Below are 57,671 nucleotides of genomic sequence, written 5' to 3'. Positions count from 1 at the left end.
GCGGACTCCCACTTTCGTCGCCTGGCGGAACAACTTCCGTCCACCCTCATTGCGTCCAGAACACTCCCACGAGCGTGCGCGAGCGCGGCCTTGTCTTCCATTGGAGACGGGGGCACAGGAGTTCCCCATGGTCCGTCTGGAAGACGCTCGTCGCATCATCGCCGCAGCCGAGAAGAAGGCCCAGGAGCTGGGTCAACCCATGAACATCGCCGTCGCCGACGAAGGCGGCAATCTGGTCGCGCATGTGCGCATGGATGGGGCGTGGCTGGGCAGCGTGGACATCTCCATCAAGAAGGCCTTCACCTCGCGGGCCTTCGACATCACCACGCAGGAGCTGGCGAAGCACTCCCAGCCGGGGGGGCCGTTCTATGGCATCCACGCGTCCAACGACGGCAAGGTGATGATTTTCGCGGGCGGTGTCCCGCTGAAGAAGAACGGCAAGGTCGTGGGCGCCGTCGGCGTCAGCGGTGGCTCCGGCGACCAGGACCATGCCGTCGCCACCGCGGGCGCGTCCGCCTTCTAGAAATAGTCGCCCAGGGTGAGCTTGCGCTTGCCGCCGTCCTTCATCGTGAGCACCACCGTCTGGCCCGCGGCGCGATACCGCCAGCGCGACAGCTGCGTGCTGGAGTAGTCGGGCCCGATGGCCTGTCCATCGATGGCGACAATCTCCTCGCCGGGCTTCCAGCCCGCGGCCGCGGCGGGGCTCCCGGGGGCGACCAGCTTCACCACGAGCCGACCCTCCGAGGGGAGGGCAATCAGTCCGGACCGGTCCTTGCGGAACGGCTGCCGCAGCGCGCGGGCATCGGGGACCAGCATCAGCGTGTCCGTCGAATAGTCCGTAATCATCCGGAAGCGTCCGAGGACGTCGAGCCCCACGTTGCCCATGACCCGGTCCGAGGCGGACATGCTCTTGCCCGCGTCGTCGAACACCGTGGGCACGTTCTTCAGGGTGACGCCCGCGAACTGGATGTGCTTCAGCGTCGCCACGTCTCGCTCCCGCATGCCGCCCACCGCGCCGGACAGCGTCTTGGAGCTGCGCCGTCCCGCGAGCAGCCCCGCCTGCTGCCAGTATGAGGGGAAGAGCGAGAGCGCCCCTCCATTGCCCACGTCGAACAGCACCTCGATGGCGGGCCGGTCCTCGATGGAGAGCTGGACCGCGCGCTGCCCGCCCGCGGACTCGACCAGGGGGATGCGCACCGCTCGCGGCGGGGCCTTGAAGCTTCGCGGCTCGTGGAAGGCGACGCGCCGGTTGGGGAAGTCCACGTCCACGACGAGCTGGTTGAAGGCCTCCTTGCCCAGGATGACGGGAAGCGAGTGACCGAGATGCCGCGCGACCTCCGCCAGGTCGATGACGGCGACCGTCAACCCCGTCAGTCGCAGGTTGCCCACGGTGATGTCCACGCCGCCGGCGAACTGGGCCTGCGCCTGTCCGCCGCTGCCGACCGCCGCGAGCTGCCCCTGCGTCTTCAGCCCCAGCTCGCGGGCATACGCCGTGTCGACGACCGTCATCTCGGCGCCGCTGTCCAGCAGCACCTGCGTCGCGCGGCCGTTCACCTGGGCCGGAATGTAGACGCGGTTCTCGTTGAAGAACTCGAAGGGGATGAAGCCCGTGCTGTGTCGGCCGTTCGCGAAGGTCGCCTTGCGCACGTCCTCGGGCCGTTCGAGGACGGCGGGCGGAATGGGCACGTTCAGCTCCAGCGTCTCCACCACCGTCCGCGAGTCGGAGTCCGGGTTGTCGGTGAGCTCCTCCTCCAGGAAGGGCATGCGCACGCCCTGCACCTGACGCCAGTCTCCCAGCCGCACGAAGCGGGTGACGTTGTCCTCGCGGATGAGCACGCCGTGGAGGGCCCCGTCGGCGTCATGGAGGAACAGGTCATAGAGGTCTTCGTCGCCGAACGTGACGCGCACCACCTTCCAGGTGCGGCCGTCGCGCTGCGCGTCGGGTTGCAGGGCGAGCTTTGCTCCGGCACCGCCCCGCAGCGCCGTTCCGAAGTCGAGCGCCACCCGGTGCAGCGCATCGCGCGCGTCGGTGGGTGACGCGTCTTCGACCTGGCCGCTGGTGTTCACCTTCCAGCCGCCCTTGGGGGTGACGGCCATCGCTTCGCGCACCACGCCATAATCCGCGTTCATGCGGACGCGTCCGTCCCGATGTCTCCAGGACTCCATCGGGCCCTGGAGCCCGCCCGTCGCCGTCTTCCCCTGGGCGTGGATGCTCTCCAGTCGCGTGAAGGCGTCCCCGCCACGCCATGCGAGGTGCTTGTCGACGAGCGACCGCAGCGCGTCCGCCCTGGATGCGACGGGAGTGAGCACGAGGGTCAGGGCCATCAGGCCCGGGAGGAGGAATCTCATGGAGTGTCTCCGCGCTTGGAAGTGGAAGAGGTCTGGCCCACGAGCTGGCGCAGGCCGGGTGGGCTCGAGGCAATGAGGGAGAAGGACCGCGCCAGCCGTGCGCGCGCGGACTGGGGCGCGTTCAGCCGGACCTCCGCGGACAGCCCGCTGTGCTGCAGGCAGGAGAGATAGCCGCTGTCGCTCCAGATGGCCTGCTTGACGCCGGTGCCATCCGGGGTGAGCAGCGCCACCAGGAACTCGCGGGCATCGACCACGAGCGTGAGCTGCGCGCCCGGCCAGCGCTCCCGCACGAAGTCCGCCTCGGACGAGCGCACGCAGTCGAAGGGCACCTTGGGAGTCTCGTCGTAGACGAGCCCCGCGATGGCCACGCGCCGGGAGCTCGCTTCGGTGAGCGCCTGGGTGAGGGACGCGAAGGGGGGAGGGAAGAGGTCGAAGAGCAGCCGCTCGGTGGCGCCGGCGATCATCGTCCGTGCGCGCTCCATCACCTGCGCGGTGCTCTTGAGGTGGTAGATGCGGTCGTCCTGCACCGGGGCGTGGAGCTTGCGCAGCGCGTTCGCGGCTTCGCGGCTGCGCGTCTCGAAGCCCCGCTGGAGCGCCGCGAGCACCTCGTCTGGAGGCACGGGCCGGAAGGAGCGGGGCTCACCCTCTTCGACGAGCACGGCCCCCTTGTGTTCGAGCGAGGCGAGCGCCTGGTAGATGCTCGGAGGCGCCTTCCCCAGCGCCTGCGCGAGCCGGTACCCGGTGGCGGGCGCTCCCTTGAGCAGCTCGCAATACACCCGCGCCTCGACCTCGGTGAACCCAAGGGCCACGAGTCCTTCATCCGCGTTCATGGACGCTGTTATTACTCGCGAATAATAATAGTCAAGCCGAAGTGCCGTGAACCGGTGCCCCGACCTCCGGAGGGCTCCATGGGGCAGGCGACCGTCCGAGGCCGTGCCCCGAGCGCCGCCCTGTGCTAATCCGCGCTGACCGCACAGCGACTTTTCACCCTCCAGCCCGAAAGAACTCCATGGCAGGCAGCAGTCTGATTGCGCTCATCGACGATATCGCGACCATCCTGGATGACGTCTCCATCCTGACGAAGGTGGCGGCGAAGAAGACGGCGGGTGTGCTCGGAGACGACCTGGCGCTCAACGCTCAGCAGGTGACGGGCGTGAACGCGGACCGCGAGCTGCCGGTGGTGTGGGCGGTGGCGAAGGGCTCGCTGGTTAACAAGGCCATCCTGGTCCCCGCGGCGCTGGCCATCAGCGCGCTGGCGCCCTGGCTGGTGACCCCCCTGCTGATGGTGGGCGGCGCCTTCCTCTGCTTCGAGGGCTTCGAGAAGCTCGCGCACAAGTTCCTCCACAGCGAGGAGGAGGACACCGCGCACCGCGCCGAGCTGCGCGAGGCACTGGTGAACCCGAGCGTGGACCTGGTGGCGCTGGAGAAGGACAAAATCAAGGGCGCGGTGCGCACCGACTTCATCCTCTCCGCGGAAATCATCGCCATCACGCTGGGCACCGTGGCGACGGTGAGCTTCGCCACCCGCGTCTCGGTCCTGGTGGGCATCGCCCTCATCATGACCGTGGGCGTGTACGGGCTCGTGGCGGGAATCGTGAAGCTGGACGACGCGGGGCTGTATCTCAGCCGCCAGTCCGGGGCCTTCCAGCGCGGCCTGGGCGCGGGCATCCTCCGCGCCGCGCCGTGGTTGATGAAGTTCCTCTCCGTGGCGGGGACGGCGGCCATGTTCCTGGTGGGCGGCGGCATCCTCGTGCACGGCGTCTCCCTCCTGCACCACGCGGAGACGTCCTTCACCGATTGGGTCACCACCGTGCCGGGTGTGGGCCGCATCCTGGGGGGGCTTGCCCCCATGCTGCTCAATGCCGCGGTGGGTCTGGGCGCCGGAGCCGTGCTGGTCCTGCTCGTCGTCCTGGGCAAGAAGGTGATGAAGGGGAAGGCCGCGAAGAAGTAGCGCGGAGCGAGCGCGGGACCCCCGCCTCGATTCCTCCCTCCTGGCCAGCGCCTCTTGAAGGGGCCCAGGAGGGAGCTGTCGAGGCGACTGGATGGACCGTCATTCCGGCGCTCAGCGCTTCAGCGGGTCGCCGTGCTTCTGGTTGAGCGCCACGGCCTCGTGCACCAGCGCCGCGAGCGAAGCCGGGAGCCGCTGGCCCGACTGGATTCTCACGTACCGCATCCCGTCGCTGTCACCCTCCAGGATGCCGTCCGCATCGCGCATCTGCCCGCCACGCCAGAACCCGAGGGTGACATGCGCCTTGGCCGCCTTCACCAGCGCGAAGGGGCCCGCATGGTCCCACACGGGGTGCCCCCACTTGATGTAGGCCGATGCGCCGGGCGACTCCTTCGCGATGAGCGCCGCGAGCGGGCGCACGATGTCCTGCTGCCAGCCCTCCATCCTGGCGACAAAGGCGTCCACCGCCGACCCCTGCGCCGATGACGTCTGGGGGGTGACCTGCGCCGGCGCGAGCTTCGGTACGGGGCGCTCGGACCTGTCCTTCGACGAGGACTTGCGCGCCGTGGGGGCCTTCTTCGGGGGCGCGACCTTCTTGGGCGCTTCGTTCTTCTTCGACGTGGCGGTCTTCGAGGTGGAGTTCTTCATCGCCGCCTTTCGGGGCGCGGACTTCTTCGCGGTAGCCATCGGGTGGTGCCCTCCCTATTGGGTTCGGTTCGCTGCTTCACCCTGGCGACGAATGACCCACTGGGAGATCGACACACCCCTGCTTTTCTTGTCGTGCCCCTCCAAGCGGCTGGAGTTCCCGAGCCACCCTGACGCCCGTCGCCGTGGCGGGTTCGAGGGCACTGCGAAGTGGCGGTGGCACCCGCGTAAGGGTCGCGCCACGACGGCCTTGTCCGGAAAGGACAGGCCCGGGCTCGCGTCCTCAGAGGGAGCCGGGCCGTGCACCAGTCTTGCACTGGCAGCGCGGCTCACAAGTGAAGGAGGTTCTCATGCGATGGACGCGCACGTTGTCCCTGGGTGTGCTGGTGATGCTGGGGGGCTGTACCGAGAGCAAGGTGGATGCGGACCAGGAGATCGCCCTGAGTGGGCGATTCATCGACGAGGCCGGCGCACCGCTCCCGGAAGCGCTGTTGAAGCTCTACCGCAGCGAGAACTCCTCGTGCGCGTTCGCGGGCTTCACGTCGAGCTGGAAGTCGGTGAAGACCCGGGCTGATGGCACCTTCGAACTCGACCTGCTGGGCGCGGACACCCGCAACGGGAGCATCGCGCGCTGCTTCGTCGCCCGCTCGCCCGAGCAGTCCCAGGGAAGGAGCCTCTCGGCCTTCTTCCTCATCCAGCAGTCAGGGGTGGCGCTGCCCACCCTCCAGGAGTGGACCGGCACGCTGACGGCCACCGGGGAAGCGCAGGGCGTGGGTGTGGGCTTCCGGCCCCTGTCCGCCACCCACGGCGCGGGGGACGACGACCACGTGCTCTCCGTTCACACCACCTCCCTCAGGGCGGCCTGGCAGGTCCCCAAGGTCACCTCGCCGGTCCACCTGAGCGACTCCGTCCTCGAGGACGTCCAAGGACTCAAGGCCTCCATCAGCGTCGAGCGCGAGGCGAATGCGGGGGGCGTGACGGTCGGCCTCTCCTACTCCAGCAACTTCGTGGCGCTGCCTCGCCGCGCGCTCGTCCCGGTGAGCCGTGGCGCGGCGTGTACCTACCTGAACGCGGAGACGCCCTGCCGCATCACCAACGGCGACCTCAGCGGGCTCGTGCTCTTCCAGCAAGGAGTCCGGGAGGTCGCCGTGCAGCTCTCGCGGCCCGTGGTTCCGCGCAAGGCCGTGCTGCGCAACTTCGAGGTGTCCGGCACCATGACCGAGCTGTTGCTGGAGGGCAGCGCCGACGGCACCCAGTGGCTGCCCCTGGCCAACCTGCTCGGCGGCGCTGGCGTGCGGCTCTTCATGGAAGTGGACCTCACGGGCACGACGTCCGTGTCGCACGTCCGCGTGCGAGCCACCCCGAGGGATACGACGGGAGAGCTTCGCTCGCTGGGACAGCTCTCCGTCTTCGAGTAGCGACGCGCTCTCGGACGGCTACCCTTCATGGCGCCACAGGTCCGGCCGGCTCGCGAACAGCTCCATCGTCCATTCGATGAAGACCCGCGGCCCGGCGCCCCGCGCGCGTGCGGGTGGGTAGACCAGGAACAGGGGCCGGGCTTCAGGCCGCCAATCCTCCAGCACCTGCACCAGCTCCCCGGTGGCGACGTACGGCTCCACCACGAAGCGGGGCGCGAACATGACACCGAGGCCGGCCAGTCCGGCGGCCAGGTACGCGTTGGTTTCGTTGAGTGTGAGCAGGCTGCGGCCCTGGACCTCCAGCCGCTCCCCGTCGCGGAGGAAGACGAAGGGGAGCTCCTTGCCACTCAGCGACGAGAAGTAGCTGACCACCGCGTGCGTCGGGCCCGCCAGCTCTCGCGGGTGGCCTGGCGCACCGTGACGCTCCACATACTTGGGCGACGCGCACAGCCAATAGCAGAGGTCTCCCAGGTGTCGCGCCACCAGGGACTCATCCTTCACGCCCCCTCCGCGAATGGCGCAGTCGACATTGTCCGCGAGCAGGTCCACGACGCGGTCGCTCACCCCCAGCTCGATGTGCATCTGCGGGTAGCGCGCGTAGAACGACGGCAGCGCGGGGACGAGCAGCAGCCGGGAAATGGTTCCGCTCGACTCCACGCGCAGGCGTCCCCGGGGGCCGCGCCGTGACTGGGACAGCGTGGCTTCGAGTTCCCGCACCTCCCCGAGCAGGCGCAAGGCCTGGTGGTAATAGGTCATGCCCTCCGGCGTGACAGTCACGCGGCGCGTGGTGCGGTGCAGCAGCTTCACACGCAGCTGCGCCTCCAGTTGCTGGATGAGCCGGGTCACCGCTGTCTTCGGGCGGCCCAGCGCGTCTGCCGCCTTGGTGAAGGTGCCGCTCTCCACCACGCGGACGAAGGCCTCCATCGCCGTGAACCTGTCCATCTTCCACCTCCGCTGACGGCATATCGCGTTCAGCCCGGGGGCCGCGGGCTCCTGATTGTTTCCGGGGTGAAACAGTGTGTGTGACGCGCGCCCGTTTATCCGAGGCGAGGTCGGGCGCTACTTCGTCACCCATGACAAGACCTCTTCCTCGTGGTGTCTTTCTCGCTGTCTCACGCGCCCTGACCTTGCTGGTGATGGCCACGGCTTCACTGCTTCCGGCCGCTGCCCACGCGGCCGCGCCCCAGGTGCGAACGCAGGCACCTGGCTTCTACCGGATGATGCTCGGAGACTTCGAGGTCACCGCGCTGTCCGACGGAACCGTCCCCCAGACGGTGCGCGACGTGGCGACGCACACGACGCCGGAGCGGGTGAAGGACCTGCTCGCGCGCGACCACCTCGAGGACCCCGTCGAGCTGTCCATCAACGCGTTCCTCATCAACACCGGCACGGCGTTGGTGCTCGTGGATACGGGCGTGGGTGGCTTCTTCGGCCCCGGCGTGGGAGGCCAACTCCAGCAGAGCCTCCAGGCCGCGGGCTACCAACCCGAGCAGATTGACGTGGTGCTGCTCACGCACATCCATTCCGACCACTCCGGCGGGCTCATGTCTGGCACGCGCCGGGCGTTCCCCAACGCCATCCTCCAGGTCCACGCACGCGAAGCGGACTTCTGGCTGGGGCGTGAGAAGGCGCGGGGACAGGTGGACCCGAAGTACTTCGAGGAGGCGCGGGCGATGGTGGAGCCCTACCGGGTCGCGGGGAAGCTGAAGACGTTCGGAGGCGGGGACTCCGTCGTCCCGGGCATCCGGGTCATGCCGACCGCGGGACACACGCCGGGGCACAGCAGCTACATCATCGAGAGCCGGAGGCAGCGGCTGGTCCTGTTTGGCGACCTGATGCACTTCGGCTCGGTGCAGCTGCGCGAGCCGTCGGTGACGGTCGCCTACGACGTGGACGACCGTGCGGCCGCGGCCCAGCGAGCACGCACGTTCGCTGAGGCGGCGCAGCGCGGCGACCTGCTCGGCCTTTCGCACATGCCCTTCCCTGGACTGGGCCGCCTGGGCGCGGAGGGGAGGAGCTACCGGTGGATTCCGGCCAATTACAGCTCAGGCCAGCGGTGGCCGGACGCGAAGGTCCTCGCGGAGTGATTCGCTCCCGGCACTGTTCACTGGTGTGCAGGTTGTCTGGGTAAGGGACGCCTCGGCGGGCCGTGGCGACCGGGTTCTGGGCAAGTCCGGGGTGGTTCTATTGACGTTGTGCCAATAGCGGCCCATCATCCCTCTCACGAATCGCTCTCATGGCCTGTCAACGCAGCCGGTCGTCGGTTGCCGCGCAGGCCGCCACTGTCGAACTCCACCGTCCCGAGGTGCGCAACGGCTGCACGTTGACCATGGCCTGGCGGACGAACTCCGAGCTGCGCTCGCCGATTCTCCTCCCCGCGGACGTCCGCCCCCGCCGACCGGGAAGTGGGAACACGCAGCGAAGGAGGAGGGACCCATGAGCGCAGTCAGGAAGGCGTTCGCAGCGCGCGGCACCGCTGTTCCATTCATTCGAGTGTTGCTGGCCATGGGGACACTGGCGATGCCCGGTGTCTCCGTCGCCAGTGATTTGCTGGGCAGCAGCCGAGGCGGCTCGGCGCAGTGGGACTTCTGTTACGGCAAGCCGGACGGAGCCGTCCTACCGGCGGACCCACGAACCCTGGTGCAGCCCGGCATCAGCAATGGCCGGGCGGTGCACTTCAATGCCTTCTGGAAGAACTGTCATGTCAATCCAGAGGCGGTGCAGGAGGAGGGCGCGGCCAGGACTTGCGGCGAGCTGCGTGGACGCTTCAGTCGCGGAGAGGGGCTGCTGACGAACGGCCATCCAGGCGTGGGCGCGCTGTTCACCGGCACCGACGCCACGCGCCCCGAGGCGGGCTTCGGCATCGCCACCTTCTCCGCGGCGCAGTACAACGAGCTGTGGCGTGTCTGGGGCTTTCCATTTCGTCCCGACAACTTCGATGCCTTGGTGGCCCAGCGCTACGGGTCGGGCCTGAGCACCGAGCGCAATCCCTATCCGCTGCCCTTGCAGCTGCCCAATCGCACCAACGGAGGAAGCGGCCAGCTGCCGCAGATGCTCACGCAGCTGCGCAACCCGGACGGGAGCTGGAGCGGACGCATGGGCGTCACCTGTCACGCCTGCCACAGCGGCGTGGTGGGCACTCCTTCGGACGGCCCGGGCCTTGGGGTGTTGATGGGCGGCGGCAGCAGCCTGGCGGACCTGGACCTGTTCTTGAGCGACCTCTTGCCCCTGGGGTATCCGGCGTCGCTGGCCACGTTCCTGAACCTCAACCGCACTCGGGGCACCAACAACGCCAGCGACATCAACCTCGCCTTCCTGTTCCCGGACGAGGAGCCGCTGACGCCCTCGGAGGTGATTGGCCTCATCAACTCCGGCTCGACCGCCGGAATGGATACGCCCGCCTGGTGGAACATGGGGCACCGGCCGGTGAAGTTCATCGACGGCGTGTTCCCGATGGATGCACCCCGCGTGGACATGGTGTTCTACACGCCGTTCCTCGGACTGTTCGGCGGCCTCGGCGGGCCGGTGAGCGAAGCAGGGCAGGACTGGATGCGCGCCAACGGCCCGGCGCTCAACACCTGGGTGGAGTCGCTCAAGTCACCGCCCTATCCGCTGCCCGTCGACACGTCGCTGGCCGAGCAGGGCGCGGTGCTGTTCCACACCCTCGACATGTGGGCTCCGGGGCGCAACAACGCCGTGCCACGGCCTCAAGGCAATGGGTCCTGTGCGAGCTGCCATGGGGCCTACTCACCCCGCTACGTCAATGACCCGGCGTTCCTCGCGACACCCGCGTTGGCGGGCATGGCGAGCTACATCGCGCCGCTGCGCATCATCGGCACCGACCCGGTCCGGGTGAACACCAACAACGCCGCGGTGCAGTCCGCTGGCGCCAAGAACTTCTTCGGCTATCCGCAGACGGCCGGCACCGCGCAGGACTGCGGCCCGCAGAATCAGCCCCACCTTCGTGGAGACCGCGAGCACGGCTATCTCGCGCCGCCGCTCTACGGGGTCTGGGCCACCGCGCCGTACTTCCACAACGGCTCGGTTCCCAATGTATGGGAGGTGCTCAAGCCCGCTGACCGCAAGCCCATCTGGCGCCGCGTCTCCGCTCCACCGCGCTGGGACCAGCCGCTCGTCATCATGGGCTTCGACACCAGTTTGCAGCGCGCCTACGACTCCACAAAGGTCGGTTGGAAGTACGACACCATCGCCTGCCAGTGGCGCACGCCCTGGAATCCGGCGGTGTCGCCGTACATCAACTGCGACCCAGGCGACGAGTTCCGCACGCCCCTCGCGCAGGAAATCATGGCCGTGCTCTTCAGCAACCTGAGCGCTTCATGGAACATCCTCTTCCCACCGACGCGCACGCGGCAGCAGCTCGAGGACCGGAAAATCTACAACACCCACGCGTTCGGCCAGGACAACGGCGGACATGAGTTCAACGCCGTCCTCACGGACCCGGAGCGTCTGGCGCTCATCGAGTACCTCAAGACGCTGTAGCCCCGGAGTCGTCATCGGGCCGCCTGCTTCGACGACCTCTACTTCCGCCGAGGCCCGTCCCGGTGGGACGCGCAGGTCGCTCTCCAACTGCCCGTGCTCGTCGTGTTGGCGAGCACGGGCGGGGCAGGGCGATTACGCCCGTGCCCGCGCCGTGTCGAGCTGCTCGGGCCTGGGAATGAGATAGGCGCGGTCGATGGTCAGCAGCCCCAGCCGCTCGAGCGCGAGGCAGGCCACGAAGCCCAGGTCCACCTCGTGGCGGTGGTGCGAGAAGGACGCCGAGCCCGGGTAGGCGTGGTGGTTGTTCTGGAAGCCCTCGCCCAGGATGAGCCAGGCGGCCAGGTGGTTGTTGCGCGAGTTGTCCCGGGTGTCGAAGTTGCGCCCGCCCACCGCGTGCCCCAGCGCGTTGACGATGCCGCCCTGCACCGGGTGGCTCATCATCCCGAGGAAGTACGCCGCGCCCAGCACCCAGCCCACGCTCAGCGCCAGCGCCAGTCCCACGCCTGCGTGCAGCGCATAGGGCAGCCACCAGAGGTTCTTGCGGTTGAGGGCGTTGAGCGGGAAGTCGAGGTCCTTTGCGTACTTCGTGTACTCGGGCTTCTCTCGCATGAGCCCCACGATGATGCGCTTGTAGTTGCGCAGTTGCTCGTTCGCGATGCCCAGCAGCCCCACATTCACGGGGGAGTGCGGGTCGAGCGGCGTGTCCGAGTGCTCGTGGTGCAGCCGGTGCATCACCACCCACGCCTTGGGGTCCAGCCCGGTGAACCAGTTGCCGCCCACCACGAGCAGGCGCCGCAGCGCCGGGTGCAGCCGCACCGCCTTGTGCGCGAGCGCGCGGTGATAGCCCACGGAGATGGTGAGGATGTTGAGCAGGTAGGCGCCAGTGAAGACGAGGCCGCAGAGGATGAGGTACACGGAGGTCTCCTGAAAACCGGCAGGTAGCCTACTCACCGGTAAGTTACGTTGAAGTAACCTACGCTCGGGTAGCCCAGAGGTCAAGGTGGCCAAGAAACAGCGTTTGACGGGCCCGCAGCGGCGCGCCCAGTTGCTGGAGGTGGGCCGCGAGCTCTTCGCCTCGCGCGGCTACGAGGCGACGTCCATCGAGGAGGTGGCGGCGAAGGCCGGCGTCTCAAAGCCCATCGTCTACGAGCACTTCGGGGCGAAGGAGGGCCTCTACGCGGCCATCGTGGAGCGGGAGATGGACGGGCTGGTGCAGGGCATGTCGGATGCCATCGCCCAGGGCAGCGCCCGCGAGCGCTTCGAGGCCGCGGTGCTGGTCTTCCTCACCTACGCGAAGGAGGAGCCTGCGGGCTTCGCCGTCCTCACGCGCGACTCGCCCACGTCCAGCGCCCGGCGCGGCCTCACGCGCGTCATCGACGACCTGGCGCAGCGGGTGGGAGACATCTTCCAGGCGGAGTTCAGCCGAGCGGGCTTCAACCCCAAGGTCGCCCCGGTGTACGCCAACGCGCTCGTCGGCATGGTGACGCAGGTGGGGGTGTGGTGGGCGGCGGAGGGCCGTCCCATCTCCCTGGAGCACGTGGTGCGGCACGTGTCGGCGCTGGGCTGGATGGGCCTGCGGCACCTGCCGCGCGACCCCTCGGCCAGTGGCCTCCGGACCAAGGGCAAGGCCAAGGGCTGAGTGCGCCGCGTCGCGCGGGTTTCCGTCTGGCGATTCCGTTGGGAGTCGCCCGCCCGCTCAGGACGCCGAAGGTCTCACCGCAGAGGGCCGGTTCGCAGGCTCGAAAGAATGCTCACCTGCGCGGGGCCACCGAAGACCGAGGCGGGCACTCCGAGGACCCCTTGCTCCAGGAGTTCATCGAAGGAGCACTGGGACGTGGCGAAGTAGCCCACGCACGGTGAGGCCCGGAGTTCGGGCCGGGTGGCGGTGAACGCGTCCAGGGCGCGGGCTCGCTCGGCCAGCAGCGCTCCGACCTGGCGAGGACGGGACGCGTGCTCCGTGAGGGCCGCGTAGCCGATGCGCAGCTTCTGTTCGTCTTTCGGCAGCGGCGCGAAGACGGCGCGCGCGTCCTGCCGCCATCGCGAAGGCGTGATGCACAACCCCACGTGGTCGGGGATGAGCCAGCTCTTCGAGAGCGAGACGAGGACGAACGCGAGTTCCTCTCGCAGCAGCCGGAGTGTCCACGGGGTGGGAGGGGTCGCGTACGCGGAGTCGATGATGAGCACCCGCTTTCCCGGCTCGGCGCGGACCCAGCGCTCCACGCGCTCGGCCTCTTCGCTCCGTGGGGAGCGTCCCCAGGGCTTGAGCGGCTCGCAGAGGAGCAGCGCGTCGCAGGCCTCGAGCTCGGGCAGCCCCTCCCGCGCGGAGAATGGAACGACCTCGACGCCTGCTTCCCCGGCGAGCTGGAGGTAGACCGGATACACGTCGGCGGGAACTCCGACGCGGGCGTTGCGTGACGCGAGCCAGCCGAACAGCGCTCGCAGGGAGCGGCGCACACCGTGACTGACCTGGGTCCGGGACTTGAGCTCCGCGTCGAGTTCGAGGTGCGCGAGAAAGCGTTCGGCGAGGTGACACCGATACGGAGCCTCGGGATGCGTCGACGGAGCGATGGCGGCGAAGGTCGGCGCGAGGCTGCGATAGACGTTGAGCTCCGCCAGGTCGACGAGCTCGGGGCGCTTGCCACGCCACGCGTCAGCCAGGGAGAGAAAGGCGTCGTGTTTCATCGGCGCAGCTCCGAGGCCGGGTCTTCCAGCGAGGCCAGGCAGGTTCCATCGCTCATGAGGTTCCACGAGCGCACCAACCGATGTGTTCGCTCCCAACCGACCGAGGGCTCCGTGTAGGCCGCGACGCGCAGCACGCGCCCTGCGACCTCTCCCTCGAACACCGGGCTGCCCCACGGCAGTTCGGTGACCTTCGTGAAGCCCCACGCGTCCATCGCGCGGAGCACCACTTCGAGCGGCACCTGGTTCACCTCGCAGTAGCGATTCACGGCGCTCGGCGCCCAGGCGTTCTCGGAGAGGCTGGAGACGTAGAGTTCCTTGAAGCAGACCTCGTGGAACCCTTCGCGCGCGCTGCGCTCCAGGTACGCGTGGACCTGGGCCGCGTCATCGACTCCGCCGCGCTGAAGCACGCAGATGGCCCGGCTGCGGAGGCCAAAGGCCCGCGCGAGCGCACCCGAGTCGACGGACAGGCCCATGATGCGCGCGTCGTCCTCGCGGGTGACGCCGTGACGGCTGACGGCCAGCGTGGTGAGTCCCTCGTCACGCAGGGCGTGCAGTTGCTCGGCGTCGAGCCGCGCGCCATTGGTGATCAACAGCGTCTTCGGGAATCGCTCGGCGAGGCCACGGACCAGCGAACGCAACTGGCCAGGCGCCAGCAGGGTCGGCTCGCCGCCGCCGGTGATGACGGCGCGCTCCGCCCCGCGTGAGCACGCGAGGTCCGCCCAGTGCAGTTGCTCTTCGAGCGAGACACTCCGCTGCCGCGCGAGGTCCGAGACACTGGCCTTCGAGAAGCAGAACGCGCATTTCGCCTGGCAGGCCTTCGCCACCGGCAGCACCGAGAAGGAGCGAGGCCGACAGTCGGCCCAGGGCGCGAGCCCCGTGTCTTCGAGCAGGAAGGCCTGCGCGGTGACCTCCTCATGCAGCGTGGGCCGCAGCGCACCGGCGTCGTCGATCCAGGCCACTCCGCTCAGGGGCACTTCGGGGGCGGGCCAGCGCCAGCCGATTCCCGTGCCCGTGGTGTCATTGGGGCGCATCGCTGGCGCCCCCGACGTCGGCAGCCGCGCGCGCAACGCGACGACGCGGTCCTTCGCGCGACCGAGTTTCGCCACCAGCCGCCGAGCCTTCTCGAGCCCGGGGGCCCAGGGCTCGTCTTCCTTCAACATGTAGAACGCGTCGGGGAAGGTCGACTCGGCGATGGACGCCTTCGAGTACCGCATTCGGTAGCGATCAAATCCGCGCAGCCAGTTCGACAGCGGAATGAAGGCGACGAAGGCGGTGTCCATGGTGGCTGCACTCTCGCAGCACCACAGACTTCGTGTCAATAGTACACTTATGTGTGAAGGACCCGTGGGGCGCGGTTCAGGCCTCCGAGCGCAGCGCCGTCATCGGGTCCACCCGCGAGGCTCGCCGGGCCGGCAACCAGCTTGCGAGCAGCGCCACGCCGAGCAGGAGGAGCGCCACCGCGGCGAAGACGAGCGGGTCGGTGGTGCTCACTCCGTAGACGAGCCCCGCGAGCACCTGACTGAGCCCGATGGCGCCCAGCACGCCGAGCGCCACGCCCAGCCCCGAGAGCAGCGCCGCCTGCCGGAGCACCAGCTTCAGGACGTCCCCCGCCGTCGCTCCCAGGGCGAAGCGGATGCCGAACTCCTGGGTGCGCTGCGCCACCGCATAGGACACGACGGCCGCGAGCCCCGCGACAGAGAGCAGCAGCGCCACGACACCGAAGGCCCCCAGCAGCAGGAGGCTGAAGCGCCTGGGCGCGAGTGAGTCCGTGAGCAGGCTCTCCACGGTGTGCAGGCGCGAGGGCAGCTCGGGGGCGAGCTCACGCAGCACCGGCCGGACCGCGGTGACGAGGGCCGCGGAGCCCACCGGGCCGTACACGGCGAGGTGGAAGCGGGAGGAGGCGCGCGCCCGTTGGCGGGAGCAGCCATAGAACATGGGCTTCGGCGCCTCATCCAACCCCCGCTCGCGCACGTCCGCCACCACGCCGACGATGGTGAAGGGACGCAGGTCGCCGTCCATGTTGCCGAACTGGATGGTCTTGCCCAGCGGGTCTTCTTGGGGCCAGCGGGCCTTCGCGAGCGACTCGCTGATGACGGCGACATGAGGCGTCTCGGCGGTGTCGCGTGCATCGAAGTGGCGCCCGCGCACGAGCGGAATGTCGAGCGCATGGAAGTAGCCCTCGCTCGCCACGCGGTACTCGGCGGAGCCCGTGCGCTCGCGCTCATGCGCCAGCCGCCCGAAGTCCTCGATGCTCTTCACCTCGTCGGGACGGTTGAGCACGAGGAAGGTGCCGTAGCCCGAGGGGCTCCCCTCGAGCGGGAAGTTGCTCACGGCGCCCACCGCGCGCACTCCGGGCAGTGCGCCCAGCCGCGCGAGGAGTTGCTCCTGCAGTTGAAGGTTGCGCCGCCACCCCGCCTCGTCCGCGACGGGAGGGAGCACGAGGCTGAGCACCGCGACGTCCTCGGTGCGATATCCCGGGTCCAGCGAGAGCAGGCGCATCAGGCTGCGCCCGAGCAGCGCCGCGCCCAGCAGCAGCACCAGTGCGAGCGCGAGCTGTCCGACCACGAGGGCACGGCGCGTGCGCTCCGCTCCGACTCCTCCGGCCTGGGTGCGCCCCGCCTGCACCAGCGTGGCCCAGGGGTTCTGGCGCGCCGCGCGCAACGCCGTCACCAGCCCGAGCCCCAGTGCGAGGAGCAGCGAGAGCCCGAGCGCGAAGAGGAGCGCGGTGGCGTTCACCTCCACCTCGTCCACGCGTGGCAGGCGGCCCGGCTCGAACGCGAGCAGTGCGCGCACGCTCCATGCTGCGAGCAGGGTGCCCAGCGCACCGCCGGCCAGCGACAGCAGCAGCGACTCGGTGAGGAACCGCCGCGCCAACGCGCCGGGCCCGGCGCCCAGCGCCACTCGGACGGCGAGCTCGCGCCTGTGGGTCGCCGCGCGGGCCAGCAGCAGGTTGGTGACGTTGGCTCCCGCCACCAGCAACAGGAAGGCCGCGGCGCCCAGCAGCACGTAGAGCGTGGACTGGGCACTCCCCACCAGGCTCTCGTGCAGGGGCACCATGGCGATGTCTTGCATCGAGATTTCCCGGCCGTACCGCGCCTCGAGCTCCCGTGCGATGCCCGTGAGCTCCGCTTGCGCGGCTTGGGGGTTGACGCCCTCCGCCAGCCGTCCCACCACCCACCAGTTGTGCGCGGTCCGGCTGGGCAAGGGCGCCTTCAACTCGCGCGGAATCCACAGCTGTGTGCCCACCGGGTAGTCGAAGGACTTGGGCATCACACCCACCACGGTATAGGCGCGCCCCTCGAAGGTGAGGGTGTCCGACAGCGGCAGCGGCCGTGCGCCCAGGTGCCGCTTCCAGAAGGTCTGGCTCACGACCACCACCGGGGCGCCTCCCTGCTGCTGCTCATCCTCGGCGAACAGACGGCCCTGTACGGGCTGCACCGCGAAGGCGCGGAAGAAGTCGCGCGAGGCGAGCGCCATCATGGCGAAGGTCGGCTCGTCCGTGCCGGTGACGGCGACGCTCGCCGCTCCCGATACCTGGGCCAGCGCCGAGACGGTGCGGCTCTGTGTCCGCACATCCTCGAAGTTGGGGTCCGAGAACGGAATCGAGCGGCCGACGGCCGTCCGCTGCGACAGGTGCACGAGGCGCTCGGGGCTTGGATAGGGCAGGGGGCGCAGCAGCACCCCCTCCACCACGCTGAAGAGCGCGGTGCTCGCTCCGATGCCTACCGCCAGCATCAGGACGCAACTGAGAGTGAAACCGGGGCTGCGGCGCAGCGAGCGCAGTGCCTGACGCAATCCAACAAAGAAGGTGTCCACGCGGGAGGCTACGTCCTGGCCGTCGAACGATTGCCGCACGGGGTGGGGGAGACTGAAACCCGGCCGCTGCGTCAATCAGGCCTCGGGTCGAGGGCGTCGCCAATTCCTGCCAGGCTTGTCCTTGAGCTGATTCCAGATGGGAACGAGCGGCTCGGAACCGCATGGGGGCGCGGTTGGAGCGGGCTTGCTCCGTTGCGCCGCGCTGTGTCCGAGGCCAGCAGCACCGACCGTCCTGGCGAATCTCCCGAGTCGCGAACCCTCCAAGGGGCGCTCCCCTTGTGACCCCGGCGCCACCCGCGCTACTTGAAAATTGTGGTACGAGAGGAACTTTGCTGGGACCCGGAGGCTTGCTTTGACGTTGTTTCGAGGGTGTCTGACCGCGTTGCTGGTCTTGGTTGTTTCCTGTGGTGATTCAGAGCCTGGGGTGATTCCCGATGCGGGGGAGACCCGGACTGACGCGGGAAATGGGACGCCGGACGCGGGTGGTGGGACGCCGGACGCGGGTGATGGGACTCCGGATGCGGGCGAGGTGACGCCGGACGCGGGCGGAGACATTCCGGACGCAGGCGGAGAGCTTCCGGACGCGGGTGAGGTGACGCCGGACGCGGGCGGAGAGCTTCCGGACGCGGGTGAGGTGACGCCGGACGCGGGCGGAGAGCTTCCGGACGCGGGCGAGGTGACGCCGGACGCGGGCGGAGAGCTTCCCGACGCGGGCGAGGTGATGCCGGACGCGGGCGGAGAGCTTCCGGATGCAGGCGGTGAGCTCCCCGATGCTGGAGGTGAGACGCCGGACGCGGGTGGTGAGCTCCCCGATGCGGGTGGTGGGACGCCGGACGCCGGTGAGCCTCCCGTCGTGAGCGTCATCGACAACTGGGGCTTCGAGGTGTGGCCCGATGCGCTTCCGGCGCAGTGGTTCGGCAGCAAGTCGAATATCGATTCCGGCGCCGTGCAGAAGGTGACGACGAATGCCTTCGAAGGCGTGAACGCGGTCCGGCTGACCAACGCCTCTTCCACGCATCGGCGGTTCACGACGCTGGCGAAGTCGATGCCCGCCGGTCGCTACTCCTGCACCTTCCAGGCGCGGGGCACCGGCGACGTCCGGAATGCCTTCTTCGACGACGACTACTCCTCGTACTCGTCCTACACCTCCGTCGACACCACGGCGTGGACCCAGGTGACGTACAACTTCAACCTGGCGAGCGACGTCTTCGACACGTTCGAACTCATCTTCAGCGTTCGGAATACGAGCGGAGAGAACCTGCTCCTCGACGACGTGCGCTGCATGCGGGCGGCCGAACCGTGTGACGTGGTCAGCTGCGAGTCCTGGGAGCGGTGCGTGAATGCCTCCGCGACCTGCGAGCCGCTCTCGGGTCGCTGCAACATCGGCGGGGACTGCGCCGCGTGGGAGGCCTGTGATGACACCAACACGTGCGTGGTCGCCGAGGACCGCTGCGTCCGCCACGCCGATTGCGCGGAGACTCCGCAGACGCCGGTCTGCGAAACGAGCACGCACCTCTGCGTCGCCGGAGACCCTTGCGCTGGAGTCGTGTGCAGCAGCCCGGCGACCACCTGCAATCCCACGACGGGCGTGTGTGAGCTGGCCGAAGGCGCCTGCTTCACGACCCTCGACTGCGTCGGCGCCCTGCCGGCTTGTGACCCGACGACCCGCAGCTGCGTCCCCGCGGAGCACCCCGCGAACATCGTCCGCAACGGTGGCTTCGAGTCCTGGAACATCTATTCCATCCCCTACCAGGGGAACCATCTCATCCCTGACTACTGGTACGGCATCGACAACGGCATCGCGGACCCGGGCACGGAGATCAAGCCCACGCGTCTCGTGCGCTACCTCAACGCGGTGCACGGCGGTTCGACGGCGCTGCAGTTCGTCGTCCCCATCCAGGTCGCCGAGCGCTTCTCCACGGACAAGTTCAACGTCCCGAGCGGCAACTACTCCTGCTCGTACCGGGTGCGTGGCCACGGCAGCATCCGTCATCGCAGCTACTCGAGCGGAGGCTGGAGCCCGCAGACGGACTTCCTCGTCGTCGACAGTGACGAGTGGCAGCCGGTGTTCTTCCGCTTCACCGGCAACGTGCGCGACTGGCGCCTGTTCCTCTATCCGAGCCGGAGTGAAGCCGACCGCGACCACCTCCAGGTCGACGACGTCGTCTGCACGAAGGACTAGCGCCGCTGTCGCATGAGGGGGTCGAGCGCCGGTCGGGGTGGATGAACCCGACAGCGCTCGACCCTCTTTTCGTCGTGAGTCACCCGTCCTCGGTCTCCGCTGTCTCCAGGCTCAGCGTCAGCTTCCGCAGGAGCGAGGTCAGCGTCGCTCGCTCGTTGCGTGACAGGCCCGCGAGCAACCGGGCCTCGACGGCCATGTCGGCGCGGAACGCCGCCTCGGTGCGCTCACGGCCCTCCCGGGTCAACTCCACCGGAAGGCTGCGCGCGTCTCCCTCCGTCGCGGGGCGGCGAATCAAGCCCGCGCGGGTCAGCCGGGCCAGTCGGTCGGTCAGCCCCCCGGAGGAAATCATCAGCGACTTGTAGAGCTCCGTCGGGCGCATCCGGTAGGGCGGGCCCGAGCGCAGCAGCGCTGAAACGACGTCGAACTCGCCCGTGTCCAGGCCGTGCTCCTCGAACACCGCTTCGATGGGGGGCCGCACCCGCAGGGTGATGCGACGGGCCCGCCCCAGGATTTCCATCCCTTGGGTGTCGACGTCCGGAAGCTCCCGCTCCCACTGGCCCCGCAAGCGGTCGACATGGTCCTGGGTGCTCCTGCTCATTCGCGAACTCCAGATATCTTGACGTCGAGATAATTCGGCTGCATTGTCTCGACATCAAGATAATGGAGTTCCAGCGATGAGTCAGCGACCCTTCCAACCAGCCACGGTCGACCACCTGGTCCTGCGTGTCGCCGACGCGGCGCGCATGGCCTCCTTCTATCGGGACGTGATTGGCTGCACCGTCGACCGGGAGGTGCCGCACCTCGGCTTGACGCACCTGCGGGTGGGGACGGCGATGATTGACCTGGTGTCCCTGGATGGAAAGCTGGGGCGCGCGGGAGGCGCGGCACCGGGGCGTGAGGGTCGCAACGTCGACCACTTCTGCATCACCGTGCAGCCGTTCGACGAGGCGGCGATTCGCGCCCACCTGGCCGAGCAGGGGGTCGCCGTGTTCGCTCCTGGGGAGCGGTACGGTGCGACGGGTGAAGGCTTCTCGTTCTACATCCAGGACCCGGAGGGCAACACCATCGAGTTGAAGGGCGCATAGGCGTCGCGGATGCTCGCTCGACGCCGCGCCCGGCCCTCTGGAGCGCTGCCGCGTCAGAACCCGAAGAGGTTCGAGACTCCGTCCTTCTTGTCGGGGGACGCCGCGCTGGAGGACGAAGCCGGTGTCGTGGCGGGAGTGGACGCGGGGCGGTTGGAGACGCGCATGGGAGTGCTCCGGGGATGCGGTGGGGGATGGGGCCAGACGTCGTCCAGCCCGTGACGTGACCTCCCCTAAGGCACGGCGTGTGCCAGCCTCTCGCGGTCCCCCCAGTGTGCCGTTTCCCCTCTGAAGCGCTTCAGCCGGGACGGGCGCTGGAGCCCTGTGGCCGGTGACTGGAGCCATCGAGGGTGATGACCGCTGTCATCAGGCTCGATGAGGACTGTCCGGGCGTCAGCGAGGGGCCGCTGCGAGGGGCGCGGCCAGCCTCACGCGGAAGCCGAAGCCGACCCACAGGTGGAGGGTCCGCTCGCGGAGGCTCTCGCTTCCAGAGCCGGTGCTCAGGTCCACATCCAGCGTGCTGTATCGGCCGCCCGTGACATTGACGAAGAGCCCCGCCCAGAAGGCTCCGCCGAAGTTCCTGTCGAACCCTGCCTGGAGCGTGATTTCCGGCCCGGAGTACGTGATGTCGACGTCTCCAATCGAAAACGACGTTGTTTCGTGGCCGAGCGCCACCCCTGCCCAGGGTGAGTAGGGGCCGGCTGGATTCCAGTGGTAGTTGCCTTGAAGTCCGAAGCGCAGGTTGCTGCCTGGACACGCCTGGTCGGCGGAGCAGCGGATCCGCATCTGCGCGTGGGCGAGCTGAAGCCAGGGCCCCAACTCGACGTTCGGGCCGATTCGGACGGTGGGTTCCAGGATGGCGGCGAAGAGCCCCTTGTAGACCTCGTACAGGTAGAACGGCTCGGCGGAGCCATCCATGCGCCCGCCCGGCATGAGGTAGCCCCCGCGCGCGGAGATGGCGAGCCAGCGCGGAAAGCCCCCTTCGGGCTCCGCGTGTTCCTCCGCCAAGGTTGGAGAAGACACCAGGAGTGACAGCAGGACCAGCGCCTGCGCGGCGGGACGAGAGAGCGTTTGCATGCGCGGGTGTTTGGTTATTACGGTCACTCGACGGTCGTCAACCCAAGGTCTCCGGTGTCCCTCATTCGCTCTTTTTTCATCCCGCGCCTGTTCGCGCTGGTGGCCTGCGGCCTCTGGGTCGCCTGTGGTTTCCCCTCCGCCGAAGAAGACGCGCGCGTTTGCGCCGACGTGGAATGCAGCGCGGGACGCTGCGTCTCCGACGATGGCGCCCCCATGTGTCACTGCAGCGCATGGGAGGAGGCCTCCGGCCTCTCCTGCTTCATCTCCGCCTACAGGCAGCCTGACGACCACGGTGACGCCGTGGCGGCCGCCACGACGCTGGCTCCCTCGGTGGATTTCCACGACGCTGCCATCCAGCCTCCCTTCCGGGTGTGGAAGGACCAGGATGTCTTCGCCATGCCCACCCTGCCGGGCCATGGCCTTCGCTTCATCGTCCGGCCCGGCACCCTGGCCAAGGTGGCCGTGCGCCTGCTGGGTGCCTCGGGGCAGGTAATGAGTTCGCTGGTTGTCGTGGCTCGAGGCGGCGCCCACCTGGAGTTCACTTCCACGGAGGCGTCCCCCCGGTTCATCACGGTGGCCGCGGATGCGGACGGCGCTTCGGGGACGTATCTCTACCGTTTGGAAGACATGGGCAAGGATGCGAACGGTGACACACCCGCGACGGCGACACCGGTGGAGCTGACGAGTGCACCATTCCCTGTCACGCTCGAGTTCGACGACGACGAGGATGTCTTTACCTTCCGCACCGAGGCGGGCCAGGGCTTCCGATTCTCATGTGAGTCCGAGCGCACCTTCCTGACTCTGATGAATGGCGCGGGCGCCGTGTTGGAGAGCGGAGCGTCAGGAGGGGGAGTGGGTGGCAGCGTGGGCCACAAGAGTCCAGAGTCGAGCACGTGGTTCGTCCGCGTCTCCACCTCGAACGGCAGCCTGCCGGCCACCCTCTGCCAGTTGGACGACCTGGGGGTGGATGAACACGCGGATGCGCTTCCCGCCGCGACCCGACTGACGGACGGTGTCCCCGTGACGGCACGGCTTCAGGGCACCAACGACGTGGATGTCTTCTCCTTCTTCGCCACCGCGGGGGAAATCCATGACGTCAGGCTGACGCCCTCGCGTGTGGCGAACGTCAAGCTCACGGACGCGGACGGCACGACGCTGGCGGCGACCACCTCCAGCCGAATCGTCCAGGGCGCACCCACGACGGGGACGTATTACGTGCATGTCCAGAAGGATTCAGCCTGGGGGACGGACTTCCAGGTGGGAGTGGAGAACCTGGGGCCGGATGACCATGGTGGCACTCCCGAAACGGCCACTCGCGTCGCGGTGGAGGAGACTGTCACCGGGCTCATCCACAACGTGGCGGACCTGGATGCCTTCACGATTCCTCTCGAGGCGGATGGCGTGTACCGGCTCACCTGCACGCCCGGCTGCACGCTGTCGACGAGCGCTCCTGTCGCGTCCTTCCGCGTGCATCGTGCGTCCGGGGGTGGCACCTGGAACATCCACCTGCTGTCCTCGGGGGACGTCACCTTCACGATCAGCTCGCAGACTGCTCCTCTCTTCTTCACGTTCAAGATGGCGCGGGTGGGCACGGACGACCACGGCGATGACGCGGCCCATGCCACGCCGTTGACGCTCCCTGCGACAGTGGACGGCTCCTTCGAACTGGGGACGGACATCGACGTATTCGCCTTCGAGTCGGAGGCGAGCCGGACCTATGTCGTGGAGTCCAGGGCGGTGGGTCTCCGGATTCTGGACCCGAATGGCGCGGAGGTTCCCCTGCTGTTCGATGCGCCAACGGCGACCCGGCGCTTCACCGCCCAATCGTCGGGGACTTATGGCGTCGTGGCCACCTCTCCCGATCCTTTCGTGGGTGTTGCCAGGTCCTGGAGTTTCACCCTGCGCCTGCCGTGAGCTGTCGGGCGGCGGGGCGCTCCAGAAGCGCTGAACCGTCGTGGGTGTCGGTGGTAGCCTCCTGGGTGTGGGCCCCGGTTCCGTCGAATCGTGGGCTTGATGTCAGGAGTGCCTGGGATGCATGGGGCTGACGCCGAGTCCTTCGAGCTGGTGGTGCAGTCCGCCGGCGAGCAGTCCTCCCTCCGTCTTCGAGAGGCTCCGGGAGCCCGAGCCGCAGTGGCGCGAGCCGTCTCCCAGGCCGCCGCCCTCCGCTCCGCCGCGCCCCAGCCGAGCACCTTCGCGCGTCACCTCGGGGCCCAGCTTTCACGGGCGCCGGACCCGATGCGCGCGCTGGAGCGACTGCATGCCCGGGACCTCGCGCTCGCGCTCTCCTGCGCGCAGGGGCTGCCAGCGGCTTGCGAGCTCCTGGAGCAGGAGGTCCTCCTCAAGCTGCGCGTCCCCCTATCGCGCATCCATCCCTCACCGGCGTTCGCCGACGAGGTACTGCAGGTGCTCCGGGCCAACCTCCTGATGCCTCGCGAGGAGGCACCCTCACGGTTGCTTGGCTACTCGGGTATGGGCCCGCTGCTGCACTGGGTGAGCATCTCCGCGGTGCGGCTCGCGCTGCGGATGCGCAAGGCGCAGGGTGAAGAGTCACACGTCGAAGCGGAGGTGCTCGCCGCACATCCCGCCCCGGGTGGGTTGGAGCTGGGCTTCGTCCGGGAGGAGGCTCGGGGGCATGTGCGCGCGGCCTTCATCCGGGCGGTGGCCTCGCTGGACGACGAGGACCGGGAGCTGCTGCGACTGCACTTCGTCGAGCGCCTCTCCCTGGAGCGAATGGGCGCGCTGTTCGACCTGCACAAGTCCACGCTCTCACGCAGGCTCTCCGCGGTGCAGACGCTGCTGGAGAAGCGCACGCGGCGCGCGCTCGCCGAGCGTCTGTCTCTGCCCGAGCCGGAAGTCGACAGCCTGATGCGCGCCATCCATGGCCGGTTGGACCTGAGCCTCTCGGGTCTGCTGGCGGTGCGCGAATGAGCTGCCCGGACGAGAACACGCTCTCGGGTTATGCGAATGGCGCGTTGGACTCGGAGGGCACGGCGGTCGTGCGCCAGCATGTCGCGGGCTGCTCGGAGTGCCGGAGCGTGCTCGCCGCGCTGGGCGGACTCGAGGCGCCTCCACCGCTGGTCGACACGGGGCTGCTCGTCTCCGGCGCGCGCGTGGGGCGGTACATGGTGCTCGGTCTGCTTGGCGAAGGAGGCATGGGGCGCGTCCATGCCGCCTATGACCCGGAGCTGGACCGCAAGGTGGCGCTCAAGCTGCTGAACCTCGCGAGGCTGGGGGTGGACTCCCTGGCCCAGGCGCGTCAGCGACTGGAGCGCGAGGCCCGCACGATGGCCCGGCTGTCGCATCCCCATGTTGCCCACTTGCACGACGTGGGCGAGTTCCAGGGGCAGCTCTTCCTGGTCATGGAGTTGGTCGAGGGCGGCACGCTCCGGCGGTGGTTGGCGGAGAAGCCGCGCACGCGCCGGGAAATCCTCGCGCGCTTCATCCAGGCGGCGGATGGGATCGCGGCGACGCACGCGCTGGGCATCATCCACCGCGACTTCAAGCCCGACAACGTCCTGCTGACGCGCGATGGTCAGGTGCGCATCACCGACTTCGGCCTGGCCAACGCGGCGGGTGCCCTGGAGCCTCTTCGAGAAGACGAGGCTCCAGTCCCTGGTGGAGAGTCGCTCACTGTCACCGGGGCGTTCCTGGGGACGCTCGCGTATGGCGCGCCGGAGCAGCTCCGCGGAGAGCGGGGGGATGCTCGCTCGGACCAGTTTGCCTTCTGCGTCGCGCTCTACGAGGCGCTCAACGGGCAGCGGCCCTTCGAGGGCGCCACGCGCGAGGAACTCCTGTCGTCCATGCAGCGCCAGGAGGTTCGTCCCGAGACGCGGGGCGTGCCCTCGTGGCTCAAGGCCGTGGTCCGGCGTGGACTCTCCGTGGACCCGTCGCGGCGTTTCGAGTCCATGCAGGTGCTGCGGGCCCAGCTCTCACGGGAGGTGGTGGCCTGGAAGCGCATCGCCGCCACGGCTGTGCTCGCGGGAGGCGTGGTGGGGCTGGGGTTCGTCGTGCTGGGGCCTTCAGCGGCGCCACCGAGCGAACTCTGTCAGGGCAGTGAGCGGCACCTCGCGGGCATCTGGGATGTGTCCGTGCGTGAGTCCACACATCTGGCCTTCCTGAGGACGGAGGACCCTTCTGCCGAAGCCTCGTTCCAGGCCGTAGCCTCATCACTGGAGCGGTGGACCCGGGACTGGACACACGCGCATCAGTCCGCGTGCGAGGCGACTCGCGTCTTCGGTGAGCAGTCGGAGGCAGTGCTCGGGCTTCGGATGACGTGTCTGGACCAGCGGCTGGGAGAGCTGTCTCGGCTGACGGTGGTGCTGCAGGGAGCGGACGCGCGGACGGTGGAGCGGGGCTTCGGGCTGGGCGCCTCGATTGGCGGCGTGGGCCGATGCGCGGACGTGCGCACGTTGCAGGAGGCCGTGTCTCCACCGGAAGACCCGAGGGTGCGCGCGGAGGTGGACGCGGTGCGCACGGAGCTGGCGCGGGCGAACGCGGAGTTGCTCGCGGGCCATACACCGGAGGCGCTGCGAATCGCGCTGCCTGCCCGGGAGCGCGCGCTCGCCACCCGGCATCGCCCCCTGGAAGCGGAGGCGCATCAGCTCTGCGCGCTGTTGCAGGAGGATGCGGGAGCGTTCGAGGACGCGCGAGCGTCGCTGGCCCAGGGCTCGCTGGCGGCCGAGGCGGGGCGACACCTGGGTGTGCTCGCGCGGGTGCTGAAGTCGCAGGCATGGCTGCATGGATATGGCCTGGGGCGCACCCCGGAGGCGTGGCCCTTCCTCCAGCGCGCCCGTGCCGTGGCGGAGACGCTGCGTGACGCCGAGTTGGACACGATGTTGGACAACGTGCAGGCGGAGCTGCTGGAGCAGGAGGGCCGCTTCTCGGAGGCGGAGCCGCTCTTGCGTGCGTCGCTGGAGACCGTCACCGCGCGCGGACAGACGCACGCGCGCGCGGAGCTGAGTGGTCGGCTGGGCCTGCTGGCCCGGCAACAGGGGCGCCTGCTGGAGGCGAAGCGTTGGCAGGAGGAGGCGCTGCGGCTCCATGAGGAGCACTTTGGTCCGGTGCACCGGGACACGGGACGGGCCCTGGCGAACCTGGGTGGCACCCTGGCCCTGCTGGGTGAGTTGACGAGGGCCGAGGCGGTCCTCCAGCGGGCGCTCGGAATCCTTCGCCGGACGCTGGGCGAGGAGAACCTGTCGGTGGCCCGGACGTTGTCCAACCTGGCCCTCGTCTACTTCGAGTGGGGACATGGGGCCCAGGCGCGCAAGGCCGCGGAGGAGAGCTGGGCAGTGGCGCGCGCGAGCGTGGCCGCGGACAGCCCGGTGTTGATGGGGATGGAGTCGAACCGACTCGGCGTCCTGGGAGAGCAGGGCGAGCGCCCGCTGGAGCTGGCGCACGTGCGACGCGTCCTGGCGCATCGAGAGCGCGTCTACGGCGCCTCACACCCGGAGGTGGCCCTGGATGTCCACGAGGTGGGCAGGCTGCTGCGTCTGCTGGGGCGTCCGGACGAGGCGCGAGGTTTTCATGCGCGCGGCGTCTTGCTCCAAGCGCCCCTGGTCGCCAAGGGCGAGGTGGATGGTGCAGGGCTGCGTGCCCTGGCGGATGCCCTCCTCTTCCTGGGGCGGGTTGACGAGGCCCGGGGGCATGTGGAGCGGGCGCTCGCGAGCATGGAGCGGGACTTGGGGTCTTCGTCGTCCGAGCGCATCGAGGCGTTGCTCCTCCAGGGGGACGTCCACCTCGCGCGGGGCCAGCCCGCCGAGGCACTGGTGCCGCTGCGAACCGCGCTGGAGGTACTCACGGCGCGGCAGGTGGTCTCCGCGCGTGTCCCGAGAGTGCGTCGTCGGCTCGCGCGGGCGCTCCGGCTGACGGGTGCGGTGGATGAAGCCTGCGTAGAGGCTCGGCGCGCCTGGGAGGAGCTGTCCGTCTGGAGTAAGGCCTACGCTCAGGAGACGGCGGAGGCGCGAGCCGAGCTGGGGCGCTGTCGCGGGTAGCCGCTTCAAGGGGAGCGACATCAACGGCGAGGGGGCGCGGTCATCACCCGCGCCCCCGTGGTCCACGACTCCTCGTCAGCGGATGTACGTCGCGAGGTGCTCAGCGGTCAGCGTCGAGCGCGCCGCGACCAGGTCGGCCGGGGTGCCCTCGAAGACAATCTTCCCGCCCTCGTGGCCCGCGCCCGGTCCCAGGTCGATGATCCAATCGGCGTGCGCCATGACCGCCTGGTGGTGCTCGATGACGATGACCGACTTGCCGGAGTCGACCAGCCGGTCCAGCAGCCCGAGCATCTGCTCGACGTCGGCCAGGTGCAGTCCGGTGGTCGGTTCATCCAGCACGTAGATGCCTCCGTCGGTGCCCATGTGTGTCGCGAGCTTCAGCCGCTGCCGCTCGCCACCCGACAGCGTCGTGAGCGGCTGGCCGAGCCGCAGGTAGCCGAGCCCGACGTCGGCCATGTGCGTGAGAATCTCATGCGCGGCCGGCGTCTTCGCCGCGCCGGAACCGAAGAATGCGACCGCGTCCTTGACGGGCAGGTCGAGCACCTCGGCGATGTTGAGCCCGCCGAGCTTGTATTTCAGCACCGCCGCCTGGAACCGTCGGCCCTCGCAGTCCTCGCAGGGCGTGCTGATGCCGGCCATCATCGCCAGGTCGGTGTAGATGACTCCGGCGCCGTTGCACGTGGGGCAGGCGCCCTCGGAGTTGGCGCTGAACAAGGCGGGCTTCACGCCGTTGGCCTTCGCGAACGCCTTGCGAATGGGCTCCAGCATGTCCGTGTACGTCGCGGGGTTGCTCCGCCGCGAGCCCCGAATCGGGGCCTGGTCGACCGACACCACTCCGTCCCTGCCCGACACCGAGCCGTGAATCAGGGAACTCTTTCCCGACCCGGCCACGCCCGTCACCACCACCAGCACACCGAGCGGGATGTCGACGTCGACCTTCTTCAGGTTGTGGGAGCTGGCGCCGCGGATTTTCAGCGCCCCCGACGACTTGCGCACCGACGGCTTCAACGCAGCCCGGTCGTCCAGGTGCCGTCCGGTCAGCGTCTTGCTGGCCCGCAGCGCGGCGACGGTGCCCTCGAACACCACCTCACCACCGGCGGTTCCAGCCCCAGGGCCCAGGTCGACGACGTGGTCGGCGATCTCGATGACCTCCGGCTTGTGCTCCACGACGAGCACGGTGTTGCCCTTGTCGCGCAGCCGCAGCAGCAGGTTGTTCATCCGCTGGATGTCGTGCGGGTGCAGGCCGACCGTCGGCTCGTCGAACACGTACGTCACGTCCGTGAGCGCGGACCCGAGGTGACGAATCATCTGCGTGCGCTGGGCTTCACCGCCCGACAGCGTCCCCGACGGCCGGTCCAGGCTCAGGTAGCCCAGGCCAATCTCCACGAACGAGTCGAGCGTCTGCCGCAGCGTCGCCAGCAACGGCGCGACGGACGGCTCGTTCAGCCCGCGAATCCACTCGGCCAGGTCGCTGATCTGCATCGCGCAGGCGTCCGCGATGTTGATCTTCTTGATTTTGGAGGACCGGGCGGCTGCGTTGAGCCGGGTGCCGCCACACTCGGGACAGGGGGTGAACGTCACCGCCCGCTCCACGAACGCACGGATGTGCGGCTGCATCGCCTCCTTGTCCTTGGTCAGGAACGACTTCTGGATTCGCGGAATCAGGCCCTCGTAGGTCAGGTTGATGCTCTCGAACTTCACCTTGATGGGCTCGTGATGGAGGAAGTCGTGGAGCTCCTTCTTCGTGTACTTCCGAATGGGCTTGTTCGGGTCGACGAAGCCCGAGGCCGCGAAGATGCGCACCTGCCAGCCGTCGGGGGTGTACCCAGGAATCGTGAGCGCGCCCTCGGCGAGCGACTTCGTGTCGTCGTACAACTGCGCCAGGTCGATATCCGTTATCGAGCCCATGCCCTCGCAGCGCGGGCACATGCCGCCGGCGGCCGTGAACTCGCGCTTCTCGGTCTTCCCGTCGCCCTTCTCGACTGAAACCTCTCCGACCCCTCGGACCGACGGGATGTTGAAGGAGAAGGCGTTGGACGAGCCGATGTACGGCTTGCCGAGGCGGCTGAACAGCACCCGCAGCATCGCGTTGGCGTCGGTCGCCGTGCCGACCGTCGAGCGGGAGTTGGCGCCCATCCGCTCCTGGTCGACGATGATGGCCGGCGTCAGCCCCTCCAGGACGTCGACCTCCGGCCGGCCCAGGCTCGGCATGAACCCCTGCACGAACGCGCTGTAGGTCTCGTTGATGAGCCGCTGCGACTCCGCGGCGATGGTGCCGAACACCAGCGACGACTTGCCCGAGCCCGACACGCCGGTGAACACCGTCAGCCGTCGCTTGGGGAGCTCGACGCTCACGTCCTTCAAGTTGTTCTCACGTGCGCCCCGGACGCGAATCAGGTCGTGGCGGTCCGCGGGAGGCTGGCTGGGGGAGGGCTTGCGCTCAGTCATGGCTTGGGAACCAACGGCAGTGGGGTGGGGTGTGGGACATCCGAACGGTCTGGCCGTCCGGCCGCTCAGCTTCTACGTCGACCGGCGGCTGACGGCGAGTAATATGCCTTGACGGGTATATACCTCAATGGGTATATATTGGGCGTGGAATCATCGTTCGCCATCATCGCGGAGCCTCACAGACGGGCCATCCTGAGCCTGCTGCTCTCGTCGGAGCGCTCCGTGGGCGACATCGAGCGCGAGCTTCGATTGTCGCAGCCGTCCGTCTCCAAGCACCTGCGGGTGCTGCGGGACGCCGGGTTCGTGGAATCACGTATCGAAGCGCAGCGTCGCCTCTATCGATTGAGACCGGAGCCGCTCATGGAACTCGACGAATGGCTGATTCCCTTCAGGCGCTTCTGGTCGAAGCACCTGGATGCGCTGGAGCAGCACCTGGACAAGATGGACAAGGTTCCTCCTGTGAAAGGAAAGAAGAAACATGAGCAGCCGTGAGCACTACATGCCGGGTGCCGCTACTGGTGCCAGGGTTCAGAAAGAGGGAGAGAAGTGGACGCTCGTGGTCGTGCGCGACCTCTCCCATCCTCCCGAGAAGGTCTGGCGGGCCATCACCCAGCCCGAGCATCTGCGCGAATGGGCGCCGTTCGACTCTGACCGGAACCTGGGGAGCGTGGGCACCGCGAAGCTGTCGACCGTGGGAGCTCCGAAGCAGATGGTCGCCGAGACGCAGATCAAGCGGGCCGACGAGCCTCGGCTGCTCGAATACAGCTGGGGAGGGCAGGACCTCCGCTGGGAATTGGAGCCGCAGGGGGCCGGCACCCGGCTCACGCTCTGGCACAACATCAACCGTGGCTTCATCTCGATGGGCGCCGCGGGATGGCACATCTGCTTCGATGTGATGGATCGGCTGCTCGCGGGTCAGCCCATCGGACGCCTCGTGGGTCCTGACGCCATGCGGTTCGATGGCTGGCAGCGCTTGAACGTCGAGTACGCCAAGCAGTTCGGCGTTGAAGCTCCCTCCTTCTAACCCCCGTTGGACATGAACATGCACCGCTCAAAAGGTATCGTCATTGGCTTCTGGGTCGTCACCGCGCTGCTCTGCCTGCAGATGGGCTTCACCGCCTACGCGCAGCTGAGCATGCCGGAGGTGGCGGAGGCGATTGCCCAGCTCGGCTTCCCTCACTACTTCCGCAAGGAACTCGCGTGGGCCAAGTTGCTCGGCGTGGTGCTGTTGCTCGCGCCGGTGCCGGCGCGGCTCAAGGAGTGGGCCTATGCGGGCTTCGCCTACACCCTCGTCTCGGCGCTCATCGCCCACCTCGCGATGGGACACGGCCCGGAGTCGTGGATCTACGCGGTGGTCACCGGCGTACTCTGGGGGCTCTCGTACTTCTTCTGGCGCCGCCTGCAGGCCCCGTCCGTTGGGCTCCGCCCGGCGACCGCCTGAGCGCTGGAATTTCTAGGAGGAGACCATGAAAAAGCCCGTCGCGAGTGAAGGCCCGTCGGCATCGGAGCTCATCTCGCAGAGAATCGTCGACCTTGGGGGCTGGCGTGGGGAGACCCTCGCCAGGATGCGCAAGCTCATCAAGGATGCGGACCCGGACGTCGTCGAGGAGTGGAAGTGGATGGGCACTCCGGTCTGGTCGCACGACGGCATCATCTGCACGGGCGAGTCCTACAAGGAGGTCGTGAAGCTGACCTTCATCAAGGGCGCCTCCCTGATGGACCCGGGCGGGCTCTTCAATTCGAGCCTCGAAGGGAATACGCGCCGCGCCATCGACATCCGCGAAGGAGAGAAGGTGGATGCGGCCGCGTTCAAGATGCTCATTCGCCAGGCGATCGACCTCAACAGCGAGGGCAAGGCGAAGCCTTCGAAGGCGAAGCCAGTGGTGAAGGCCAGTCCCGCGAAGGCGAAGCCGGTAGTGAAGGCGAAGCCCGCGAAGGCGAAGGCGGTGGTGAAGGCGAAGCCCTCGAAGGCGAAGGCGAAGCCGGCGGTGAAGGCCAGGCCCTCGAAGAAGGCGAAGTCCTGAGGGATTCCGCCCCTGCGTGGTTCCGCACGGGGCGCCTCATTTCGGGTCTGGAGAAGAGGCTGAGCGGATGAGGTCGGACACGCCGCCGCTGATGAAAGAGGCGGCGGCGTTCGCGCTGATTTCAGGAGCGGCGCGGGTGGCCGCTCACATCCGTTCGCCAGGCAATTTGCTGGCTTGCTTCACCCACCTGGCGAACTGAGCTTCGTCGAGCGGAGTGTCCTCGCGGATGTCGAGGTAGCGCGTGTCCTGGCTCTTGGATTCGCCCGGGGGGAGAGGACGCAGCGAGGTGCCGCGGAAGAACGCCACCTTGACGTACTTCGCGAAGCAATGGACGCCAAGGAACCAGCCCTGGTCTTCGACTCCGTACATCGGCGAGTTCCATTTGACCGCCTTGCTGACGCCGGGGACGGTGCGCGAGATGAGCGCGTCGAGGCGGTGCCCGACGTTGCGTTTCCAGCCCGGCATGGCCGCGATGTAGGCCTGCACGGGGGCGTCGCCGTAGCCCTTCGCGATTTGAGGATTGCCGCCGGAGAGGAGGCGAGGCTCCTTGGCGCTCTTGCGCGGGGCCGGGGTGGCTTTGGGCGCCGCACGGCGTGCCGGTGATTTCTTCGCCGGGGCCTTCGTGGGCTTGGGCTTGCTGGCTTTGGCGGCGGTCTTCTTGGCGACCTTCGCCGACTTCCGGGGTGTCTTGCCGGCCATTGTGCTCCCTCCTGGACCTCGGTGGCTTTGACGCACGTCATTCCAACGACTGGAGGATAAGCCTCGCGGCCCAGGCTGCCGAGGGCAACCTTCACTTCAGCTCAGCTCAGCGCAGACCGTCCAGGAGCGCGGCGAGCGCCTCGGGCTGCGACGCGAATGGCGAGTGCGAGGCCTCCAATGACTCGACGGTGAAGGCATTGCCGGGCGTGAAGGCGTTGGCCTCGCGAATCATCAACTCCTGGAGCGCCGGTGCCAGTGCGCGGTCCTGGGTGCAGCGAAGATAGCTGCGAGGAATCCGGCCCCAGCGCGCCGGGGTGGCTCCCACCTTGGCGGTCCAGAGCGACAAGGGGAGGTCCGGCGTCAGGGAGAGCGCGAAGGGCAGGAAGTCCACCAGGGGCACGTCCTGGTAATACGCCTCGCGAAGGGCCTCCAGATAGTCCGTGCCTCCGCGAGGGTTGATGCGCACCGCGCCCAGCTTCCCCGGGTCCCCGAGGAACAGCGTCTCCCCGTAGCCGGTGCGCGCCTCGGGCAGTTCGTTGTAGCCACTGGGGCTTCCCAGTCGCAGGGGGCAGTACGCGCTCAGGTAGACGAGCCGGCCGATGTGCTGTGGCGCCAGCTCTCCCGCCCGGGTGATGACGGCGCCGCCCACGCTGTGGCCCACGAGGACGGGCTTCGTCCCGCCCGCCCCCTGTCGCAGCTTCTCCATCGCGGTGACCACGGCGACGGCGCAGTCCTCCAAGGTGAGGTCCGCCTGTGGTGAGCGCTCCTCGAGGAGCTTCGCCGCGTCGCCCGTCACGTAGGCCGAGGGAAACCGCGCATTGAGTCCGTGTCCGGGCAGGTTGATGGCCACCACCTGGTGGCCTCGCGCGGAGAGTGCCTCCGTGAGGCGTGCCCAGTGGAGGGCGTTGTGCCAGGCGCCATGCACCAGGAGGAACGAGCGACGGGGTTGCTTGCCCCGCTCGGACGCGGCGGCGAGGGCGCCTTGCATCGGGAGCATGCCCGCGCCCAGGAGGGCGGTCTTCATCAGGTCGCGACGATGCATGAGGTCCTCATTTCGTGGAGCGGGCATTCGCGCCCAGCGCGCGAGCGAGCCGGTCTCGACGGCCCGCGAGCTCCAGGAGTTGCTGGTCGAACTCCGCCAGCCGCTTGCGGTGGAGCGCGAGCGCCTGCGGACAGATGGCATGCGTGACGTCGCGGAGCATGCAGGGGGGAAAGGTGGCGATGTCCCCCAGGGAGAAGCCCAGCCGGATGAGGTGGGCCACCTGCATCACCCGGGGCACCGACTCCCCATCGAAATCCCGGTAGCCATTCGCGCGTCGATTCGACCTGAGGAGCCCTGTCTTCTCATAGTGGCGGATGGAGCGCGCACTGCAGCCCGTGCGCCTGGCGAGTTCTCCGATGTTCATCCGGCTCTCTTGGAAACGAACGCTAGCCCCTGACACCAGTGTCAAGGTCAAGACCCGCGACGGTGCGTCGCGGGTCGGCTTCCTCTTCGAGAGCTTAGCGAACCTCGAACTCGTAGATTCGCGTCGCCGGGTCTCCATTCTGGGTGGGCGTCGTCACGTTGAGCTTGATGTAGCGCGCCGACGTCGAGGTGATGGCGTGCGTGGAGCTGCTGGCGGTGTTGGTGCTCACCGTGACGGGCGTGCTCCAGGTGGTCCCGTTGCTCGACGTCTGGATGGTGAACGCCTGGGTGTTCCAGCTCGTGTTCTCACCCCCGGCCCCCGCGTGCTTGAGGGTGAAGCTGCTGACCGTCTGGGCCGAGCCCAGGTCCACCTGCATCCACGCCGGCGAGACCAGTGAGCAGAACTTGTCGGTGGTGCCGCCCGAGACGCTGCCGTTGACCGCCTTGGCCGCGGACTCGTTGCTGTTGCAGGCGGCCGAGCTGGTGGTGGGCTTGTTCAACGCCAGATTGGCGACGCCCGCGCCGACCGAGACCGTCTGGCTCTTGGTATTACTCGCGCCGCCGTTGTCGGTGACGGTGAGGGTGACGTTGTAGTTGCCGGCACTCGCATAGGTGCGCGAGGGGTTCGTCGCGGTGGAGGTGCCGCCGTCGCCGAAGTTCCAACTGCGCGAGGTGATGGTGCCGTCGGCATCGGTGGACGAGTCGCTGAAGGTCGCGGTGAGGCTGCTGACGGTGACGCCGAAGTTCGCCACCGGCGGGGTGTTGCCGCTGACCGCGGTGTTGATGGCCGCCGCGTACTGCGCGCTCGTGCCCTGCGCGGAGCACCGCTGGATGTCGTCGTACAACCACATGAAGCCGCCGCGAATGCCAGCGCTGGTCTTCCAGCCGCTCATCCGGCTCTGCACCGAGGCCGGGCTGTCGCCCGAAGTGCAGCCAGTGCCATGCCTGGACCACAGGCCCGGGTCGACCGTCATGCCCATCGCGGTGTTCCAGCTCGCCGGGTTGTTGCCGGCGCCGCCGTCGTACACCTGAAGGTAGATTCTATCGACGGCACTGCCCAGGTTGTCCTTGAGGCTCCGCCAGAACGTCTGCTGGGTGTAAGGCGCGAAGGTGATTTTGTAACCCTGGCCGATGAGCATCTGCCCGAAGGTCGTCGTCGGAGCCAGGGCGTAGGCGCTCTCGTCGTCGAAGTTCACCGCGTCGGCGCCGGTGGCGGCCTTCAGCGCCTGGAAGTTCCTGTACAGGATGCTGTTGCTGCCGGTGCCGCAGACGAGGGTGGTGCCGCAGCCGGCGGCGGTGCCATTGACCAGTCTGGCCATGCGCTCGAAGTCCGGAACGCTCCATGCGCCGATGGACACCTCGATGCGATTCACCGAGGTCGGCGCGGTCTTGAGCGTTGCCAGGCGTGTCGGCCACGCGGCATCACCCATGTATGCGCCGTTCCTGACCACGGGGATGTCGTTGTAGACGAGGTCGCCGTTGTCCTCGATGTGGAAGCTCCACAGGATGATGGTGGTGAAGCCCGAGGCGCGCAGGTCGTCCATCACCGCGGTGCCGCCGGAGTAGAACGGGCCACCGCCGTAGACCGCGGAGGCCGCGCTGGCGTCCGGTGCGGCGACGGCCAGGGCGAGGGCGGCGAGTGCTGGCAACAGGCGGCGGGAGAGGGGTGGCGCTGACTGGCTTGGTTTCGACATGGATGGCTCCTCGGCATTGAGCGTCGCGAACGACGCAATGGACGGCGATGCGCGTCTGCCTGTGAGAGCCATTGCGCTCGCTCACACCAGCAGGCGCTCCGGGTCGCCAGCGTCGGCGACATGCCAACCTTGGGAGCGGCGATTTCGCCATGTCAATCTTTGGAGCGATTCAAGTCAGGCAAGAACGTTGAAGCATGGGCGTTGGTAGGGTTTTCCCCGAACAATCGAGTCACGACGATGGAGTTCCGGACCGCGGGTCACCAAACGTTTCAGGCGATGAGAGCGGCTCGCCATCTGCGTGAGTCGATCCCACTCTGTTGAGTTCCTCGATGCGCGATACCGCGACCATCGCGTTGATTCGCTTGCGCACCGCAAGGGGCATTCTGAATGGACTGACAAGGGCGAGGTGGCGCTGGGAGGAGCTCAGTCGCGCAAGCAGCTCGGCTCCGGAGATGACTTGACTACGGCTGTAGTCACGCGTACGTTCTGACTACAGATGTAGTCATGGCGACTGTGGGAGAGCGGGTGATGGAGTGGCCGCGGACGAAGGGGCACCTCACCCGGTTCTCGGAAGCTCCAGGACGTCGTGGCCCGGCTGAACTCTCGGAAGCAGGGGAAGGAGTGCGCCCATGGGTGCTGAATGGCTGACGGACTTCAGCTGGGGGTTTTCCACACTGGAGTGTCTGTGGCGGGCTTCCTGGCAGGGTGCGCCGTGGGCCGCGCTGGTCTGGGGGCTGTCCCACGCAGTGCCGCGCATGCCCTCCGCCCTGCGCGCGGGACTGTGGTGGCTGGTTTCCCTCAAGTTCGTGCTGTCCCTGGGGGCGTTGAGCCCGGTGCAGCTTCCTCTCCTGCCCACGCTGATTCCGGGACGAGTGGAGTCGATGGGGCCGGAGGAGAACGTGGCCACTCCGGACACCATGGCTCTCATGGGCGATGGAGTGCCCTGGCGACATGGGGGCGCGGCGGTGCTGCTCGTTGCGTGGGGATTGGGAATCGCCTGGCAGCTCAAGGGGCATGTGCGAGCCTGGAGTCGCATGCGTCGCCTGCGCCTTCGCGCGATGCCCCTTCGCCAACCGGACATCGAGAAGGCCATCAGCGAGCTCGCCTCCGCCGCGGGACTGCGCCGAGTGCCCTGTCTCCTGATGTCCGATGAGATGGCGAGCCCTCTGGCCACGGGGCTGATCTCCCCGGTGATTGTTCTGCCCGCGCAGGCGGTCCGGTGCCTGGACCTGGAATCAGTGCGGATGGCAGTGGCTCATGAGTTGGCCCATTTCCAGCGCCGCGACCTGTGGTTTGGCTGGGTTCCGGCACTCGCGGAGAGCGTCCTCTTCTTCCACCCGCTCGTACGCAAGACAGCCCAGGAGTATGCGCTGGCACGAGAGGAGGCCTGTGACGCCGAAGCCCTCCGCCTCACGGGGGCCGCGCCCGGTGATTATGGCCAGCTCCTCCTCACCTTTGGCGTCACCCGCACCCACGGCACCGCCGCTGTGCTCGGTGCCTCAACTCACATCCACACGCTGCACAGGAGGTTGTCCATGCTGGAACACGTCGATGTCTCCACTCCGCGACGCCGTACTTCGTTGCGAGTGGCGCTGCTACTCCTTGGCCTCGCGGTCCTCTTGCCGGTCCAACTGGTCGCACGCGAGCAGACAGCGTCGCCGCGGGCTCGCTCGGACTCGGCCGCGCCAGAGGTCGCGACTCCGGCTGTCGTCGCCACGAAGGTGTCGGCGGCTCCCATCCCTTCCGCCCCGCCTGCCGCACCGAGCCTCAATCCCGCCCCGGTTCCCTCTGCGCCCAGCCTTCCCTGGTCACCCGACGACGCGCTGTGGTCACCCGATGGACCCGATAGATGCTGAAGGACCTCCCTTGAGGGGAATGGGCCCGGGCTCGAGGCCCGGGCCTGGTGTGAATCACATCACGAGGCTGCGTCCTCCAGGTCTCGCGCGAGCTGCTCCACCAACTCGGAGACTCGCGGCGCGCTCAACATCGTGAAGTGGTCGCCCGCGACGTCGTGCACCGAGAGCACCCCGGTGAGCCACTCGCGCCAGCCGCGGTCCTCGCGCAACGGGGCCTCGTCGGGAGACCGGGTGGCGCGGAAGAGCACGGTCCGACCCGTGTAGACACCGTCTGGCACATGGCGACGCTGGGCCTCGGTGAGTCGCTGGTAGACGTTGAAGAGCCGCTCAGCCGTGTCGAGTTCCAGCGTGTGCAAGGCCGGAGCGGCGAGTCGCAGCCGTGGCAGCACCTGGGCCAGCACCTCTCGCGCTCCCAGGCGCTCCAGCCGCCCCACCTCCAGTGAGGCGTCTTCCCAGGACACGCCGAGCATCTGACCGAAGCCGGCGAGCAGCGTGAGCGTGTCGGGCTTGGGCATCGGCTGCCGCGTAGGCGCGCGGCTGTCGAGCAGCACCAGCAGGTCCACCTTCTCTCCCGTGGCCTCGAGCAACCGCGCCATCTCGTGTGCCACGACGCCGCCGAAGGACCAGCCGCCGAGGAGGTACGGCCCCCGAGGCTGCACCGTGCGGAGCTGTGCGAGGTAGTCGCGCGCCAGCGCCTTCACGGAGGACTCGGGAAGCTCGCCGCCCTCCATGCCGGACGCGGACAGGCCGTAGATGGGCCGCTGGGTACCGAGCTCACGAACGAGCTCGGTGTAGCCCAGCGCCGCGCCTCCGCCGCCGTGGACGAGGAAGAGGGGCCGCTCTGTCGACGTGCCGGTGTCCAGGCGCACGAGGTTGGGAGTGGGCCGTGGAGCCTGCTCGCGCTGCTCCACCCGTCGAGCCAGGCGCTCCACGGTGGAGGCCTGGAAGAGGGCTGACACCGGCAGCGAGACACCCAGCCGCTCGCGAAGCAGCGACATGAGGCGGACGGCCAGCAGGGAGTGGCCGCCGAGGGCGAAGAAGTCGTCGGTGGCACTCACCTTCTGCCTGCCGAGGAGCTCGCGCCAGAGGGCCGCGATGGTCTCCTCGCCAGGGTTACGCGGAGCGACGTACTCGCTGCTCGTGGAGGACATGTCCGGAGCGGGCTGGGCCTTCGGGTCCACCGTGTCGTCGAAGCGGCCGAGGTAGACCAGTTCGCCGTTGTCCCGTCTGCGCACCTTGTCGCCCGTGCGGTAGAGGCGGGCGCCAGGCGTGGACGAGAACGGGTCTGGGAGGAACCGCTCGGCGGTGAGGCCAGGCCCGTTGAGAGAGCCCCGGCTGACGCCCGCGCCTGCGAGGAAGAGCTCGCCGGGAACCCCCAGGGGAACGGGCTGCATGCGTGCATCGAGGACGTGGGCCTGCACGTTGGCCAGCGGGGTACCGACGGGCCGGGGGGCGGAGAGCTTCTCCCAGTAGGACTCGTCAATGGCCTCTCCGTGGATGGCGCCCTCCCAGGGCCGCTCGCGATGGGTGTCGTTCCAGCGAGTCAGCATCTGCTCGCGCTCGGCGACGGGCATCAGCGGAAGCTCGCCCACGTGTGTCTCGGGAGCGTGGATGGCGGCTTCCAGCAGCGTGGCGAAATGTCCCGCCATGCGAGTGATGGTGGACTCCTCGAACAGGTCGGTCCGATAGGTCAGTGCGCCGGAGAAGCCCTCCGGCGTTTCGGCGAGCGACAGCGTCAGGTCGAAGTGGGTGGAACGCACGTCGGGCGCGACGGACTGGACGCTCAGCATCGCGGTGCCTTCGCCGGCCTCCAGCGTGTCCGTGGGGGTGTTCTGGAGGGTGAACATCACCTGGAAGAGCGGCGAGTAGCTGAGGCTGCGCTGGGGCTTGAACTCCTCGACGAGCTTCTCGAAGGGGACGTCCTGATGTTCATAGGCGGCGAGCGTGGAGGCTCGCACCTGGGAGAGGAGCTGACGGAAGGATGCGCGCGGCTCGACGCGGGAACGCAGGACGAGGGTGTTGACGAAGAAGCCGATGAGGCCCTCCAACTCGGAAGCCCTGCGGCCGGCGATGGGGGAGCCGATGGAGATGTCGTCCTGCCCGGAGTAGCGCGAGAGCAGGAGCTGGAAGGTGGCCAGCACGCCCATGAAGAGGGTGGCGCCCTCCTGCTTGCAGAAGGCTTCCACGGCGCGAGCGAGGACCCCGGGAATCTGGAAGTCGACGGTGCGACCGTGGAAGGACTGGAGCGGTGGGCGAGGGAAGTCGGTGGGCAGTTCGAGGAGCGCGGGGGCTCCGGCGAGCTGGTGCTTCCACCAGGCCACCTGCCGGGAGAGGACATCGTCCTTGAGCCACTGGCGCTGCCAGAGGGCGTAGTCGGCGTACTGGAGCGGCAGCTCGGGAAGGGGGGAGTGGAGTCCCTGGCGGAAGGCCTCGTAGAGGGTGACCACTTCTCGGACGAGCAGGCCCATGGACCAGCCGTCGGTGACGGCGTGGTGGAGGTTGAGGAGAAGCACGTGCTGCTGGGGCGCGAGGCGCAACAGGGAGGCGCGAAGCAGGGGGCCGCGACTCAAGTCGAACGGGCGGACGGCGTCCTGATGCGCCCGCTCGCGAGCGAGGGCCTCACGCTCCTCGACGGAGGAGAGGTCCTCCACGAGGAGCGCGAAGGGAGCCGGGGGGGAGATGTGCTGGAAGGGCGAGCCGTTGTCCTCGGCGAAGGACGTGCGGAGGGCTTCGTGGCGGCGGAGCAGCTCCGAGAAGGCGCGCTGGAGGGACGGGACGTCGAGCGCGCCCTCGAGGCGGAGGGCCGTGGGCATGTTGTACGTGGGAGTGCCGGGCTGGAGCTGCTCGAGGAACCAGAGGCGCTGCTGCGCGAAGGAGAGAGGCAACGGTGCGTCGTCTCGCGGTGCGGGGAGCAGCGGCGGGAGCGCGGACGCCTCGGTGGCGCGCTCGACGCGGAGGGCGAGCAACTCCAGGGTGGGCGCCTCGAAGAGGGCGCGCAGGGGGAGCTCCAGGGCGAAGACGGAGCGGATGCGCGACATCAACCGGGTGGCCAACAGCGAATGGCCGCCGCGCTCGAAGAAGTGGTCATGCCGGCCGACAACCGGGAGGCGGAGGACGTCGGCCCAGAGGGCGGCGAGGCGCACCTCGGTGGACGTGAGCGGAGCGACGAAGGCGTCGGCGCCGGGTGCCGCTTCGGGAGAAGGCAGGGCCTTGCGGTCCACCTTTCCGTTGGGCGTCAGCGGGAAGGACTCCAGGGCCATGAGCGCGCCGGGGACCTCGTAGGCCGGGAGTCTCTTGGTGAGGTAGGCGCGGAGGGCCGCGGGTTCGGGCGGGCGTGAGTGAGCGGTGTAGTAGGCGACGAGGCGCTGGTCTCCTGGGACATCCTCGCGGAGGAGGACCAGGGCTTCACGGACGTCGGGGTGGCGGGCGAGGGTGGCTTCGATTTCGCCCAGCTCGATGCGGAAGCCGCGCAGCTTCACCTGGAAGTCGAGGCGGCCGAGGAACGCGAGCTCTCCATCAGGGAGCCAGCGCACCTTGTCTCCCGTGCGGTACATGCGCGCGCCGGGGACGGAGCTGAACGGATTGGGGACGAAGCGCTCCGCGGTGAGGGACGGGCGCGCGAGATAGCCACGCGCGAGGCCATCTCCGGCCAGGAACAGCTCTCCGGAGACACCCACGGGGACAGGCTGGAGGTGGGAATCCAGGACGTAGGCCCGCACATTCGTCAGCGGTGAGCCGAGCGAAGGACGCGGCGCTCCGCGTACCGCACGCGCCGTCGAGTCCACCGTGCACTCGGTGGGCCCGTAGACGTTGAAGGCGGTGATGCGTGGATGGGTGGCGAGCCGCTCCCAGAGGGCGTCGTCCACCGCCTCGCCTCCGACGAGGACTCGCAGGGCTCGATTGGAGGCCAGCCCCTCATCGAGCAGCAGACGCAGGTGGGACGGCGCGCAGTCGAGCACGTCGACGTGGTGTTGCTCCACCCAGTTCACCAGTCGGGGCGCGTCCTGGCGAACGGCCTGGGGCACCACGCACAGGGTGTGGCCATCGGAGAGCTGGATGAGCTGCTGGACAGACGCATCGAAGGCCAGCGGCGCGTTGAGGCTGACTCGCAGCGGGCCTTGCAGGCCGGCGAGCGCCGTGGACGCGAGGGCCGCATGCAGATTCATCACGGAGGCGTGCTGAATCATGACGCCCTTCGGATGCCCGGTGCTGCCCGACGTGTAGATGACGTAGGCAAGGTGCTGGGGCGCGGAGACACGGGGTAGCGCGGTGTCCGCTTCACTGGCGAGCATCTGGGCCACGTCCGGGTCATCCATGCGGAGGACCTTGACGGACGGCGTCTCCAGTCGCTCGGCCAGGAGCTGCTGCATGAGGACGAGCGTGACGCCGGAGTCGCGGCGCACGAAGGCGAGCCGCTCGCGAGGATGGGAGGGGTCCAGGGGGACGTACGCGCCGCCCGCCTTGAGGACGCCGAGGACGGCGACAATCATGTCGACGCCGCGCTCCATGCAGATGGCGACGCGGGACTCGGGCCTGACGCCGTGAGCACGCAGCCAGTGGGCGAGCCTGTTGGCCCGACGGTCGAGCTGGTCGAAGGTGAGCGACGTCGTGTCGTCGAGGACCGCCAGCGCATCGGGTGTGCGAGCGACTTGAGCTTCGATTCGCTCGTGCAGCGCCCCTCCCCACGGCAGCTCGCGGTGCGTGTCGTTCCACGTCACGAGGAGCTGCTCCCGCTCCGCATCGGAGAGGAGGGACAGCGAACCCAGGTCCGCATCGGGCGTGGTGACCGCGGCCTTCAGCAGGGTGATGAGGTGCCCCGCCATGCGCGCGACGGTCCGCTCGTCGAACAGCTCCACGCGGAAGTCGAGCGCTCCTCCGAGTCCCTGGGATGTCCGGGCGAGCGAGAGCGAGAGGTCGAACTTCGCCTCCAGCCCCTCCACGCCCATCGGCGTGAGCTTCAGTGCTTCCAGCCCGCTCTGTTCGGAGCGGAGCGACGGCGCCTGTCGAGGCGTGCTCTGGAGCGCGAGCATCACCTGGAAGAGCGGCGAGTGGCTCAGGCTGCGCCGGGGATGGAGTTCCTCGACGAGCTTCTCGAAGGGGACGTCCTGGTGCTCGTAGGCGGCGAGCGTGGATGCACGGACCTGGGAGAGCAGCTCGCGGAAGGTGGAGCGTGGGGCGATGCGAGAGCGCAGGACGAGGGTGTTGACGAAGAAGCCGATGAGGCCCTCGGTCTCCGCTCGGTTGCGTCCCGCGATGGGCGAGCCCACGGAGATGTCGTCCTGCCCGGAGTAACGCGAGAGCAGGAGCTGGAAGGCGGCCAGCACGCCCATGAAGAGCGTCGCCCCTTCGGCTTGGGTGAAGGACTCCAGGGACTGGGTCAGCTCCTCGGGCAGGTGGAATGGCACCGCTCCACCCTGGGAGGACTGGACCGCCGGGCGGGGCCTGTCGGTGGGCAGCTCCAGCACGGCGGGCGCATCCGCGAGCTGGTGCTTCCAGTAGTCGAGCTGTCGCTGGAGCACCTCACCGCGCAGCCACGCGCGCTGCCATGCGGAGAAGTCGGCGTACTGCACAGGCAATGGCGCGAGGTCTGGCGACGTGTTCGTGGCGATGGCGGCGTAGAGAGTGACCAGCTCGCGCACCAGCACTTCCATGGACCAGCCGTCGGAGACGATGTGATGCATCGTCACCAGCAGCACGTGCTCCTTCGCGTCCATCCGGAGCAGCGAAGCGCGCAGCAGCGGGCCGGTGGCCAGGTGGAAGGGCTTGAGCGCCTCCTCGTTGATGAGCCGCTGAGCCCGAGCAGCGCGCTCGTCCCCGTGCACGCGGCTCAGGTCCACGAGCGGAAGTGAGAAGGCCGCGGCCGGGTGGATGACCTGCACGGGCTCACCGTCATGAGACGGGAAGGTGGTGCGGAGGGCTTCATGGCGTCGCACCAGGGCGTCGAAGCTGGCCTCGAGCGCGTCCGCGTCCAGCGCCCCTTCCAGGCGCAGCGCCGCGGGCATGTTGTAGAGCGCGCTGCCGGGCTCGAGCTGGTCGATGAACCACAGGCGCTGCTGCGCGAAGGACAGCGGCAGTGCCTGGGTGCGGGATACGGGAATCAGGGGAGGCAACGCAGAGGTGCCCCCGCGAGCGTTCGCGTCGATGCGTGCGGCGAGGGACGAGACGGTGGGCGCCTCGAAGAGGGCTCGGAGGGGCAGCTCGACCTGGAAGACCGTGCGGATGCGCGAGGCGAGCTGGGTGGCGAGGATGGAGTGTCCGCCGAGCGCGAAGAAGGAGTCCTCGGCGCCGACGTGCTCGATGCGCAGCAACTCCGCCATGAGGGTTGCCAGCGTGCGCTCGGTGGCGTTGAGAGGCGCGACGTGGGAGTCGGTGCTCACGGCGTCCGGCGAAGGCAGCGCGGCGCGGTCGACCTTGCCGTTGGAGGACAGGGGCAGTGCCTCCAGCGAGACGATGGCCGAGGGCACCATGTACGCCGGGAGGCGTTCACCCAGATGTCCCCGCAGGGCGTTGGCGTCGGGGAGGGGGGCGCCTGAATGCGGCGCGACGTAGGCCACGAGCCGTGCGCCCAAAGGGCCCTCCTCGCGCACCACCACCACCGCGTCGCCGACGGAGGCATGCGTCCGCAGCGCGGATTCAATCTCTCCCAGTTCGATGCGGTAGCCACGCACCTTCACCTGGAAGTCGGCGCGGCCCAGGTACTCCAGCCGTCCGTCGGCGCCCCAGCGGACGCGGTCGCCCGTCCGGTACATCCGGGCTCCAGGCAGCGCGCTGAAGGCATCGGGGATGAAGCGCTCCGCGGTCAGCGCGGGACGCCGCCAGTAGCCGCGCGCCACGCCCGAGCCGCCGATGAACAGCTCACCCACGACGCCTACCGGCACCGGGCGCAGGTGGGCATCCAGGACGTACAGGCGGGTATTGGCGATGGGGCGGCCGATGGAGATGGAACCGCTCGTCGCGTCTCCAGGGGCCACGGTGTGGACGCTGCAACCGACCACCGTCTCGGTGGGGCCGTACTCGTTGATGAGCAGGGTGTCCGGAGCGTGCTTGCGCCAGAAGGCCACGCCTTCGGCGGTCAGGGCCTCGCCGCCGATGACAAAGGCTCGGGTGCGACCGGCCGCCTCACCCTGCGTGAGCTGGTAGGAGAGCAGTTGCAGGTGCGTCGGCGTCAGCTTCACGAGGCTGAAGTCGCTGCCCTCGCGCAGGGCTTCACCCAGCCCCTCCACGCCTGCCTCCTCGGGCACGAGCACCACGGGTCTCCCTGCGATGAGCGGAGCGATGAGGCTGGTGACGGTCAGGTCGAAGGAGAGCGGCGAGTGGACCGGTGAGCCCGAGCCCTCGGCGATGCGGTACGCGTGCAGGGCCCAGGTGAGGTAGTTCACGACGCCCCGGTGTTCCACCATGACGCCCTTGGGGAGGCCGGTGCTGCCAGAGGTGTAGATGAGGTAGGCGAGGTCGTCGGCGGTGGCCAGGGGGGCCGGAGCAGTCGTGGGCTGCTTGCCCGCCGTGACGTCCCAGTCCTTGTCGACTCGGAGGACGGAGACTGTGTTCGTGAGCAGTGCGTCCGTGAGCGCGGCCTGGGTGAGGACAACGGCGACGTCGGTGTCTTGCAGGAGGAAGGCGATGCGAGAGTCGGGCAGGGCCGGGTCGAGAGGCAGGTAGGCGGCACCGGCCTTGAGGGTTGCCCAGAGGGCGACGACCATCTCCGGCGAGCGGCGGAAGTACAGGCCCACTCGTGAGCCTTGCCCCACACCCAGGTCGCGCAGCGCGTGGGCGAGCTGATTGGCGCGTGCGTCCAGCTCACGGAAGGTGAGCTGAGCGTCGCCCATGGACACGGCGAGCGCGTCGGGAGTGCGAGCGACGGTTTCCTCGAAGAGGGCGTGGACGGTGGTGTGCGCGGGGAAGTCCGCATGCGTGTCGTTCCACTCCACCAGGACGCGGTGCTGCTCGGCCTCGTCCATGAGCGGAAGGGACGCGACGGGGGCATCAGGCTGGTCCACAGCGGCGCGGAGCAGCGTGAGGAAGTGCGTCACCATGCGCGCGGCCGTGGAGGCATCGAAGAGCGCGGTGGCGACCTGGAGGGCGCCTTCGTATCCAGAAGGTGCTTCGACGAAGGTGAGGTTGAGGTCGAACTTGGCGAGCGCGTCACCCTGGTCGACGGAATGCACTCGCAGGCCGGGCAGCTCCAGGCCTCCCATGGGCGTGTTCAGCAGGGAGAACATGACCTGGAAGAGCGGGGGGACATCGAGGACCCGCTCGGGCTGCAGCTCTTCGACGAGCTTCTCGAAGGGCACGTCCTGGTGCTCGAAGGCCCCCAGGGTGGTGGCGCGGACGCGCTCCAACAGCGCGTGGAACGAGGCTCGTGGGTCGATGCGCGCACGGAGCACCAGCGTGTTGACGAAGAAGCCGATGAGGCCCTCGGTCTCCTCGCGGTTGCGGCCGGCGATGGGGGAGCCGACGGAGATGTCGTCCTGGCCCGAGTAGCGGGAGAGCAGGAGCTGGAAGGCGGCCAGCAGCGTCATGAAGGGCGTGGCGCCCTGGCGCTGTGAGAGCGCCTTGATGGCGTCGGACAGCTCGGCACCCAGCGCGATGGGGAGGATGACGGCCTCGCGCGACGCGTGGGCGGCGCGGGGCCTGTCGGTGGGCAGCTCCAGCAGCGCGGGGGCTCCTTGGAGTTGCTGCTTCCAGTAGGCCAGCCGCGTCCGCAGCGCCTCGTCACGCAGCCAGCCGCGCTGCCACGCCGCGAAGTCGGCGTATTGCACGGACAGCGGAGGAAGCACGGCCGGCTCGCCGGAGAGGTGCGCCGCGTAGAGCGTGCCCAGCTCGCGCACCAGCACGCCGGAAGACCAACCGTCGGAGACGATGTGGTGGATGTTGGCGAGGAGCAGGTGCTCGCGCTCCGCCAGCTTGACGAGGCAGAGGCGGAACAACGGTCCGGAGGTGAGGTCGAAGGGACGCTCTCCTTCCTCCACCGTCAGTCGTCGGGCCTCGGCCTGACGGTGGTCATCCTCCAGGTGCCGCAGGTCGATGAGCGCGATGGAGACGGGCGCCGCGGGGTGGATGACCTGGGACGGTTGCCCGTCGATGGAGGTGAACGTGGTGCGGAGCGCCTCGTGGCGTGAGACGACGTCGGAGACCGCTCGCTCCAAGGCGGCGATGTCGAGTGTCCCCTCGAGGCGAAGCGCCGTGAGGATGTTGTAGAGGGCGCTGCCGGGATCGAGCTGGTCGATGAACCACAGTCGCTGCTGCGCGAAGGACAGCGGCAGGGCGCCTGTGCGCGGTACGGGCGTCAGCGCCGGAACCTCCAGCCCCTGCTGCTTCTGTCGCGAGGCATCCAGGTACCGGGCCAGTCCGGCGACGGTGGGGGCTTCGAAGAGCTCCCGCAGCGGGAGCTCGACGTTGAAGGCGGAGCGGATGCGGGAGACGACCTGCGTGGCGAGAAGGGAGTGGCCTCCCAGCTCGAAGAAGTCGTCCTCCGGGCCCACTCGCGAGACACCGAGCACCTCGGCGTAGATGCCCGCGAGCACCTCCTCCGTGGCGGTGCGTGGCATCTCGGGCGCCTCTTGAGGCTGAGTGCTGACTCCGGGCGGAGGGAGGGCCTTGCGGTCGACCTTGCCGTTCGCTGTCAGCGGCAGCTCCGTCAGCGTGACGATGGCCGACGGCACCATGTACGCGGGGAGCCGCTCCTCGAGGAAGCCGCGCACAGCGCCAGTGTCCAGTCCATGCTCCGAGGGCACCACGTAGGCGACGAGTCGCTTGTCGCCCGGGGCGTCCTCGCGCACGACGACGATGGTCTCACCGACGCCCGGATGCTGGCGCAGGGCGCTCTCCACTTCACCGGGCTCGATGCGGAAGCCACGCACCTTGACCTGGAAGTCGGCGCGGCCCTGGAACTCCAAGGTTCCATCCATCCGCCACCGGGCCTTGTCACCCGTGCGGTAGAGCCGCGTGCCAGGAGCCCCGAAGGGATGGGGCACGAAGCGCTCCGCGGTGAGGTCCGGCCGCCCGAGGTAGCCCCAGGCGAGGCCGTCGCCTCCGACGTACAGCTCGCCCGTCACTCCGGGAGGCACCGGCTGGAATGAGCCGTCCAACACGAAGGTGGAGGAGTGAGGCACCGGCCCGCCGATGGGGACCGAGTCGCCCACCGCATCACCCGCGCGCAGGGCATGTGTGGCGGAGAATGTGGTGTTCTCGGTGGGGCCGTAGCCGTTGATGAGGACGCCGCTCGGAGGCAGCAGCGCGAGGTGTTCGCGCACGCGCCGCGCGGGCAGCACGTCTCCACCCGCGAGCACCTGGGAGACGCCGGTCAGCGCCTGGGGCTGATACGTCACCATCTGCTCGTAGAGGGCAGCGGTGAGCCAGAGCGAGGAGATGCGGTGACGCGCGAGCAGCGCTCCCAGCTCCTCAAGAGACAGCGCTCCAGGAGGCGCGAGGACGAGCCGGGCGCCGTGAAGCACCGCGCCCCAGAGTTCGAGCGTGGAGGCATCGAAGGCGACGGGGGCCGCCTGGAGCCAGACCTCGTTGGGCCCGAAGCGGATGGCACCGTGAGGCTGCACGAGTCGGACGACGCCCCGGTGCGGCACGCAGACGCCCTTGGGCTCGCCGGTACTCCCCGAGGTGAACATGACGTAGGCCAGGGCGTCCGCGCTCGCGGGCACCTCTGGGGCCGAGTCTGGCTGGCGGGCGATATGCGCGGCCTCTTCGTCCATGACGACGAGCACGACGCCCAGCTCCGGCAGCTCGTCCGCCACCGACGACTCCGTCAACAGGACGGCGGAGGAAGACTGGCGCAGGACCCACGCCATGCGCTCGGTCGGCCAGGTGGCATCCAGTGGGACGTACGCGGCTCCCGCCTTGAGGGTGCCGAGCAGCGCGACCACCAGGTCCACGGAGCGCTTCAGGTGCACGGCGACGCGGCTGCCGGGCTGAACGCCCAGTCCGCGGAGATGATGGGCGAGCCGGTTCGCGCGCGCGTCGAGCTGCGCGTACGTGATGCTCGCGTCCTTGGACTCGACGGCGACGGCGTCCGGAGTGAGCGCGGCCTGTCGGGCGAAGAGTTGATGGATGGCCGCGTCACGCGGGTACTCCGCGGCGGCGGCGTTCCACAGCGCCAGGACCTGATGCCGCTCCTCGGAGGACAGCAGCGACACGAGGCCCAGCGGGCGCTCCGGCGCGGCGGTGACGGCCTCCAGCAGCACAGCGTAGTGGCGCATCAGCCGCTTCACCGTGTCCGCATCGAAGAGGTCGGTGTTGTAGTTGAGGGCGCCGGAGAAGCCCTGCGTCCCCTCCTCCAGCAGGAGGCTGACCTCGTACTGCGACGTGGTGATGTTCGCGGTGAGCGGAGCGAAGGAGAGCCCCGGGAGCTGGATGGCCTCGACGGGGGTGTTCTGGAGGGTGAGGGTGGCCTGGAAGAGCGGGCTGCGAGCGAGGTCGCGCTGAGGCTGGAGCTCCTCGACGAGCTTCTCGAAGGGGAGGTCCTGGTGCTGGTACGCAGCCAGCGTGGCACCGCGCACGTGGGCGAGGAGCTGGAGGAAGGAGCCGAGCGCGTCGATGCGCGAGCGCAGGACGAGCGTGTTGACGAAGAAGCCGATGAGGCCCTCCGTCTCCCCTTGCTGGCGGTTGGCGATGGGGAAGCCCACGGAGACGTCGTCCTGCCCGGCGTAGCGGGCGAGCACGAGCTGCCAGGCCGCGAGCAGCACCATGAAGGGCGTGGCGCCCTCACGCTGGGCCAGTGCTCGCACGGAGGCGCTCAGCTCGCCTGTCAGCGCGACAGGGAGCAGGGTGCCCTTGTGGGACTGGACGGCCGGACGAGGCCTGTCCGTGGGCAGCTCGAGGACACCCGAGGTGCCCGAGAGGTGTTCCTTCCAGAAGTCGAGCTGACGCTGGAGCATGTCGCCGCGCAGCCAGGTGCGCTGCCATGCCGCGTAGTCGGCGTACTGCACGGGCAGCGGAGGCAGCGCGGCCGGAGTGCCCGTGGTCCGAGCCACGTACAGCGTGGCCAGCTCGCGCACGAGGACGCCCGTGGACCACGCGTCGGAGACGATGTGGTGCATCGTCACCAGGAGCACATGGGCCTGTGCGCCATGCTTCAGCAACGAGGCGCGAAGGAGCGGCCCCGTGGAGAGGTCGAACGAAGCGAGGGCGTCCGCCGCGATGAGGGCTTGCGTCCGCGACTGTCGCTCCTCTTCGGACAGCGCGCTCAGGTCCACCACGGGCATGCTGAAGCGGGAGGCGGGACGGATGCGCTGCACCGGCGCACCGTCACGCATGGCGAAGGTCGTGCGCAGCACCTCGTGGCGGTTCACCAGGGCGTTGAAGGCGTGCTCCAGCGCTCCGACCTCCAGTGCGCCCTCCACGCGAAGCGCCGTGGGCAGGTTGAAGAGCGGCGTGCCCGGGGATAGCTGGTCGATGAACCACAGGCGCTGCTGGGAGAAGGAGAGCGGCAACGCCTCCGTGCGAGGCACGGGCACCAGGGGCGGCACCTCCGGAGTCGTCTCCCCTCGGCTGGCGTCGATGCGCGCGGCGAGGCCCGCCACGGTGGGGTCCTCGAAGAGGGCGCGCAGGGGGAGGTCCACCCGGAACGCGGCCCGGATGCGAGAGGCGAGCTGGGTGGCGAGCAGCGAGTGGCCTCCCAGGGTGAAGAAGCTGTCCTGCGCTCCCACCTGCTCGACGCGGAGGATGGCGGCCATCAGCTCCGCCAGCGTCTGTTCCGTGGGCGTGCGCGGGGCGATCCACGCGGCATCCGCGTCGGCCTGCATGTCCGGTGCGGGCAGCGCCTCGTGGTCCAGCTTGCCGTTCGCGGTGAGGGGCAGCGCATCCAGCACCACGAAGGCCGCGGGTACCAGGTGCTCAGGCAGTCCGGTCAGCAGTCCTCGCCGGAGCTCCGTGGCCTCCAGCGTGCTCTCTGCTCGTGGCACCACGTAGGCGACCAGCAGGTCGTCGCGCACCAGCACGACGGCCTCCTGGACGCCCGGCTGTCGCAGGAGCGCGGCTTCGACTTCACCTGGCTCGATGCGCAAGCCGCGCAGCTTCACCTGGAAGTCGAAGCGGCCCAGGTGCTCGAGGGTTCCGTTCGCGAGCCAGCGCGCCCTGTCGCCGGTGCGGTAGATGCGGGCACCGGGCTCGGTGCTGAACGGGTTTGGGATGAACCGCTCGGCGATGAGGTGGGGCTGGTGCGGGGCGCCGCGCGCCAGACCCTCGTCGCCCAGATACAGCTCGCCGGGCACGCCCGTGGGGACCGGCCGCAGGTCCGCGTCCAGGACATAGGTCTGGGTGTCGTTCCACTCTCCGAGGACGCGTCGCAGCTCGGCCTCGTCCATCAGCGGCAGGGCGGAGAGTGACTGCTCGGGGTCCGCCACGGCCGCGCGGAGCAGGGTGAGCAGGTGCTCCACCATCCGCGCCATGGTGGCGTTGTCGAACAGGTCGACGTTGTAGTCGAGCGTGCCCACGAAGCCCGCTGGCGTCTCCGTCAGGGTGAGGTTCAGGTCGAACTTGAGGGGCATCTCGTGGTCCCCCAGTCCCTCCAGCCGCAACCCGGGCAGCTCCAGCGCGCCCATGGGGGTGTTCAGCACGGAGAACATGACCTGGAACAGCGGCGAGTAGCTGAGGCTGCGCTCGGGGTGCAGCTCCTCGACGAGCTTCTCGAAGGGCACGTCCTGGTGGTCGAAGGCCTCCAGCGTGGTGCGCTTCACCTGCTTCAGCAGCGAGGCGAAGGAGGCGTGTGGCTCCAGCCGCGCGCGCAGCGCCAGCGTGTTGACGAAGAAGCCGATGAGGCCCTCGGTCTCCCCCCGGTTGCGCCCGGCGATGGGCGAGCCGACGACGATGTCGTCCTGGCCGGAGTAGCGCGCGAGGAGCACCTGGAACGCGGCCAGCAACGTCATGAAGGGCGTGGCGCCGTGCTGCTGCGACAGGGTCTTGATGGCGTCGGAGAGGTCCGTGGACAGCACGACGGCGCGCTGAGCGGCGTTGCGCGTCTGGACGGCCGGACGGGGTCTGTCGGTGGACAGCTCCAGCAGCGCCGGAGCGCCTTCGAGCTGTCGCTTCCAGTAGCCCAGGCGCGTGCGGAGCGCGTCGTCGCGCAGCCAGCCCCGCTGCCAGGCCGCGAAGTCGGCGTACTGCACGGGCAGCGGAGGCAGCTCCGCCTGTGTCCCTGACAGGTGCGCCGCATAGAGGGCGCCCAGCTCTCGCACCAGCACGCCCGTGGACCAGCCGTCGGAGACGATGTGGTGCATCGTCGAGAGCAGCACATGCTCCCGCGCTTCCACTCGCAGCAGTGTGACTCGGAAGAGCGGACCCGTGGCGAGGTCGAAGGGGGTCAGGGCCTCTTCGCGGGCGAGGCGGAGCACCTCGGCCTCGCGCTCGGCCGAGGGCAGGGTGCTCAGGTCCACCACCGGCAGCGTCACGGGCGCGGCCGGATGGATGTGCTGCACGGGCTCCCCTTCGCGCGAGGCGAAGGTGGTGCGCAGCGCCTCGTGGCGCTCCACCACGTCGGAGATGGAGTGCTCCAGCGCGGCCACGTCCAGGTCGCCCACCAGCCGGAGCGCGGAGGGCATGTTGTACAGGGCGCTGGCCGGCTCCAACTGGTCGATGAACCACAGGCGCTGCTGAGCGAAGGACAGCGGCAGCGCGTCCGTGCGCGGCACGGGCACGAGCGGGGGCAGGCCCAGGCCTCGCCGTTCCAGGCGCAGGGCGTCCACCTGCCCGGCCAGCGCGGAGAGCGTCGGGGACTCGAACAGCTCACGCAGGGCCAGCTCCAGGTCGAACGTCGCCCGGATGCGCGAGACGACCTGGGTGGCGAGGAGCGAGTGTCCGCCCAGCTCGAAGAAGTCGTCATTCCTCCCCACGCGCGGGACGCCCAGCACGTCGGAGAAGATGCTGGCCAGCGCCACTTCGGTGGCACCGACAGGCACCATGAAGGCGTCAGCGCCCGAGCCCTCCAGCTCCGGTGCCGGCAGGGCATTGCGGTCCACCTTGCCGTTCGGAGTCAGCGGCAGGGACTCCAGGCACACCAGGGCCGAGGGCACCATGTACTCGGGCAGCTTCTGGCGCAGGAAGTCCTTCAGCCCCGCCATGTCGGCGTCGGGCGCCACGACATAGGCCACCAGTCGCTTGTCGCCGGGCGCATCCTCGCGCACCACGACGACGGCCTCGCTCACGCTGGCGTGCAGCCGCAGGACGCTCTCCACCTCGCCCGGCTCGATTCGGAAGCCGCGCACCTTGACCTGGAAGTCCGTGCGGCCGAGGAACTCCAGCGTGCCGTCGTCGCTCCAGCGCACCTTGTCGCCCGTGCGGTAGAGGCGCTCGCCCGCATTGAACGGATGGGGCACGAAGCGCTCGGCCGTGAGGTCCGGACGGCCCAGGTAGCCCCAGGCCAGTCCGTCTCCTCCCGTGAACAGCTCGCCCGGCGCACCAGGGAGCACCGGCTCGAACCGCTCATCCAACACGTAGACGCGGGTGTTGGAGATGGGGCGGCCAATGGGCACGGAAGCGCCGATGACGTCGCCTGCCTCCATCCGGTGGCACGCGGTGAACGTCGTGTTCTCCGTGGGGCCGTAGCCGTTGACGAGCACCGCGTCGGGAGCCATCCGCGACAGGTGTTCGCGCACGCGCCGCACGGGCAGCACATCGCCTCCCGCCAGCACCTGTCGCACGGAGGCCAGGGCCTCGGGTTGATGGATGGCCATCTGCTCGAAGAGGGCCGCCGTCAACCACAGGGTGGTGACGCGGTGGCGCACCAGCACCGCGCCCAGCTCTTCCAGCGTGGGCGTGTGAGGCGGGAAGAGGACCAGGCGCGCGCCATGGAGCAGCGCGCCCCAGACTTCCAACGTGGAGGCGTCGAAGGAGATGGGCGCGAGCTGGAGGAAGACCTCCTGGGGGCCAAAGTGGATGAACTCGCCGCTCATCACCAGTCGGGTGATGCCTCGGTGGGGGATGGCGACGCCCTTGGGCTGCCCCGTGGAGCCCGAGGTGAACATGACGTACGCGAGGCTGTCCGCGTCAGCGCGAGTGTCGAGCGCCGACACAGGCTGGAGGGCCACCTGCTCCCAGTCGGAGTCGAGGCAGACGAGGAGCGGGACGTAGGCGGGCAGCTCATCGGCGAGCCGCTCCTGGGTCACGAGGACGGACGCACCCGTGCTCGCGAGCATGGCGGACAGCCGCTCCGCCGGATAGGCGGGGTCGAGCGGAACGAAGGCCGCGCCCGCCTTGAGGATGCCCAGCAGGCCCACGGGCAGCTCCAGGCTCCGCTCCAGGCACAGGGCCACGCGAGTCCCCGGCGTGACGCCCAGGGTGCGCAGATGGTGCGCGAGCTGGTTGGAGCGCTCGTCGAGCTCCCGGTAGGTGAGCATGCCCGTCGTGGACTCGACGGCGATGGCGTCCGGTGTGCGCGCCGCCTGCTCGGCGAAAAGCTGATGCACTCCCGCTTCGCGCGGGTAGTCGCGCTGTGTCCGGTTCCACTCCACCAGCACTCGCTCGCGCTCCTCCTGTGTCACCAGGGAGAGCGAGGACAGCAGGGCCTGGGGCCGGGCAAGCATGGACTCCAGGGCCGTGGCCCAGTGGCGCAGCACCCGCTCCAGCGCCGGCGTCTCGAAGCGCTGCGTGTCGTAGACGAGGCGCAGCTCCAGCCGAGGGCCGGGCAGGACGATGGCCACGAAGGGCACGTCGGACTGTTCGGCGCTGGCGAGGTCGCGGACCTGGAAGTCGCTGCCGCCGGAGTAGACGGCGTCGTCGACGGGGTAGTTCTCGAAGACGTACAGGCTCTGGAACAGCGGCTGGCCGCGAGGCACGTCGCTCCATGCCTGGATTCGCGCCAGTGAGGCGTGCTCGTGCTGGTTCAGCGCCTGCATCTGGGCGTGTTGCGAAGCGAGCCACGCCACCACCGGCATGTCGGGCTCCAGCCGGCTGCGCAAGGGCAGCGTGTTGATGAACAGGCCCACCATGTGCTCGATGCCCGGCACGTCGGCGGCGCGGCCGGAGACGGTGGTGCCGAAGATGACATCGCGCTCACCGGAGTAGCGGGCGAGCACCAGCGCCCAGGCGCCCTGCAGCACGGTGTTGGCCGTGAGCTGGTGCTGGCGTGCGTACGCGTGCAGCGCCTGGGTCGTCTCGGCGCTCAAGAGGAGCCCTCGCTCGCCCTGCGCGTACGGTGCGTCCTTGGTGTCGGGGAGCCTGGCGCCGGGGAGTGGCGTCGGCGCGGTGAAGCCCTGGAGGGCTTCGCGCCAGTGGGCCTCGCTGTGCGCGGTGGGGTCCTCTCGTAGCCAGGAGATGAAGTCCCGGTACGCGGGAGCGGCCCCCAGCGCGGGACGCTGGCCCTTGGAGGCGGCGTTGTAGGAGGCGAACAGTTCCTTGAAGACGAGGCCGAGGCTCCAGCCGTCCATCAGCAGGTGATGCGAGGACCAGAGGACGCGGTGCAACCCATCATCCAGCTTCACCACCGTCAGGCGCATCAGGGGCGACTGGCGCAGGTCGAAGCCCCGGACGCGGTCCGAGGCCATGAGGGCATCGAAGCGGGCCTTCTGCTCGTCCGGAGTCAGGCCGCGCCAGTCCAGCTCCTCCCAGGGCAGCGCGACGCGCGGGCTCACCACCTGAAGCGGTTCATCCAGCCCTTCCCAGACGAACGCGGTGCGCAGGGGCGCATGGCGCTCCACCACCGTCTCCCATGCGCGGCGGAAGAGCCCCAGGTCGATGCGCGCGCCGAACGTCCAACCGAACTGCGTGACGTACACGCCCGAGCCCGGCGCCATCAGCGACTGGAACAGCATGCCCTGCTGGAGAGCGGACAGCGGGTAGACGTCCTCCACGGGCAAGCCCGGTGGGAGTACCCTGTCCTGCGTCGCCTGCGTCAGCCGCGCCAGCGGGAAGTCGGCCGGGGTGTAGCGCAGGGCATCGGACGTGGCGCGGCCGGAGACGAGCAGGCGCAGCGCATCCTTGAAGGACTCCACGAGCGCGAGCGCGGTGGCCTCGTCGTGGAGGTCGCGGCTGTACGTGAGGGAGAGGTGGAGTTGTCCCCCCTGGACGACGGCTGACACGTCGAGCAGGTGCGCGCGCGGCGCACGCGGGCTGATGGATGGACCCTGGGCCTCTGGCGCGAACGTGAACAGCGAGGCGTCGCTGGAGGTGGAGTCCACCTGGCCCAGATAGTTGAGAGACACCTCGGGGACGGGCAGGTCGCGCAGCCGCGCATGGGTGTCGTCCTCGCGCAGGTGGCGCAGCAGGCCGTGTCCCAGGCCGTTGGCGGACAGGGTGCGCAGCGCGTCCCGAGTGGAGCGCACGGTGTCACCGGGACTGTCCCCGGCGCCCACCTGGAGAAGGACCGGGTAGAGAGAGGTGAACCAGCCCACGGTGCGTGACAGGTCCACGTCGGTGAAGAGGTCCTCGCGGCCGTGGCCTTCGGCTTCGACGAGGAAGCGCGACTGGCCCGTGCGCACGGCCAGGGCACGGCCCAGCGCGGCCAGCAGCACGTCCTGGAGCCGCGCGCGGTATGCCGCGGGCACCTCACGCAGCAGCAGGCCCGTGTCTCCGGCGTCGAGACTCGTGGAGACGGTGTGCGAGGAGGCGACGGTGTTCAGCCCCTCCGCCCTGTCTCGGGGCAGCGGGAGGACGCGCGCGCGGGCCTCGTCCAGCCAGTAGGCGCGCTCGGCGTCGAGCGCCTCGGACCGGGCATGCGTGTGCAGGCGCTCGGACCACGTCTTGAAGGACGTCGTCTTTGCCGGGAGCGAGGGCGCCTCGCCACGCAGGGCCTGACGGCAGAGTGTCTCCAGGTCTTCGACGAGGATTCGCCAGGAGACTGCGTCGACGACGAGGTGGTGGGCCACGAGCAGCAGTCGCGCGGACTCCCCCGGGCCGAAGTCGAAGTGGACGGCGCGCAAGAGCGGCGCCGAGCCCAGGTCGAAGGACCTCTGCGCCTCGGTGGCGATGGCTTCCACCCGCGCGGTCCGCTCACCCGTGGATAGCGAGGACACGTCCTCCCGGCGCAGCGACGGGGTGTGCTCCAGGCCCGTGCCGTGCTGGCTCCACCGGCCGTCCACCTGGACGAAGCGGATGCGCAGGGCGTCGTGGTGCTCCACCAGCTTGCGCAGGGCGGCTTCGAGGACGGAGGGCTCCACCGGCTCGCGCAGCCGCAGCATCAGCGCCTGGTTGTAGTGGTGCGGCTCGGGATTCGTGCCCTCGAGGAACGCGCGCTGGATGGGCGTGAGGAGCACCGGGCCGACGACGGGCGTTTGCTCAGCGGTGGTGGCCTGGAGCCGGGAGACCTCGGGGGCCAGGGTGGCGATGGTCTGCGACTGGAAGAGCTGCCGGGGCGCGAAGTGCAGACCGGCACGACGGGCGCGCGCGACGAGCTGGAGGCTGATGATGGAGTCGCCGCCCAACTGGAAGAAGTTGTCGTGGATGCCGACACGCGGGACGCGCAACACCTGGGCCCACACCGTGGCGAGGGCCTCCTCCATCTCGTTGCGAGGCGCGACGTAGGAGTCGGTGCTCACGGCGTCCGGCGAAGGCAGCGCTGCGCGGTCGACCTTGCCGTTGGAGGACAAGGGCAGCGCCTCCAGCGCGACGATGGCCGAGGGCACCATGTACGAGGGGAGGCGCTCACCCAGGTGCGTCCGCAGCACGCCGATGTCGGGAAGGGAAGCGCCGGCATGCGGCGCGACATAGGCCACGAGCCGTGCGCCCGAGGGGCCGTCCTCGCGCACCACCACCACCGCGTCGCCGACAGAGGCATGCGTCCGCAGCGCGGATTCAATCTCTCCCAGTTCGATGCGGTAGCCACGCACCTTCACCTGGAAGTCGGCGCGGCCCAGGTACTCCAGCCGTCCGTCGGCGCCCCAGCGGACGCGGTCGCCCGTCCGGTACATCCGGGCTCC

At 69.0% G+C, this 57,671-nt stretch carries 31 protein-coding genes and 2 pseudogenes; 17 read left to right on the top strand and 16 right to left on the bottom strand.

Translation table 11 applies throughout. The annotated features are described in order from the left end of the window. Nucleotides 1–127 precede the first annotated feature (127 nt). On the top strand, nt 128–523 hold the full coding sequence (locus tag HUA74_RS23190; protein WP_141640314.1) for a heme-binding protein: 396 nt from the start codon (nt 128–130) through the stop codon (nt 521–523). Here HUA74_RS23190 and HUA74_RS23185 read toward each other — a convergent pair. Continuing rightward, nucleotides 520–2,349: a retropepsin-like aspartic protease gene (locus HUA74_RS23185; protein ID WP_174456286.1), complete on the bottom strand. Its 1,830-nt coding sequence runs from the start codon at nt 2,347–2,349 to the stop codon at nt 520–522. The genes HUA74_RS23190 and HUA74_RS23185 overlap by 4 nt on opposite strands. After that, on the bottom strand, nt 2,346–3,179 hold the full coding sequence (locus tag HUA74_RS23180) for a TrmB family transcriptional regulator (protein WP_141640312.1): 834 nt from the start codon (nt 3,177–3,179) through the stop codon (nt 2,346–2,348). The genes HUA74_RS23185 and HUA74_RS23180 overlap by 4 nt, the downstream gene beginning before the upstream one ends. Before the next feature lie 179 nt (nt 3,180–3,358). On the opposite strand from HUA74_RS23180, the gene HUA74_RS23175 reads away from it, so the two are divergent. Continuing rightward, nucleotides 3,359–4,300, top strand: a complete 942-nt coding sequence (locus tag HUA74_RS23175; protein WP_174456285.1) for a DUF808 domain-containing protein — start codon at nt 3,359–3,361, stop codon at nt 4,298–4,300. A gap of 111 nt (nt 4,301–4,411) precedes the next feature. On the opposite strand, the gene HUA74_RS23170 is transcribed toward HUA74_RS23175, so the two are convergent. Beyond that, nucleotides 4,412–4,984, bottom strand: a complete 573-nt coding sequence (locus tag HUA74_RS23170) for a DUF1801 domain-containing protein (RefSeq protein WP_174456284.1) — start codon at nt 4,982–4,984, stop codon at nt 4,412–4,414. A gap of 308 nt (nt 4,985–5,292) precedes the next feature. Between HUA74_RS23170 and HUA74_RS23165 the strand changes: the two genes are divergently transcribed. Beyond that, nucleotides 5,293–6,360, top strand: coding sequence for a hypothetical protein (locus HUA74_RS23165; RefSeq protein WP_254614796.1), 1,068 nt, complete (start codon nt 5,293–5,295; stop codon nt 6,358–6,360). A gap of 18 nt (nt 6,361–6,378) precedes the next feature. Here the strand turns inward: HUA74_RS23165 and HUA74_RS23160 are convergent, their stop codons facing one another. After that, the gene (locus HUA74_RS23160; RefSeq protein ID WP_174456283.1) at nt 6,379–7,302 is read right to left on the bottom strand and encodes a LysR family transcriptional regulator; all 924 of its coding nucleotides are present in this window, start codon (nt 7,300–7,302) and stop codon (nt 6,379–6,381) included. A gap of 131 nt (nt 7,303–7,433) precedes the next feature. Here HUA74_RS23160 and HUA74_RS23155 point away from each other — a divergent pair, with 131 nt between their 5' ends. Both HUA74_RS23155 and HUA74_RS23150 read left to right on the top strand, forming a co-directional pair. Then, nucleotides 7,434–8,447, top strand: a complete 1,014-nt coding sequence (locus HUA74_RS23155) for an MBL fold metallo-hydrolase (protein WP_174456282.1) — start codon at nt 7,434–7,436, stop codon at nt 8,445–8,447. Nucleotides 8,448–8,796: 349 nt separating this feature from the next. Further along, nucleotides 8,797–10,860, top strand: a complete 2,064-nt coding sequence (locus tag HUA74_RS23150) for a hypothetical protein (protein ID WP_174456281.1) — start codon at nt 8,797–8,799, stop codon at nt 10,858–10,860. 132 nt (nt 10,861–10,992) lie between these two features. Here HUA74_RS23150 and HUA74_RS23145 read toward each other — a convergent pair whose 3' ends face one another. Then, nucleotides 10,993–11,772: an acyl-CoA desaturase gene (locus HUA74_RS23145; RefSeq protein WP_174456280.1), complete on the bottom strand. Its 780-nt coding sequence runs from the start codon at nt 11,770–11,772 to the stop codon at nt 10,993–10,995. An 85-nt stretch (nt 11,773–11,857) separates the two neighbouring features. Here HUA74_RS23145 and HUA74_RS23140 point away from each other — a divergent pair, with 85 nt between their 5' ends. Continuing rightward, complete coding sequence (locus HUA74_RS23140) at nt 11,858–12,496, top strand: TetR/AcrR family transcriptional regulator (protein WP_174456279.1); 639 nt, start codon at nt 11,858–11,860, stop codon at nt 12,494–12,496. A 74-nt stretch (nt 12,497–12,570) separates the two neighbouring features. On the opposite strand, the gene HUA74_RS23135 is transcribed toward HUA74_RS23140, so the two are convergent. The 3 genes from HUA74_RS23135 to HUA74_RS23125 form a co-directional block, all read right to left on the bottom strand. Continuing rightward, entirely contained in the window at nt 12,571–13,539 is a 969-nt protein-coding gene (locus tag HUA74_RS23135) for a hypothetical protein (RefSeq protein WP_174456278.1), read from the bottom strand. Beyond that, on the bottom strand, nt 13,536–14,819 hold the full coding sequence (locus tag HUA74_RS23130; protein WP_174456277.1) for a radical SAM protein: 1,284 nt from the start codon (nt 14,817–14,819) through the stop codon (nt 13,536–13,538). The genes HUA74_RS23135 and HUA74_RS23130 overlap by 4 nt, the downstream gene beginning before the upstream one ends. A 76-nt stretch (nt 14,820–14,895) precedes the next feature. After that, nucleotides 14,896–17,355 carry an ABC transporter permease gene (locus HUA74_RS23125; RefSeq protein WP_174456276.1) on the bottom strand — a complete coding sequence of 820 codons (2,460 nt, stop codon included), beginning with the start codon at nt 17,353–17,355 and terminating at the stop codon, nt 14,896–14,898. Between the two features lie 424 nt (nt 17,356–17,779). Between HUA74_RS23125 and HUA74_RS23120 the strand changes: the two genes are divergently transcribed. Next, nucleotides 17,780–19,537, top strand: a complete 1,758-nt coding sequence (locus HUA74_RS23120; RefSeq protein WP_371817295.1) for an invertase recombinase-like protein — start codon at nt 17,780–17,782, stop codon at nt 19,535–19,537. Between the two features lie 79 nt (nt 19,538–19,616). On the opposite strand, the gene HUA74_RS23115 is transcribed toward HUA74_RS23120, so the two are convergent. Then, the gene (locus tag HUA74_RS23115) at nt 19,617–20,135 is read right to left on the bottom strand and encodes a MarR family winged helix-turn-helix transcriptional regulator (protein ID WP_141640302.1); all 519 of its coding nucleotides are present in this window, start codon (nt 20,133–20,135) and stop codon (nt 19,617–19,619) included. A gap of 76 nt (nt 20,136–20,211) precedes the next feature. On the opposite strand from HUA74_RS23115, the gene HUA74_RS23110 reads away from it, so the two are divergent. Then, nucleotides 20,212–20,622 carry a VOC family protein gene (locus HUA74_RS23110; protein WP_174456274.1) on the top strand — a complete coding sequence of 137 codons (411 nt, stop codon included), beginning with the start codon at nt 20,212–20,214 and terminating at the stop codon, nt 20,620–20,622. A gap of 9 nt (nt 20,623–20,631) precedes the next feature. Beyond that, on the top strand, nt 20,632–20,841 hold the full coding sequence (locus HUA74_RS23105) for a hypothetical protein (protein WP_174456273.1): 210 nt from the start codon (nt 20,632–20,634) through the stop codon (nt 20,839–20,841). 171 nt (nt 20,842–21,012) lie between these two features. Here the strand turns inward: HUA74_RS23105 and HUA74_RS23100 are convergent, their stop codons facing one another. After that, entirely contained in the window at nt 21,013–21,696 is a 684-nt protein-coding gene (locus HUA74_RS23100) for a hypothetical protein (protein WP_174456272.1), read from the bottom strand. A gap of 54 nt (nt 21,697–21,750) precedes the next feature. Here HUA74_RS23100 and HUA74_RS23095 point away from each other — a divergent pair, with 54 nt between their 5' ends. The 3 genes from HUA74_RS23095 to HUA74_RS23085 all read left to right on the top strand — a co-directional run bounded on the left by HUA74_RS23095 (nt 21,751) and on the right by HUA74_RS23085 (nt 27,686). Then, a complete protein-coding gene (locus tag HUA74_RS23095; protein WP_174456271.1) occupies nt 21,751–23,610 on the top strand; it encodes a hypothetical protein in 1,860 nt (619 codons plus the stop codon). Nucleotides 23,611–23,727: 117 nt separating this feature from the next. Beyond that, nucleotides 23,728–24,624: a transcriptional regulator gene (locus HUA74_RS23090; RefSeq protein ID WP_174456270.1), complete on the top strand. Its 897-nt coding sequence runs from the start codon at nt 23,728–23,730 to the stop codon at nt 24,622–24,624. After that, nucleotides 24,621–27,686, top strand: a complete 3,066-nt coding sequence (locus tag HUA74_RS23085; protein ID WP_174456269.1) for a serine/threonine-protein kinase — start codon at nt 24,621–24,623, stop codon at nt 27,684–27,686. Before HUA74_RS23090 ends, HUA74_RS23085 begins: the two co-directional genes overlap by 4 nt. Nucleotides 27,687–27,761: 75 nt before the next feature. Here the strand turns inward: HUA74_RS23085 and HUA74_RS23080 are convergent, their stop codons facing one another. Then, complete coding sequence (locus tag HUA74_RS23080; protein ID WP_174456268.1) at nt 27,762–30,134, bottom strand: excinuclease ABC subunit UvrA; 2,373 nt, start codon at nt 30,132–30,134, stop codon at nt 27,762–27,764. A 144-nt stretch (nt 30,135–30,278) separates the two neighbouring features. On the opposite strand from HUA74_RS23080, the gene HUA74_RS23075 reads away from it, so the two are divergent. The 4 genes and pseudogenes from HUA74_RS23075 to HUA74_RS23060 form a co-directional block, all read left to right on the top strand. Next, nucleotides 30,279–30,626 carry a helix-turn-helix transcriptional regulator gene (locus tag HUA74_RS23075; RefSeq protein ID WP_141640293.1) on the top strand — a complete coding sequence of 116 codons (348 nt, stop codon included), beginning with the start codon at nt 30,279–30,281 and terminating at the stop codon, nt 30,624–30,626. After that, nucleotides 30,613–31,158, top strand: a complete 546-nt coding sequence (locus tag HUA74_RS23070) for an SRPBCC family protein (RefSeq protein ID WP_174456267.1) — start codon at nt 30,613–30,615, stop codon at nt 31,156–31,158. The genes HUA74_RS23075 and HUA74_RS23070 overlap by 14 nt, the downstream gene beginning before the upstream one ends. 18 nt (nt 31,159–31,176) lie before the next feature. Then, nucleotides 31,177–31,575 carry a DoxX family protein gene (locus tag HUA74_RS23065; protein ID WP_141640291.1) on the top strand — a complete coding sequence of 133 codons (399 nt, stop codon included), beginning with the start codon at nt 31,177–31,179 and terminating at the stop codon, nt 31,573–31,575. 25 nt (nt 31,576–31,600) lie between these two features. Next, nucleotides 31,601–32,011 (top strand): annotated as a pseudogene (locus HUA74_RS23060) (DUF1801 domain-containing protein); the annotation flags it as partial. A gap of 291 nt (nt 32,012–32,302) precedes the next feature. On the opposite strand, the gene HUA74_RS23055 reads toward HUA74_RS23060, so the two are convergent. The 4 genes from HUA74_RS23055 to HUA74_RS23040 form a co-directional block, all read right to left on the bottom strand. Further along, nucleotides 32,303–32,857: a DUF1801 domain-containing protein gene (locus tag HUA74_RS23055; RefSeq protein WP_174456265.1), complete on the bottom strand. Its 555-nt coding sequence runs from the start codon at nt 32,855–32,857 to the stop codon at nt 32,303–32,305. 106 nt (nt 32,858–32,963) lie between these two features. After that, nucleotides 32,964–33,899, bottom strand: a complete 936-nt coding sequence (locus tag HUA74_RS23050; protein WP_174456264.1) for an alpha/beta fold hydrolase — start codon at nt 33,897–33,899, stop codon at nt 32,964–32,966. Between the two features lie 7 nt (nt 33,900–33,906). After that, nucleotides 33,907–34,263 (bottom strand): MerR family transcriptional regulator, encoded by a 357-nt coding sequence (locus tag HUA74_RS23045; RefSeq protein WP_141640287.1) that lies wholly within the window; start codon nt 34,261–34,263, stop codon nt 33,907–33,909. Nucleotides 34,264–34,357: 94 nt separating this feature from the next. Next, nucleotides 34,358–35,956, bottom strand: coding sequence for a PKD domain-containing protein (locus tag HUA74_RS23040; protein WP_141640286.1), 1,599 nt, complete (start codon nt 35,954–35,956; stop codon nt 34,358–34,360). Between the two features lie 629 nt (nt 35,957–36,585). On the opposite strand from HUA74_RS23040, the gene HUA74_RS23035 reads away from it, so the two are divergent. Then, on the top strand, nt 36,586–37,812 hold the full coding sequence (locus HUA74_RS23035) for a M56 family metallopeptidase (protein ID WP_174456263.1): 1,227 nt from the start codon (nt 36,586–36,588) through the stop codon (nt 37,810–37,812). A gap of 59 nt (nt 37,813–37,871) precedes the next feature. Here HUA74_RS23035 and HUA74_RS23030 read toward each other — a convergent pair. Further along, nucleotides 37,872–57,626: pseudogene (locus HUA74_RS23030) on the bottom strand (non-ribosomal peptide synthase/polyketide synthase); the annotation flags it as partial. Nucleotides 57,627–57,671 lie beyond the last annotated feature (45 nt).

Origin of the sequence: Myxococcus sp. CA051A (assembly GCF_013336705.1) — a bacterium.
GTDB classification, from domain to species: Bacteria; Myxococcota; Myxococcia; order Myxococcales; family Myxococcaceae; genus Myxococcus; species Myxococcus llanfairpwllgwyngyllgogerychwyrndrobwllllantysiliogogogochensis.
Note: the sequence above shows the minus strand (reverse complement) of the source record. Positions and strands in the feature narration are given on the sequence as shown.

Bases quoted from the DNA above. Each gene is read 5' to 3' on its own strand.
- HUA74_RS23150 (WP_174456281.1), top strand. From the start codon at position 8,797: ATGAGCGCAGTCAGGAAGGCGTTCGCAGCGCGCGGCACCGCTGTTCCA.
- HUA74_RS23050 (WP_174456264.1), bottom strand. From the start codon at position 33,899: ATGCATCGTCGCGACCTGATGAAGACCGCCCTCCTGGGCGCGGGCATG.
- HUA74_RS23135 (WP_174456278.1), bottom strand. From the start codon at position 13,539: ATGAAACACGACGCCTTTCTCTCCCTGGCTGACGCGTGGCGTGGCAAG.
- HUA74_RS23155 (WP_174456282.1), top strand. From the start codon at position 7,434: ATGACAAGACCTCTTCCTCGTGGTGTCTTTCTCGCTGTCTCACGCGCC.
- HUA74_RS23040 (WP_141640286.1), bottom strand. From the start codon at position 35,956: ATGTCGAAACCAAGCCAGTCAGCGCCACCCCTCTCCCGCCGCCTGTTG.
- HUA74_RS23090 (WP_174456270.1), top strand. From the start codon at position 23,728: ATGCATGGGGCTGACGCCGAGTCCTTCGAGCTGGTGGTGCAGTCCGCC.
- HUA74_RS23165 (WP_254614796.1), top strand. From the start codon at position 5,293: ATGCGATGGACGCGCACGTTGTCCCTGGGTGTGCTGGTGATGCTGGGG.
- HUA74_RS23070 (WP_174456267.1), top strand. From the start codon at position 30,613: ATGAGCAGCCGTGAGCACTACATGCCGGGTGCCGCTACTGGTGCCAGG.
- HUA74_RS23130 (WP_174456277.1), bottom strand. From the start codon at position 14,819: ATGGACACCGCCTTCGTCGCCTTCATTCCGCTGTCGAACTGGCTGCGC.
- HUA74_RS23035 (WP_174456263.1), top strand. From the start codon at position 36,586: ATGGGTGCTGAATGGCTGACGGACTTCAGCTGGGGGTTTTCCACACTG.
- HUA74_RS23185 (WP_174456286.1), bottom strand. From the start codon at position 2,349: ATGAGATTCCTCCTCCCGGGCCTGATGGCCCTGACCCTCGTGCTCACT.
- HUA74_RS23160 (WP_174456283.1), bottom strand. From the start codon at position 7,302: ATGGACAGGTTCACGGCGATGGAGGCCTTCGTCCGCGTGGTGGAGAGC.
- HUA74_RS23045 (WP_141640287.1), bottom strand. From the start codon at position 34,263: ATGAACATCGGAGAACTCGCCAGGCGCACGGGCTGCAGTGCGCGCTCC.
- HUA74_RS23115 (WP_141640302.1), bottom strand. From the start codon at position 20,135: ATGAGCAGGAGCACCCAGGACCATGTCGACCGCTTGCGGGGCCAGTGG.
- HUA74_RS23080 (WP_174456268.1), bottom strand. From the start codon at position 30,134: ATGACTGAGCGCAAGCCCTCCCCCAGCCAGCCTCCCGCGGACCGCCAC.
- HUA74_RS23110 (WP_174456274.1), top strand. From the start codon at position 20,212: ATGAGTCAGCGACCCTTCCAACCAGCCACGGTCGACCACCTGGTCCTG.
- HUA74_RS23100 (WP_174456272.1), bottom strand. From the start codon at position 21,696: ATGCAAACGCTCTCTCGTCCCGCCGCGCAGGCGCTGGTCCTGCTGTCA.
- HUA74_RS23175 (WP_174456285.1), top strand. From the start codon at position 3,359: ATGGCAGGCAGCAGTCTGATTGCGCTCATCGACGATATCGCGACCATC.
- HUA74_RS23055 (WP_174456265.1), bottom strand. From the start codon at position 32,857: ATGGCCGGCAAGACACCCCGGAAGTCGGCGAAGGTCGCCAAGAAGACC.
- HUA74_RS23065 (WP_141640291.1), top strand. From the start codon at position 31,177: ATGCACCGCTCAAAAGGTATCGTCATTGGCTTCTGGGTCGTCACCGCG.
- HUA74_RS23170 (WP_174456284.1), bottom strand. From the start codon at position 4,984: ATGGCTACCGCGAAGAAGTCCGCGCCCCGAAAGGCGGCGATGAAGAAC.
- HUA74_RS23085 (WP_174456269.1), top strand. From the start codon at position 24,621: ATGAGCTGCCCGGACGAGAACACGCTCTCGGGTTATGCGAATGGCGCG.
- HUA74_RS23190 (WP_141640314.1), top strand. From the start codon at position 128: ATGGTCCGTCTGGAAGACGCTCGTCGCATCATCGCCGCAGCCGAGAAG.
- HUA74_RS23105 (WP_174456273.1), top strand. From the start codon at position 20,632: ATGCTCGCTCGACGCCGCGCCCGGCCCTCTGGAGCGCTGCCGCGTCAG.
- HUA74_RS23180 (WP_141640312.1), bottom strand. From the start codon at position 3,179: ATGAACGCGGATGAAGGACTCGTGGCCCTTGGGTTCACCGAGGTCGAG.